The sequence below is a fragment of the Micromonospora sp. NPDC049559 genome, from assembly GCF_040676675.1.
In the GTDB taxonomy this organism is placed as follows: domain Bacteria; phylum Actinomycetota; class Actinomycetes; order Mycobacteriales; family Micromonosporaceae; genus JBFAPK01.
Map to the genome: position 1 here is coordinate 255,345 of NZ_JBFAPK010000001.1, position 57,201 is coordinate 312,545.

The following is a 57,201-nucleotide window of genomic DNA, read 5'->3' on the forward strand; positions in this document are numbered from 1 at the left end:
GCGGGGGGGGCGCGCGCGCGGCCCCCCCCCCGGGGGGCGGGGCGGGCCCCCCCCCCCCCCCGCGCCCCCGGGGCGCCCGGGGCGGCCCCCCCCCCCCCCCGCGGCCGGCGGTACCCGACGCCGTCAGTTACGGACGATCGTGAACGTGGTGGTGGTGTTCTTGATGTCCTGGAAGTTGTTGCTCAACCGCAGGTTGGTGAAGGTGGCCGAGCCGACCGCCGGACCCTGGCCCGGCTCCGGCATCTCGTTGACCCAGATCCCGAAGCCCGACTTCGCGTCGAACGCGTCGCCGCTCTTGCGGGCACCGCTGATCGACACGTTGGTGAAGACCGTGTCGGTGATCGGGTTCTGCGGTTGGCCGCCGACGTAGTTGGTCTGGAACATGATGCCCGAGTAGGTGGGATCGACGATGTCGACGTCACTCACCCGGATGCCCCGGAACTCCTTCGAGGCCGAGAACATCCAGATGCCGGGGAAGGTCTGTGCTCCCCAGAAGTGGCCACCCGACCGGACGATCGAGGCGTTCTCGACCCGGGTCAGCCCCGGACCGAACCCGACGAACGGGTACCCGAAGTCCAGCGAGCTGATGGTGATCCCGGAGTAGACGAGCTGGTCGGCGATGTAGAGGTTGCGGAAGATGTTGTTCTGTCCGCCGTACACGGCCAGGCCGGCCGCCCGCCACGTCAGCGTCGCGGTCAGGTTCTCGAAGGTGTTGCCCGTGTTCGCCCCGCCGCCGGCGTCGGTGGCGGAGAAGAGCGCGAACGCGTCGTCCCCGTTGCCGCGCGCCTCGACGTTGCTGACCAGGTTGTTCGTGCTGCCGTTGGTCATGTTCACGCCGTCGGCGAAGGTGTTGCGGATCCGCGAGTTCTTGATCGTGATGTTGCTGACGTGCACGCCCCAGAACATGCAGACGGTGTGTTCGACCCAGACGTTGTCGAAGGTCAGGTTCGAGACGTTCTGCAGCTCACCCCAGACCTTGCCGGGGCCGTCGATGCGGGAGGTGTAGTTGCCGAAGAAGGCGAGCTTCTCGAACGAGGTGCCGTTCGCCGTACCCTCGACCCGGAAGCCGGCGTCGGTGTTCTCCTGGCCCTGCGGGGTCTCGAAGCGGGTGTACCACATGCCCGCGCCGACGACCTTGACCGCCTTGCCGTAGACCTGGAACTTCTGCGCGGTGCTGTACGTGCCGGCCGGCAGGTAGACACCGATCAGGTTGCCGCTGGTGTCCATCCGCACCCGGTCCAGGGCGTTCTGCACGTCCTGGTGGGTGAAGCCGGCCGGTACGGCGTACCGGGCCGGGTCCGGGTTCGGCGCCGGCGCCACCTGCTCCAGGTTGACGAAGTCGATGGCGTACGTGGTGGTGTTCGCCGCGTCCTTCTGCAGGCGGATCTTGCTACCGGCCGGGACCGTGCTGTTCAGCATGACGTTGGCCTCGTCGTAGATGTGCCGCGCGGGACCCGAGCCGGGCGAGTTGTTCGGGCTGGCCTCGTTGCCGTAGAGCCACGCGTACCGCGACGTGAGGTTGATCGCCTTGTGGAAGGTCCCGTTGACGTAGACGTTCAGCGTCGAGTTGATCCCGCCGCCGCCCGCCGCGTCCGGCATGGAGAAGCGGGTCACCAGCGTGTTCGTGCTGGCCCGGGTGGTGAACTCGACGAACGACCCGGTCGAGTTGAGCGTCACCGCCCGGCGCCCGGAGGCCTCACCGGCCAGGTCGCCGATGTCCCGGTTCGGGCTGAGCACGTTCGCGCCGCCGCCGACCACGCCGTCCTCGGCCTCGTACATGTCGTACGGCATGTTCGCGCCGCGACCGACGAAGAGCGGCTGCTCGCTGGTGTTGTTCGCCTGCTTCACCGGCAGCTCGTTGGCGTCGTTGGCGAGGACCGTACGGATGGTGAAGCGTCCGTTCGCCGCCGTCCAGGTGCCGAGGCTGACCGGGGCGGTGGTGGCCCCGGCCGCGATGGCGCCGCTGTACGAGCCGGTCAGGGTGCGCACGGTGGCGCCCGTGGCGGCGTCGATGACGGTCAGCGTGATGCCGTGGGCGCCGCTCGCCGAGGCGACCGTGCCCTGGTTCTTGATCGCCACCGTGAAGGTGACCGTGTTGCCGCCCGCCGGGTTGCTCGGCGACCAGCCCACCGGCGAGACGACCAGGTCCGAGCTGGCGACCGGGGTCACCACCAGCGAGGACGGGTTGGTGAAGGAGTTGTTCGCGTCGTTCTGCTCGATCACGCTGTTCGACTCGTCGACCTTCGCGGTCAGCGAGTAGGTGCCGGCGTTACGGGTACCGGCGTTGGCCGAGACGGTGGTCGAGGCGCCGGCCGCGAGACCGCCGACCGAGGCGGTGCCGGCCAGCGTCGTACCGAGGTAGAAGTTGACGTTGGTCGCGCCCGACGCCGCGGTGCCGGCGTTGCGGACGGTGGCCGAGAGCGTGACGTTGTCGGTCTCGACCGGGGAGGCCGGGCTCCAGGTGGCGGCCGTGACGGTCAGGTCCGGGTTCGGCGCCGCCGTACCGATCACCTGGAACTCGGCGACCTGCCCGGAGGGGGCACCCGTGTTCGAGGTGATCTGGAGCCGGAAGTCGGCCGCGGTCGCGCTGACCGGGATCGACACCGTGTTGCCCGAGGACGGGTTGAAGTTGTACGCCGTGGCCGGCGAGACGCTGGTGAACGACGACGCGCTCTGCTCACGGGCGAGCACCTGGATGGTCTGGGTACGCGGTCCCCAGGCCGAGTCCGGGTTCAGCTTCACCACCACGGTGTTGACCACGGCGTTCGCGCCGAGCTGCACGGTCAGCACGCTCGGGTAGCCGCTGCCCTCCCAGTACGTCGCCACGTTGTTGTCGTTGGCGTTGGTCGGTACGAAGGTGAAGGTCGAGCCGGAGGCGGTGATCGGCTTGCCGACGGCCAGGTTGGTGCCGGTGCCGCCGCCGCTGCCGGTACGGGTGACCGTGTTGCTGTTGCCCGACTGGTTGCCGGCGGCGTCCCGGGCCCGCACGTAGTACGAGACGGTCGCGGTGTCCGGCTGGCTGTCGGTGTAGGTCAGCACGTTCCCGGCCACGCTGGTGCGCAGCGCGTTGTTCGCGTAGATGTCGTAGCCGGTGACGCCGACGTTGTCGGTCGAGGCGGTCCAGGTCAGCCGGATCTGCCCGCTGTTCGGCTGGGTGTACGCCAGGTTCGACGGCGCGCTCGGCGCCTGGGTGTCCCCGCCCGTCGGGCCGTACACCTCGAACTCCGAGAGCTGTCCGGCGGGCCAGCCCGTGTTGGCCGTGATGTTCAGCCGCACGTACCGGGTGGTGGTGGCGTCGAAGTTGATCGTCACGGTGTTGCCGCTGGCCGGGTTGAAGGTGTAGCCGGCCGAGGCGACGATGGTGGTGAAGCTCGACCCGTTGGTGCTGCCCTGCACGGTCAGCGTCTGGGTACGGGTCTGCCAGGCCGAGGCCGGCGGCAGCTTCAGCACCAGCCGGTTCACGCTGATCGACGAGCCGAGGTCGGCCTGGATCCACTGCGGGAAGGCGTTGTTGGCGCTCTCCCAGTAGGTGTCCGCGTTCCCGTCGCCGACGTTGCTCGCCCCGTACGCCTGGGTGAAGCTGCTCGCCGTGAAGGTGGCCGCCGCCGCGGCGGCGAGGTTGACCGCGGAGAGCGCGGCCGGGCGTACCTCCAGCTCGCCGAGCTGGGCGGCCCGCGCGCCGCTGTTCCCGGTCACCTTGACCCGGACGTACCGGGCGTTGCTGGCCGGAAACGTGACCGTCACCGCGTTCCTCGCGGCCGGGTCGAAGGTGTACGTCGCCTCGCGGGCGAGCGTCGAGTAGCTGCTCCCGTCGGCGCTGCCCTGCACCGCCAGCGTCTGGCTGCGCTTGGACCAGTCGGCCGGCAGCTTCAGCGTCACCCGGTCGATGGTGGCGCTGCGGCCCAGGTCCACGGCGGCGGACTGCGGGAACGCCCCGCTGCCCTGCCAGTAGCTGGCCTGGTCGCCGTCGGCGATGTTGGCCGCCGCGTGGGCGGGGTCGGCCCCGGTCGCGGCGGCGGGTGCCTTGGCGGCGAGGTTGGGTCCGGTCGCCGGCGCGGCCGGCGCGGCGAGCGCCGGTACGGCCGGCAGCGCGGCCACGACCAGGCCGGCTGCGATGGTGCCGGTGGCGAGTCGCCACGGCACGAGGGTGCGTTTCATTGCGTTCCGTCCTTTCCTGGCGGGAACGACAAGTGGTGGTGGGTGTGGTGGGACGTGGTGTGGTGCGGTGCGAGGAAGGGGCCCCTGGACAGGGCCCCTTCCTGACAGCTCAGGCGGCGTAGACCTCGAACTCGGAGAGCTGGCCGGCGGGCCAGCCGGTGTTGCCGGTGAAGGTCAACCGCAGGTACCGCTGCGACGTCGCCGGGAAGGTGACGGTCGCGGTGTTGCCCGAGGACGGGTCGAAGACGTACCCGGCCGAGGCGCGGACCGTCGCGTACGACGAGCCGTCGGTCGAGCCGAGCACCGACAGCGTCTGGGTACGGGTCTGCCACGCGGCGGCCGGGGGCAGCTTCAGCACGATCCGGCTCACCGAGCGGGCGGTACCGAGGTCGACGGTGATCGACTGCGGGAAGGCGTTGTTGGCGCTCTCCCAGTAGCTGCTGGCGTTGCCGTCGACCGCGTTGGCCGCCACGTAGTTCTGCGTGACGCTGGTCGCGCTGACCGGACGGCCGGCCGCCAGGTTGCCGCCGGTGGGCGGGGGCGTCGTGGGCGGGGGCGTGGTGGGCGGCGTCGTCGGGTTGCCGGTCGGCGGGGTGGTCGGCCCGCCACCCCAGCGCGGCTCGGGCCACGGGCCGCAGTACGGCGTCGACGTGTACCAGCCGGAGTTCCCGGCGCCCTGGGTGATCTGGAAGCCGCTGCCGACGCAGTTGTGGATCGGTACGGACTGGGCGATGTTGGTCGCCCGGACGTTCGTGAACGAGACCTGGCTCGGCGCCTGCACCTGGAGCGCGTACGTGCCGGCCCCGTCGATGCGTACGTTGGTGAGGTTGATCCCGCTGCTGGTCCCCTCGATCCAGTGCAGCGCCGCGTACGAGCTGTCCAGGATGTCGGTGTCGGTGATGTTGATGGTGGCGCCCTGGATCGGCCCGTTCAGCGCGTCGAACCAGATCGCCCCGACGCCGAAGCGCCAGTTGTAGTCGGAGTTGCCGTTGCGGATCAGGGTGTTGCGGGCCACCGTGATCGTGCCGGCGACGGCGGTCGGGCCGTTGACCCCCGGGTACCGGTTGGCGATGTGGATGCCACCGCCGTTGGTGACCGAGTCGGCGGTCACGTTGTCCGTGATCTTGATGTCCCGCCCGCCGTACGTGACCAGGTGGTTCGCCAGCACCGTCACGCCGATGGTGTTGAACGTGAACGAGTTGTTGACGTTCGGTACGTTCTGCGCCCACATGGCCAGCGCGTCGTCGCCGGTGTTGCGGACGAAGGTGTTGGTCACCGTGGAGTTGGTGACACCCCAGTGGAAGTTCACCCCGTCCGCGGTCTGGTCCAGGATCCGGCTGTTGCGGATGGTGAAGTTGTCCATCGGCCCGTCCATCCAGGCGCCGACCTTCGTGTGCTGCAACCACACGTTGTCGACCACCGAGTTGGACATGGCCCCGCCGATCGCGTTGACCTGGTCCTCGTCCACGCGCTCCCGGATGTCGCCGATGATGGCGAAGTCCCGCAGCGTGACGTTGCGGCTCGGGCCGTTCGCCTCGTGCGGGCGGATCTCCCCGCTGTAGCCGCCGCCCGGCACGTACTTGCCGTAGATGCCGGCCGCCCGCTTGCGGTTCACCGGGTCGCGACCGCCGAGCACGCTGTACCAGGGTCCGGCGCCGCGCAGCGTCACCCCGTCGACCACCACGTGGTCGTAGAGGGTGAAGGTGCCCTGCGGGATCCAGACCGCCCGCCCCTGGGCCCGGCCGGCGTCCACCGCCGCCTGGAACTTGGCAGTCGAGTCGGTGGCGCCGCTCGGGTCGGCGCCGAAGTCGGTCACCACGTCCAGCACCCCGGCCGGCTTGGTGATCGGCCCGCCGACCAGTTCGAAGTCGGCCAGGTCGATGGTGAAGCTGGGCGACTGCGCGGTCGAGTTGACCTGGAGGCGCACCTTCGTACCGGCGGCGAGCGTGGAGCCGAACATGGTCCGGGTCTCGTCGTAGAAGTGGTGCGGGTTGCTGTCGCCGGGGTTGTTGTTGAACGGGTAGCCGCCGTAGAACCAGCCGTACCGGGAGGTGACCGGGACGGTCTTGACCAGCGAGCCGTTCGCCCGCAGGTCGATGGTGGCGTCCCGCCCGGTCCCCGACGGGCTGTCCGGCAGGCTGTACCGGAAGGTGACCGCGTTGGCGGGCTTCGTGAGGGTGAACTCGACGTACTCGCCGACCGCGTCGAGCGTCACGGCCTCCCGGCCGGACGCCTCCGAGGGGAGCGTGCCGTAGTAGCGGTCCGGCCCGATCTTCGTGCCGGTGTACGCCGCCTCCTCCGCCTCGTGCTCGACGAACGGGACGGTGGCGCCCCGGCCGACGATGTCGAACGGGGAGAGCCCGGCGGCCTCGGCGGGCGTCGCCGAGCCGACGGTGAGGACGGTGATCGAGGCCGCCGCGAGGGCGGTGCCGGCCAGGGCCGCCAGCCCGGCGCGGGCGCGGCGGCGCGGGGTTCGGGCGGCGGTACGGATGTTGGGAGCGGTGCCGGACGTGGGCGCGCCGGCGCAGTGGTTGGCCATCGGCTGTGCTCTCGCTTTCGTCAGGTTGGCCAGTTCCCCCGTTGTTCTGCTGCGTGGAGCCGCTGTGTCGTGGTGCGTGGAGCCGCTGTCAGTCGGTCCTCCCGACCTCCGTTCCCCGCCGCCCTGCCGGCGGCGCGGCGTACGCCCCGGCGGTGGGGTCGGCGTACCCACCACCGGCGCGTACGGCCGCGCCGCCGGACGCGGTACGGACCGCCCGGCTGGCGGGGCCGGCGGTCCGCGCCCCGACGCGTACCCGTGCCAGGTGGCACGCGCCGGACGATATCGAGGACATTAGATCTGCTTCCCGGTGCGGAGCCAGGCGGCCGTGTCGACGGGGAGCAGGTCGCCGTCGAGCGGGCCGCTGGCGAGCAGGACCTCGCGGTGCGCCGGCAGCCGTACCGGCGCGGCGGAGAGGTTCACCACACAGGCGAAGTCGTCCCCTCGGGCGTACGCGAGGACCGCCTCCGGCGCGGGCAGCCAGCGCAGCTCGCCGTCGCCGAGGGCCGGCTCGGCGCGCCGCTGCCGGATCGCCTCCCGGTACAGCTCCAGCATCGAGCGCGGGTCGCCGGTCTGGACCTGTACGGTGCGGTCCTTCCACTCCGCCGGCTGCGGCAACCACGGCTTCCCCGTCGCCGCCTCGGGGCTGAAGCCGAACGGCGCCGCGTCCCCGGACCAGGGCAGCGGGACCCGACAGCCGTCCCGGCCGGGGTCGACGAAGCCCGAGCGCGGGAACATCGGGTCCTGGCGCAGCTCGTACGGGATGTCCTCGACCTCCCAGAGGCCCAGCTCCTCGCCCTGGTAGACGTACGCGGCGCCGGGCAGCGAGAGCAGCAGCAGCACGGCGGCGCGGGCGCGGACGGTACCCAGCTCCAGGTCGGTGGGGGTGCCCTCGCGCTTGGTGGCGAAGCTGAAGGTGGTGTCCTCCCGGCCGTAGCGAGTGACGTGCCGGGTGACGTCGTGGTTGGAGAGGACCCAGGTGGCCGGCGCGTCGATCGGTACGTGCGCGGCCAGCGTGCCGTCGATGCACTCGCGCAGCTTCGCGGCGTCCCAGGCGCAGCCGAGGAAGTCGAAGTTGAAGGCGGTGTGCAGCTCGTCGGGGCGCAGGTAGTTGGCGAAGCGCTGCCGGTTTGGCATCCAGACCTCGCCGATCAGCGCCCGGTCGGGGTACTCGTCGGCGATCCGCCGCCAGCTCCGGTAGATCTCGTGCACGCCGTCCTGGTCCCGGAACGGGTGCTGCTGGCCCGGTACCGTCTCCGGCAGCGCCGGGTCCTTGACCAGCAGCCCGGCCGAGTCGATCCGGATGCCGTCCACGCCCCGGTCGAACCAGAACCGCAGGATCTCCTCGAACTCGGCGCGCACTCGCGGGTGGTTCCAGTTGAAGTCGGGCTGCTCGGGGGTGAACAGGTGCAGGTACCAGTCGCCGGGGGTGCCGTCCGGGTTGGTGGTACGGGTCCACGTCTCGCCGCCGAACTCGCCGACCCAGTCGGTCGGGCGCTGGTCGCCGTTGGGGCCCCGGCCGGGACGGAACCAGAACAGCTCCCGCTCGGGCGCGCCGGGGCCGCCCGCCAGCGCGGCCTGGAACCAGGGGTGCGCGTCCGAGCAGTGGTTCGGCACGATGTCGACGATCGAGCGGATGCCGTACCCGTGCGCCTCCTCGATCAGCGCCTCCGCCTCGGCGAGGGTGCCGAAGACCGGGTCGATGTCGCGGAAGTCGGCGACGTCGTAGCCGGCGTCGGCCATCGGCGAGGGATACCACGGGCCGAACCAGATGGCGTCGACGCCGAGCTTGGCCAGGTAGTCCAGCCGGGCGCGGATACCGGCGAGGTCGCCGATGCCGTCCCCGTTGGCGTCCGCGAAGCTGCGCGGATAGACCTGGTAGATCACCGCGTCTCGCCACCATGGACGGTTGCCTGCTCTGGACACGGGTACCTGCTTTCTGCTGGTCGGTATCGGATCGGCCGGCCCCGCCGTCCGGGTCGCCGGGAACGCCGTCCGGCTCGCCGGGGGCGTCGTCCGGGTCGGCCGGACTGGCCGGGTCAGCCCTTCATGGCCCCGGAGGAGAGCCCGCTGATGATGCTGCGCTGGAAGATCAAAAATACGATGATCATCGGTACGCTCGCGATGACCAGGCCGGCCATCATCTCCGTCGGGGGCACCTGGCTGACGCTGGCGAGCCGGCTCAGCGCCACGCTCAGCGTCTGCGACTCGGGGTCCTGGAGGACCAGCAGCGGCCAGAGGAAGTCCTTCCAGATGCCGATGATCGCGAAGATCGAGACCACGCCGAGCACCGGCCGGGAGAGCGGGAGCACCACGTTCCAGAGAATCCGCAGCCGGCCCGCGCCGTCGATGCTGGCGGCGTCCAGCAGGTCGTCCGGGATCTGGTCGAAGAACCGCTTGAGCACGTAGATGTTGAAGGCGTTCGCCGCCGCCGGCAGCCAGAGCGCCCACGGGGTGTTGAGCAGGTTGACGTGGAAGATCGGCAGGTCGCTGACGGTCAGGTAGGCCGGCACCAGCAGCGCCGAGGCGGGCAGCATCAGGCTCGCCAGCATCAGCCCGAGCACCAGCCGGCCGAGGATCGGCCGCAGCTTGGAGAGGGCGTACGCCGCCGCGACGTCGACCACGAGCTGGATCAGCCAGCCGCCGAGCGCGTACAGCACCGTGTTGGTGAAGTAGTGGGCGATCTGCAACTGGTCCCACGCCTCGGCGTAGGTGCCCGGCTCGAACGACTGCGGCACGAACGTCGGCGGGGTCAGCGCGTACTCGGCCGGCGACTTCAGCGCGCTGGTCACCATCCAGTACAGCGGGAAGACGAAGACCGCCACGAAGAGGATGGTCACCACGGCCAGCGTGGCGAAGTAGACCACCCGGGAGCGGCCCCGCCGCAGCTCCGTGTCGGAGATGAGAGTTCGGTTGCTCATGGCGTGACCTCTCAGTCCGCGCGGCGGGTCAGCCGCAGGTAGATGGCGGAGAAGACGGCGAGCACCACGAAGAGCAGTACGCTCATCGCCGCCGCCATGCCGAAGTCGTGGTTCACCGTGAAGGCGTACCGGTAGATCAGCACCATCACCGTGATGGTGTCCGGGTTCGTGGTGCCGGTGAGCTGGTAGGGCTCGATGAAGACCTGCATCGTCGCGATGATCTGCAACAGCAGCAGGACCAGCATGATGAAGCGCAGCTGCGGGAAGGTGACGTGCCGCAGCCGGCCCCAGACCGACGCGCCGTCCAGCTCGGCGGCCTCGTACAGCTCCCCGGGGATGCTCTGCAACGCGGCCAGGTACATCAGCGTCGCGCCGCCGAGGTTGGCCCAGGTCGAGACCAGGACCAGCGAGATCATCGCGCTGCCCGACCCCTGGGTCCACTGCGACTGCGGCAGGTTCACCGCGCCGAGCAGCGAGTTGAACAGGCCCTTGCCCGGGTCGTAGAAGTACTGCCAGAGCAGCACCACCACGATCGGCGGCAGCATCACCGGCAGGTAGACGGCGATCCGGAAGAAGCCCTTGAAGTGGCGCAGCTCGTTGAGGAGCACCGCGATCGCCAGCGGGACCAGGTAGCCGAAGATCAGCGCCAGCCCGGTGAAGTAGATGGTGTTCTTCCAGGCGGTCCAGAAGAGCGGGTCGTCGAAGATCGCCTTGAAGTTGTCGAGCCCGACCCAGTACGGGTCGGTGACGAAGTTGACCTGCTGGAAGCTGAGCACGACGCCCCGGACCAGCGGGTACCAGGAGAAGAAGGCGAAGCAGGCCAGCCCCGCGGCCATGAAGGCGTACGCCAGGAGGTTGTCCTGGATCTTCCGGCGGAGCCGGGCCCCGCCCGCCGGGGGCGTCCGGTCCGGACGCCCCCGGCGGGTCGAGGGTCGGTGGACCGCCGGCGGTACGGCGGTGCCCGGCGAGGCGGCGGCCCGGTACGCCACCGCGTGCTGGGTTGCGACGGTGTTCTGCCGGCGGCCCATCGTCTGCCTACTTGACCGTGGCGAGGATCGAGTTGACCTGCTTCTCGGCGTCGGCCAGCAGGGCGTCGATGTTGGCGTTGCGGTCGGTCAGCACCTTCTGCATCGGCACGTCGAGCACCGCGTAGACCTGCTGGGCGTTCGGCGGCTCCAGCTTGATCGGGATGCTGCTGGCCGCCGCGGCGAACGGCGCGTAGTTCTCCTGCGGCACGTTGGCGTACTTCTTGTCGGCCGCGGCCTGCTTGGCGGCGGCCTCACCCGTGAAGATCTGCGGCTCGGGGAGACCCACCGGCTGCTTGGTCTCCGCCATCCACTTGTTCTCCGCCTCGAACCGGTCGGGGCTGGTGAACCAGAAGGTCAGCCACTTCAGCCCGGCCCGGATCTTCTCGGGCGAGGCCTTCGCGTTGAACATGTAGCCCTCGCCACCGGCGAGCGTGCCCTTGCCCTCGGGGATCGGGCCGAGGCCGTAGTCGGCGAAGTTGCCCTTGTACTGGTTGACGATGGTCTGGAGGTTGTCGGCCGTCGCCACGTACATGCCGAGCTTGCCGGAGCCCATCATCTGCAGCAGGTCGGCCCACTCCAGCAGCTGGCGGCTGCCCATGCTGTTGTCGGTCCAGCGCATGTCCTTCAGCTGCTGGAGGACCTGCTTGCCCTGGGCGTTGTTGAAGGCCGCCTTCCAGGTGTCGCCCTCCTTGACGGCGACGTCCCCGCCGAGCGAGTACAGCTCGGCCGTGAAGTGCCAGCCGCCCGTGTTGGACTTGCTGTAGTCGCCGTACCCGACCGTACCGTTGCCGAGCGCCGCGATCTTCTGCGCCGCGGTACGGACGTCGGCCCAGGTCTTCGGCGGGTTGTTCGGATCCAGCCCGGCCTTCGTGAACAGCGTCCGGTTGTAGAGCAGGCCCAGCGAGTAGTTCTTGTACGGCAGGCCGTAGACCTTGCCGTCCGGGCCGGAGAAGACCTTCATGATGTCCGGCCGGACCTGCTGGACCACCGGGAACTCGCTGACGTACTTCGAGATGTCCGCGACCTGGCGCTTGGCGATCAGGCTCTGCGGGTCGGTGAAGTACACGTAGAAGACGTCTTCGAGCTGGCCGCCGGCGAGCTTCGCGGAGAACGTCTTCGGGTCCATCTTGCCCTCGACGGGCTTGACCTTGATATCCGGGTTGAGCCGCTCGAACTCGGCCACGTTGTCGAGGAACCGCTGGTGGGTGGCCGCCTCGGTCGCCGGCGGGAGGCCGTTGATCGTGAGAGTGATCTTGCCGTCGCTCGGCTCGTCCGACCCACCGCCGCAGGCGGTGAGGGACAGGCCGACCCCGGCGACGAGCAGGAAGCCGACGGCTCTGCGCAGCCTGGATCTGGTCATGGGACGAACACCCTTCCTCGGGTGGTGCGCGCGGGAATGTGATGTGGCTCTCGTACGTGTCGTGTTTCGTGGCGATGACGATACAAACACGAACCGGTTGCCGCAAGAAGTCAACGAGAATTAGAAAGACTGCGACTACTCTCCGCCCGGGCCATCCGCCCGCAATCCACCCCATCCACCCGACTCGATCGACCCGCCGGGTTCCCGCGTCGACCGGGGAGCCGTGACACCGACAAGGTGGGCAGCACGGGACGAACCATCGGCCGGGGCGGCCCAGCGGCGGCCGGCTCAGCGGCCGGGGCGGCCCAGCGGCGGGTGGCTCAGCGGCGGGTGGCTCAGCCGCGGGCGTCGAGGAGCCGGTTGAGGCCCAGCGCGGCGCTGATCAGCGAGAGATGGCTGAACGCCTGGGGAAAGTTGCCAGTCTGCTCGCCGGTCGGGGCGACTTCCTCGGAGTAGAGGCCGAGCGGGCTGCTGTAGGTGAACATCTTCTCCAGCACCAGCGCGGCGTCGTCGAGACGTCCGGACTGCGCCAGCGCCTCGACGTACCAGAAGGTGCACATGGTGAAGGTGCTCTCCCGACCGGGAAGGCCGTCGGGCGAGGCGGCCGGGTCGTACCGGTAGACGAGGCTGTCGGAGACGAGTTCCGCGTCCATGGCCGTCAACGTCGACTGCCACAGCGGGTCGGTCGGTGCCACGAATCCGACCGATGGCATGGCGAGCAGCGCGGCGTCCAGGACATCGCTCGCATAGTGCTGCACGAAGGCACCGCGCCCGGGATGGAATCCGCGACTAATGATCTGTTCGTAGATCTGGTCCCGGGCGTTCACCCATCGACCGGTGTCACCCGGCCGGCCGCGCTGGTGCGCGAGGCGGACCGCGCGGTCGAGGGCCACCCAGGACATCAGGCGCCCGAAGGTGAAGTCCCGGCGGCCGCCGCGCGTCTCCCAGATCCCCTCCTCGGGTTGGTCCCAGTTCTCGCAGAGCCAGTCCACCATCCGCACCGTGCTCAGCCACTCCGCGTGCGAACCCATCAGGCCGTGGGTGTCGGCGAAATGGAGGGCGTCGAGGGCCTCGCCGTAGATGTCGAGTTGCAGTTGCCGAGCCGCACCGTTGCCCACGCGCACCGGTGCGGATCCCCGGTACCCCTCAAGGTGGTCCAGCACCTCCTCGGTGAGATCCGGCGAGCCGTCGACGCGGTACATGATTTGGAGCGGTACGCCGAACTCCTCGGCGTCCCGGATCCGGTCGTCCACCCATCGTCGGTACTGCCGCGCCTCGTCGGTGAAGCCCAGCCTGAGCAGGGCGTACACGGAGAACGACGCGTCGCGGATCCAGGTGTAGCGGTAGTCCCAGTTGCGTTCCCCGCCGATCTGCTCCGGCAGCCCGGCGGTGGGGGCGGCGATCACCGCGCCGGTCGGTGCGTACGTCATGAGCTTGAGCGTCATCGCGGACCGCTCGACCATTTCCCGCCAACGCCCGCTGTACCGGGACCGGGCGAGCCACTCCCGCCAGAATTCGCGCGTCCGCACCAGCATGTCGCTCACCTCGGCGGGGGTGAAAAGGCGCGGGGGGTCAGGCGACACTCCGGTTTCCACGACCACACCCGACTGCTCGCCCTCGCGCAGCGTGAAGGTCACGCTTACGCCGCTCTCCTCGCTCCGGTGGATTGTCCGTTCCCTGAGCCGGGTGTCCGGGTATCGCACCGCGCTAATGGTGAGGGAGTACGCGGAGGTGCGGAAAAGCTGTCCTTCGAGGTGCATCTCGAGTTCGTGCGGATCCCGACCGTAGTTGAAGCGGGGTTCGCACTCGAATCGGAACCGCATGGCGCCTCGGACCACCCGCAACATCCGCACCAAGCAGTGCCGGTCGGTGGGGCGATCCCCGGCGACGGGCATGAAGTCGACCAGTTCCCCGACGCCGTCCGTGCTGAGAAAGCGGGTGATCAGGATCGGCGTTCCGGGCAGGTAAAGCTGCTTGCACGTGTACTCGACACCCTCGGGCGACACCCGGAAGTGACCACCTCTGTGCCGGTCGAGCAGTGCGGCGAAGAGGCTGGGCGAGTCGAACCGGGGGGCGCAGAACCAGTCCAGCGTGCCGTCCGACGCCACCAGCGCCGCAGTCTGGAGGTCGCCGATCAGGCCGTGGGCCTCCACCGGAGGGTACGAATCCACTAGACCACCCCACCTCGTCCGGGCAGCCGGATACCCCGAGCCCGCCGCTACACACGGCGGTCCCGGTGATCGGGTGGGGGTGGGACGGTGCGGACTACCGCTTGCGGGCCGGCGCGGTGGACGCCCGCACCACCAGCTCCGGCTCGAACAGCAGTTCGTCGTGCAGCACCCCGACGCCCTCGATCTGGGTGACGAGCAGGTCCACCGCCGCCTGCCCCATCGTCTCGATGGGCTGCCGCACGGTGGTCAGCGGCGGGTCGATGCAGGTCATCAGCGCCGAGTCGTCGAACCCGACGACGGAGATGTCGGCCGGTACCGCGCAGCCGAGCCGGCGCGCCGCGCGGATGGTGCCGAGGGCGAGCACGTCGCTCGCGCAGATGATGCCCGTGACGCCGCGCTCGATCAGCCGGGGCGCCACCACGCGGGCCGCCTCCATGGAGAAATTGCAGCGCACCGCGTACTCCTCGCCGTCGGACCAGCCGGCGACCTGCGCCATCGCGGCGAGCTTGCGGCGGGACGGCACGTGGTCCTCGGGCCCGAGCACCATGCCGATCTTCTCGTGGCCGAGCGAGCGCAGGTGGCCGTACGCCTGCTCGACGGCGACCGCGTCGTCGGCGGAGACGCGCGGGAAGTCCAGCTCGTCGACGCCGGCGTTGACGAGCACGACCGGCAGTCCCCGGTCGGTGAGGCGGCGGTAGTGGTCGTGCTTGGCGTCGGCGAGCGCGTACGACCCGCCCGCGAAGATCACGCCGGAGACCTGGTGCTCCAGCAGCATCTCCACGTAGTCGGGTTCGGAGATGCCGCCGATGGTGCGGGCGCAGAGCGCCGGGGTGAAGCCGCGCTGCGCGAGCGAGCCGGTGACCACCTCGGCGAGCGCCGGGAAGATCGGGTTCTGCAGTTCGGGCAGGACGAGCCCGACCAGCCGGGCCCGCTCCCCGCGCAGCTTGGTCGGCCGCTCGTAGCCGAGCACGTCGAGCGCGGTCAGCACGGCGGTACGGGTGGCCTCGGAGACCCCGTCGCGACCGTTGAGCACCCGGCTCACCGTGGCTTCGCTGACGCCGGCCTTCTTCGCGACCTCGGTGAGCCTTCTCGTCACGCCCGCAATCGTACGGCAAGGGGCTGCAAGAACTTAACCGGATCCTGCCACCCTTGCCGTCCCGCTTGCAGCCCTCTTACCGCAGATCCTGCAAAGCCGCCTCTATCGCCCGGTGGAACGTCGGGTACGCGTAGATCATGTGCCGCAGCGACTCGACCGGCACCGACCCGTGCACGGCCACCGCCAGCGCGCTGAGCACCTCGCCACCGACCGGCCCGGCCGACGTCGCCCCGACCAGTACGCCCCGCTCGGCGTCGGCGACCAGCTTGATGAAGCCCTCGTTGCCGGCCTTGTGGATCCAGCCCCGGGACGAGCCCGGCAGCTCGGTCAGCCCCACCTGCACGGAGATGCCCCGTTCCCGGGCCTGCTGCTCGGTCAGGCCGACCGCGCCGACCTCCGGGTCGGTGAAGGTGACCCGGGGCAGCGCCCGGTAGTCGGCGCCCGGCCCGCCCTGGCCGAGGATGTCCCGGATCGCGATGCCGGCCTGGTACATCGCCACGTGCGTGAACGCGCCGTGGCCGGTGACGTCGCCGACCGCCCAGATGCCGTCCGCCACCCGCATCCGCTCGTCGACCGGGAGGCTCCGCTGCTCGGGGTCGACGCCGACCGACTCCAGCCCCAGCCCGGCCAGGCGGGCCCGCCGGCCGGTGGTGACCAGCAGCCGCTCGCCGGTGACCACGGCCTCGGTGGAGAGGTACACGGTGAAGCCGTCCGCGTCGTGGCGTACCCGCTCGGCGAGCGCGCCGGTGTGGATCTCCACGCCGTCCGCCCGCAGCGCCGCCGCGACCAGCACCGACGACTCGGGCTCCTCCATCGCGAGCAGCCGGCCGCTGTGCTCCACGATGGTCACCCGTACGCCGAACCGGGCGAAGACCTGGCCCAGCTCGACGCCGATCGCCCCGCCGCCGAGGATGACCAGCGACTCGGGCAGCTCCTCGACCTCGACCGCCTCGCGGTTGGTCCAGTACGGCGTGCCGGCCAGCCCGTCCACCGGCGGGACGACCGGGGCGCTGCCGGTACCGATCACGATCCCGCGGTTCGCCTGGTAGACGTCGTCGCCGACCCGGACCCGCCCCGGCCCCTCGATAGTGCCCGTGCCCCGGACGAAGTGCCCGCCCTTGCCCGTGAAGCGCTCGACCGCGACGGTGTCGTCCCAGGTATCCGTGGCCTCCTCGCGGATCCGCTTGGCCACCGGGGCCCAGTCCGGGACGACCTGGGCGCTGCCGGCCAGGCCGTCGACGCGGCGCGCCTCGGCGAGCGCGTTGCCCGCCCGGATCATCATCTTGGTCGGCACGCAGCCCCAGTACGGGCACTCGCCGCCGACCAGGCCGCGCTCGATCCCGACGACGGTGAGACCGGCGGCCGCGAGCTTGCCGGCCACCTCCTCGCCGCCGACCCCGAGCCCGACCACCACCACGTCGACCTGCCTGTCTTCCGTCACCCGGACAGCATGGCGCACCCGCCGCGGCGGCGACCATCCGCCCCGCCGTCAGCCGGTCGCCGCCGGCGGGCGCGGGGCCAGCGCAGGCGGGCGCGGCCCGGGTACGACGACCGGGGTGCCCGGCGCGGTCAGCAGCGCCCGGGCGGCCACGACCGCGCGGCGCCAGTTCGGTACGACCGCGCGCCGCGCGAAGACGTCGTAGTCCGCGGCGGCCACCTCGTCGAGGATCCCGCCGTAGAGCTGGTACGCGGTCCGGATGCAGGTCTGCGAGCCCGGGGTGAGCAGGACCACCCCGGGGGCGGCCGCCGCGTAGTGGAGCTGGGCGCGGCCGACCTCGTACTCGATCAGCTCCTGGATCCGTGGGCTCGCCGCGCGCCGCGCGGCGGCCGTGACCAGGTCGTCCCGGGTGACCCCGAACCTGTCGAGGTCCTCGCCGGGCAGGTAGACGCGGCCGCGCTCCAGGTCCTCGGCGACGTCGCGGATGAAGTTGGTGAGCTGGAAGGCGAGCCCGAGCTGGCGGGCCGGCTCGCGGGCGGCGGCCCGGTCGGAGCTGCCGAGGATGGGCAGCATCATGCTGCCGATCACCGCCGCCGAGCCGTCCATGTAGTCGAGCAGGTCGTTGTAGGTGTCGTACGAGGTGACCGTGAGGTCCATCGCCATGCTGCGCAGGAAGGTCGAGAAGTCGGCGGTGTCCAGGTCGAACGCGGCGATGGTGTGCAGTACGGCCGGCAGCAGCGGATCGTCGACGGCCGCGCCGTGCAGCCCGGCGACGAAGCGGTCGGACCACTCGGCGAGCCGGGCGGCGCGGGCCGCGGGTGGCAGTTGGTCGGTCCGGTCGACGATCTCGTCGGCGTACCGGGTGAAGCCGTAGAGGGCGTGCACGTGCCGCCGCTTCCAGGCGGGCAGGAGGCGGGTCGCCAGGTAGTAGGTGCGCCCGTGTCGCCGGTGCAGTTCGCGGCAGCGCTCGTAGGCAGCGGTGAGATCCGTCCGCACCGTCTCCCCTCCAAGCTGATCGATGCACTAATCGACGCAACTGACACTCTACGGTACGCTGCGCGGACATTCCGGCAGCGCGACCACGGGCCTTGCCGCCCGCGTACCGCCGATCCGACCCGGCAAACCGGTCGGTTCGTACGGTCACACTCGCCCGACTCCCTGTGACGGCGACGCATTGGCGGGCATGATGTGAGGATCCCAAGGGGGTGAGGGCATGCGCACCGTTACCGGACGCAGCGACCACGTGGTCGTGGTCGGCGCCGGACTCGGCGGCCTGGCCTGCGCGCTGCACCTGGCCGGCGCCGGGCGGCAGGTCACGGTGCTGGAGCGCGAACCGGTACCGGGCGGGCGCGCCGGGCGGCTCAGCCTGCCGGCGCCGGGCGGTGCCGAGCGGTACGAGTTCGACACCGGGCCGACCGTGCTGACCATGCCGGAGCTGCTCACGGACGCGCTGGCGGCGGTCGGCGAGGAGCTGGCCGACTGGGTGGAGCTGGAGCTACTCGACCCCGCCTACCGGGCGCACTACCCGGACGGCTCCACCCTCGACGTGATCACGGACACGGCCCGGATGGCGGCCGAGATCTCGCGCGTCTGCGGACCCCGCGAGGCGGACGGCTACCTGCGCTTCGTCGAGTACGCCCGGCGGCTGTGGCGGCTGGAGCGCGCGGACTTCATCGACCGCAACCTCGACTCGCCCCGCGACCTGCTCACCGCCAACCTGCTGCGGCTCTTCGCGGCCGGCGCGTTCCGGCGACTGCAAAGCAAGATCAATCAGTTCTTCGCCGACCCGCGGACCCGGCGGATCTTCTCGTTCCAGGCGATGTACGCCGGCCTCGCCCCGCACGACGCGCTCGCCATCTACACGGTCATCGCCTACCTCGACTCGGTCGCCGGGGTCTACTTCCCCCGGGGCGGGATCCACGCGGTGGCTCGGGCCATGGCCGGCGCGGCCGAGAAGCACGGCGTGCAGATCCGGTACGGCACCACGGTGAGCCGGGTGGAGACCAGCGGCGACCGCGCCACGGGCGTACTGACGGCCGACGGCGAGCGAATCGCCGCCGACGTGGTGGTGCTCAACCCCGACCTGCCGATCGCCTACCGCGACCTGCTGCCGCCCACCCGGGTACGCCGGCTGCGCTACTCGCCCTCCTGCGTCGTGCTGCACGTCGGCTCGCGACAGGCGTACCGGGGGGCGGCCCACCACAACATCCACTTCGGGCGGGCGTGGCGGCGCACCTTCGACGAGGTGATCAAGCAGGGCCGGCTGATGACCGACCCGTCCCTGCTGGTCACCAACCCGAGCCGGAGCGATCCCGGGCTGGCGCCCGCCGGCCGGCACACCTACTACGTGCTCGCGCCCGTACCGAACCTGGAGGCGGGGCCGCTGGACTGGCGCGGCGACCTGCCCCGGCGGTACGCGGACGAGCTCATGGCGACGCTGGAGCGGCGCGGCTACGTCGGCTTCGCCGAGGGCGTCGAGGTCTCCCGGATCGTCACGCCGGCCGACTGGGCCGACGCCGGAATGGCCGCCGGTACGCCGTTCGCCGCCGCGCACAGCTTCGGCCAGACCGGCCCCTTCCGCCCCGGCAACCTGCACCGCACCCTGTCCAACGTGGTCTTCGTCGGCTCCGGCACGCAGCCCGGCGTCGGCGTACCGATGGTGTTGATCTCCGGGAAGCTCGCCGCCGCCCGGGTGACCGGAGGTGTTCGATGACGTCTTCCCGCGAGGCACACCTGGTCGAACTGGTCGACGAGACCGGGCGGCCGACCGGCGCCACCACCGTCGACGAGGCGCATCAGGCACCGGGCCGGCTGCACCGCGCCTTCTCGGTGCTGCTGGTCGCGCCCGACGGGCGGATGCTGCTCCAGCAGCGCGCCGCCGGCAAGACCCGCTTCCCGCTGCGCTGGGGCAACTCCTGCTGCGGGCACCCGCCGCCGGGCGGGTCGCTCACCGACGCCGCGAACCTGCGGGTACGCGAGGAGTTGGGCGCCGGGCCGGTGCCGCTCACCGAGGTCGGCGTCTACGTGTACCGGGCCGAGGACCCGGTCACCGGGCGGGTGGAGCACGAGTACGACCACGTGCTGTTCGGGCGGTTCACCCCGGGCGACCCGTTACGGCCGGACCCGACCGAGATCGCGGACCTGCGCTGGGTCGACCCGGCCGGGCTGCTCGCCGAGATCGACGCCGAGCCGCAGCGGTACGCGCCGTGGCTCGGCGGGGTGACCGAACGGCTGCTCCGGCACCGGGCCGGCGACCCGGCGGGCCCGGCAGCCCGGCTCGACGCGGGCGAACCGGCGGGCCCGGCGACGCGGCTCGGCTCGCACGAACCGGCGGCCGCCGGGTCGGTCGGGACCGGCGCGTCGCTGGAGGAGGCACCGGAGCGGTCGGTTGGGCGATGACGCCCTCAGCGCGGGGGCGGTGGCCCGCCGGCTCGGCATCGCCGTCACCACCCTGCGCACCTGGCACCAGCGCTACGGGCTCGGCCCGAGCCAGCACACCCCGGGCCACCACCGTCGCTACACCCCGCAGGACCTCGACCGCCTGGAGGTCATGCGCCGGCTGACCGCCGAGGGGGTCACCCCGGCCGAGGCGGCCCGCTGGGCCCGCCGCCCGCCCGACCCGCCGGTACCGGAGCAGGCCACGGCGCACCGCCAGCAGCCCGGTACGCGCCGCGCCGGCGGCGGCTTCGCCATCCCGGTCGGCCGGGCCGGACCCGCCGCCCGGGGGCTGGCCCGGGCCGCCATGCGGCTGGACGCGGCCGCGATGCGCGACGCCCTCGACCGGGCGATCCTGGCCGACGGGGTGGTCGCCACCTGGAACGGGCTGGTCCGGCCCGTGCTCACCGGCATCGGCGAGCGGCACGCGGCCACCGGCGCCCTGGTCGAGGTCGAGCACCTCGTCTCGCGCTGCGTCTCGGAGGCGCTGGCCGGCGCGGCCCGGCGGGCGGTACTCGGGCCGGGGCCGGCCCGCATCCTGCTCGCCTGCGCCGACGAGGAGCAGCACAGCCTGCCGCTGGAGGCGCTGGCCGCCGCGCTGGCCGAGGTCGGCGTCGGCTGCCGGCTGCTCGGCGCCCGGGTACCGGCGGCGGCCCTGCTGGGGGCCGTACACCGGACCGGGCCGGCGGCCGTGGCGGTCTGGTCGCACGCGCCGGCCACCGCCGATCCGGGCCCGCTCGCGGCGCTGCTGGCGAGCCGGCGGCGACCGCTGCTGGTGCTCGCCGCCGGGCCCGGCTGGCATCCCCCGGCGCTGCCGCCGGGGGTGCTGCGGCCGGGCACCCTGGAGGAGGCGTTGGCGCTGGCCGTGGCGGTACGGAGATCGCTGGATCGGTGACGTCCCCGCCGTCCTGAAGGTCGCATACCCCCTCCGCGATGCGCATGGACGGCACGGCGTCCGGGAACACGATCGGTATTCGTTTCCGCTAGCGTGGGTTCGCCTTGTTCCCGAAGCCCCCTCGGGTGATATCCATGCCGCGACACGCCGCTATTGCGGCTCGCCTCACCGTGCCGGGACATGCCGCCTTCGCGGCCCGTCTGGCCGCGCTGGTGTTGCTTCTCGGTATCTGGCCGCTCGGCGACCTACCGGCCGAGGAGACCACCTCCTGGCGCAGCAGGACCATCGACGCCGCCGCGGGGTCGCCGAGCCCCGCGCCCGGGTCGCCGGACGGTCCTGGTGCCGGTCAGGAGGGCGCGCCGAAGGGCGGCGGCGCGAAGCCGGGCAAGCCGCCCGCGCCCCGGCCCAAGATCGGGCCGCACGGCACCCGGCGGCTGACCGGCGTGTCGGCGGTGGCGCTCACCTTCGACGACGGGCCGCACCCGACCTGGACCCCGAAGATCCTGGAACAGCTCCGCACCCAGCAGGTCAAGGCGACGTTCTGCCTGGTCGGTACCCGGGTCCGCAAGAACCCGGAGCTGGTGGCGCAGATCGTGCGCGAGGGGCACACCCTCTGCAACCACAGCTGGGCGCACGACCTGCGGCTGGGCAAGAAGCCCGAGGCGCAGATCCGGGCCGACCTGGACCAGACCAACCGCGAGATCCGGCGGGCCGTACCCGGGGTCAGGATCCCCTTCTACCGGCAACCCGGCGGCGAGTGGACCCCGTCCGTGGTGCACGTCGCCAAGGCGCTCGGGATGGTCCCGCTGCACTGGGACGTGGACCCCCGCGACTGGGACAAGCCCGGCGCGCCGTTGATCACGAAACGGATCAGCACGACCACCCGCTCGGGCTCGATCGTGCTGCTCCACGACGGGGGCGGCGACCGCAGCGCCACCCTCGCCGCCTGCCCCGCCGTGATCGGCGAGCTGAAGCGCCGGTACGGCGTAACCCTGCTCAAATGATCTCCCCGGCCGCCTGCTCATAAATCTTGGTACGGGGTGGCCCCCCGAGGGGCCCGCTCGTACCACGATTGCCCAACACCCGCCGGGAGCGGCCCAGCCGCAGCTCAGCGGCGGGTGGCGGGCCGGGGCGATACCGGTTTGGTTGGGCGGGTCGGCATCACGTATGCTTTCGAAGCCTCCGGCGGGGCCGGATGGGAGCACAGCCGCACAAGTTGCCAGTGTGCAATGATGGCGGGGCCGCCCTCATCGTCTAGCGGCCCAGGACGCCGCCCTTTCAAGGCGGTAGCACGGGTTCGAATCCCGTTGGGGGCACGGTGACACCCCCCGGCCCGGCCGGGGGTAGCAAGACTAGTAATATTCCGGCTCGGCCGGTTGCAAGGTCCTGTGGAGCAGTTGGAGTGCTCGCCGCCCTGTCAAGGCGGAGGTCGCGGGTTCAAGTCCCGTCAGGACCGCCAGCGCCGCTCGCCGCGCGTGCCATACGCGCGGCGTTCTGCGTTTCGGGACAGCTAACCCGGTCGGCGGCTCACCCACCGGACGGGTAAGATGACCCGAGCACCATCCCGGCCAGGTAGCTCAGTTGGTACGAGCGTCCGACTGAAAATCGGAAGGTCGGCGGTTCGACCCCGCCCCTGGCCACATAGCCTTTCGCCGGGCTTAGCACAGCGCCGACCAGCGGAAACGCCGGTCGGCGCTGTTGCTTTTGCAGCCGGAAAGAGCCAGCTGGTGATCTTGCGGTCTCAATCCACCGGATTCACGACGCCGTCCGGTTCCCCGCCCGCACGATGCACCTCGACGGCGTGCCGTGCCCGACCTGGTCGTCGTACCCGAGCTGTTGCAGATCATGACCGATGGTCCCCGTCCGGAGCGGCCACCACGCGGTCCACCGCGGCGAAACGGGGGACGGGCGAGGGTCTACCGCGGCGAAATGGGGAAGCGGTGATGATCCTTGCTGGCCATACTGGTCGGCGTGAAGCTCGCTGAGGCCCTTGCGCTGCGCGCGGAAGCATCGCGGCGCGTCGAACAACTCCGTACCCGCGTCGCCGCGAGCGCGCGTTACCAGGAAGGCGAGGCACCGGCCGAGGACCCGGCGGCGCTGCTCGCCGAGGCCGGCGAGGTGCTCGGTGAGCTGGAGGCGCTGATCCGGCGGATCAACCGCACCAACGCGGCCACCACGGTCGACGGTGGCACGCTCACCGACGCGCTCGCTCGGCGCGACGTCCTGCGCCTGCGGCACAGTCTGGTCACGTCCGCCGCTGACGCCGCGGCGGGAGACGGTCAGCGGGGCTTCCGGCAGCTGCGGTCCGAGCTGAAGATGATCCCCGCGCTGCCGGTGGCCGAGCTGCGCGGACAGGCCGACGACCTCGCGCGGCAGTTGCGCGAGGTCGACACCCTCATCCAGCGGACGAACTGGGAGGTCGACCTGCTGGACTGAGAACAGGATGCGGAGCAGGTAGCCGACGTGGAGGCGTGCGCGAACCCGAGGACCGGCGGGTGAAATCCGGTTCCTCCTGGTGCGCCGAGGGCAGGCGTGGGGGTTCGACTCCCCGGCAGACAGCGCACGCCCAGCACGGAGCACAAGTGAGGGTGTACAGGTCACGGCACACCACCAGGCGCAGATCCACGACGGTGAGGGCGGGACAGGGGACCTCCGCATCGAGGCTCGGTTCAAGGTCGGCGGTCCGCCCGGGCCCGGTCGACCGATCCACGAGGCCGGCGTTCGCCCGGTGCCGGGGCCGGCTTGAGGCACGAGGATGGGACCGTGCCCGCTGAGCCGACGATGCTGCTCGTCCACAGCCCGCTCCTCACCCCGTCCACGTGGGACGCGCTGCGGCCGTACCTCGAAGCGGCGGGGTGGCGGGTGGCGGTGCCGGACCTCCGCCCCTGCCTCGATGCGCCGTCCTTCCACGCGGCGGTGTGCGCGGCGGCGGTTGCCAGCGTCGACGGTGGTACGCCCAGCGTCGTCGCCGGTCACAGCCGCGCGGGGGCGTACCTGCCCGGCATCGCCGAGGCGGTCGGGGGTGATCGGCTCGACGTCGTCTTCGTGGACGCCCGCCTGCCGTACCCGGGCAGCAGCTGGGTCGGGTCGGTGCCGCCCGAGCGGGCCGCATGGCTGCGGAAGGTGGCGGCGTCGGGCCGGCTGCCGAGGTGGGGCGCGTGGTTCCCGACCGGATCCCTCGACGGTCTGCTGCCCGATCCCGAGCAGCGGCGCCGGGTGCTGCACGACGCGCCCGAACTGCCGTGGGAAGTCGTCTCCGAGGTGCTGCCCGAGTCCGGCGGGGCATGGGACTCCGCGCGGCGCGTCTATCTCCGGCTGAGCGCCGCGTACGAGCCCGCGGCAGAGCTGGCGGAGGAGTCCGGGTACCTGGTCCGGCGCCGGGACGCCGACCACCTGGCGATGGTCACGCGGCCCGCCATGGTCGCGGAGCTGCTCCTGTCGTCGGTACGGGCCCGGTCGACCGATCACGAGACCGGGTCGGAAGCCGCCCGTTGATCATCGGATATGGTCACCGCGTCCCATAAGGGCGCGATCTTCGCGCCGGAGTTCTGGAGGACGATGTGCGCGTACTGGCGCGACGAGTGACGGTCTCGATTCTCTCGGCGGTCACCGCCGTGGCGGCGTTCGGTACCCCGGCCCGCGCGGCGACGAACCCCTTCACGCCGGCCCAGGCCTGCAACAACGACTTCGGCGGGTCCTGGTACCAGGCCTCCGACGGCCACCGGACCATCTCCTCCGGGGGCAGCAGGGTGGGCGACGTCTACCTGATGTACAACGGCGCGAGCGGGTACAACTGCGTCGTCACGCTCAAGGCGGTGGCCGTCGGAACGGCGACCGGCGTCGACGCGCGGCTGCGGGTCGAGGGCAGCTCCTGGGCCGAGCAGTCCGGCAACTACAAGTACTACGCCGCGGTCCAGCGCTCCGCGGTGGACACCTGCGTCATGTACGAGGGCGACATCCTCAACGGCACGATGTGGGTGGGCGCCGGCCGGACCACCTGGGGCAACTGCGGCTGACGAGCCAGAACGGCGGGTACGTGCGCCCGTGCCCGTGGTCTCCGGGCCGAGCCGGAGACCACGGGCACGTCGAAGGGTTGCCGGTCGCGGGTCAGCCCCGCAGCAGGTACGCCCGGAGGATCGTCTGCTCCACCTTGCCGCCGAGCGAGTCGGTGGCGGTGGCCCGCAGCGAGACGTGGCCCGCGCCGGCCGGGTGGGTGACCGTGGCGGCCCGGTTGTCACCGGTGCCCGTGACCGTGGCCGGCTGCCAGGTCTTGCCGTCGTCGTACGAGACGTCGACCGTCAGCCTCGTGACGGTGGCGCCGTCGGCGGGGTTGTGGTGCTCGACCCGGACCGGGATGCGGTACGGCTGCCCGGCCGGCGCGCGGTAGGCCTCGTCCAGCGCCGGCGCGAAGTGCACCGCCATGACGGAGACCGGCAGCGGGGCGGCGACGTGCGCCGAGCGGAAGGTCCACGCGACCGAGACCCGCTGCGTGACCGGCGAGTAGCTGTGCCGGTCGACCTCCTGCTCAAGCCGGTAGGTGGCCGCGGCCCTGGGCAGGTCGTTCGTCAGGGAACCGGGGGTGGCGGGGTTCTCGGCCACGAGCTGACCGTCGCGGTACAGCCGCAGCCGGCCGCTGTCGGTGCGGTACTTCGGCAGCCCCGACCGCCCGGGTACCGGGTCGACCACGGCGCTGAGGTTCACCTGGAGTTCGTCGTTCGGGCTCCGGACCACGCCCTGGGGTGAGCGTGGGTTCTGGTGGCCGAAGCCGGGCCCGAAGACCGCCCCGTTCCACTCCTCCTGGTACATCTGACCGGCGCGGTAGCCGTGGTCCTTGCTGGACACCGCGTTGAGGCTCGGTCCCGAGGGGTACGTGGCGGTCTCCGTGAACACCTGGAACCAGGGGATCTCCGCCGGGGCGTAGTAGTAGTCGGTCCGTTTCGCCGGCAGCGTCGTCTGGCCGGTGACGTAGACGAACGACGCGCTGCTCCCGGTCGACTGGGCGCCGTCGTTGCCGTAGTGCCCCTGCGGACCGTTGAAGCGGGTGCGTACCGTGGCGAAATCCTCCGCCCGCAGCCGCGCCGCGAAGCCGTTCGGGACGCCGCCCATGCGCGGCCAGATGGCGTTGTAGCTGTACGGACTGTTCAGGAACCGACCGTCCGAACTGCGCCGCAGCCAGCGCGCCGAGACGTCGGACCGGAACCGCTCACCCGGGGCGACCGCGCCGAGCTGGGCGATGTAGATGTTGTCCGGGCCCCGGTTGAGGTTGCTGACCGAGAGTGTGGTGTCGAGCCCGGAGCCCACGGCCGCGAGCCGGTACCCGGTGGAGGCCTGGGCGAACTCGGCCGTCGGCTCGGGCACGCCGACCGTTATCGGTTTGCCGGCACGGGCGTCGAGCACGACCTCGGTGTCCCCGGTCAGGCGCAGCTTCGGCAGCGCGAGCAGGGTCCAGGTCTCCGCGTCGGTTCCCTCGGCCGTAACGATCTGGGCGCCGATCGTGTAGTCGTCCACGGGCAGCCGCAGCACCTGCCCGCCCGGTTCCCAGGCCGGCGTGCTCACGTCGGTCGACCAGGAGGTGGCCAGTCCGAGGTACGCCTGGGCGGCGGCCCCGTCCCGGTCCAGCACCCGCAGCTTCAGGTCGTGGTGCTCGGCCTCGCGCATCACCGACAGCAGGGTACGAGCGCTGGCTCCACCGCCGCTGGTTCCGCCGCTGTTCGCGACGAGTTGTCCGGCGTACCGGCCGTCCGGCGTCTTCACCCGGGTGTCGACGGTGACCGTCACGGCGGCGGTACCGCCGGCGGGCACGGTGATGCGGCTCGGGCTGACGGCGAGCATCGACGTCGGCGGGACGACGCCGCCCGGCCCGGTGAGCGTGGCCCTCAGGTCGAGCGTGACCGGCGCCGTCCCGTCGTTGTGGTAGGTGACCTGCCGGCTGACGGGCTGGTCGTCGCCGTGTGGCCAGGACTGCAGCCCCAGGTCCAGGCTGCCCGTGTCGGGCAGCACGGACCGGCCGAGCAGCGCGGCGAGGTCGAGCTGGCCGGCGCCCTGTGCGTCGCGGTCGACGTCGGTGAAGGACGTCGCGGTGCTCACCATCGCCGCCTTCAGGCGCGCTCCGGACCAGTCGGGGCGGCGCTGGGCCAGCAGCGCGGCGGCCCCGGCGACGTGCGGCGTCGCCATCGAGGTACCGCTCATCGCGGTGTACGCCGGGGTCTGCTCGTCGACCGGCGGCACCGGCGCGGTCGACGAGCGGGCCGCGACGATGTCGACCCCCGGCGCCACGATCTCCGGTTTGCTGGCGCCGTCGTCGACGCGGGGGCCCCGGCTGGAGAAGGCGGCGACGTTCTCGTACCGGGTGCTGGCACCGACCGCGAGCGCCGCGTCGGCGGTCGCGGGCGACGAGACGCTGCCCGGACCGGCGGCACCGTCGTTGCCGGCCGCGACCACGAAGAGGGTGCCGTATCGGGTGCTGAGCTGGTTGACGGCCTCTTCGATCAGGTCGGTGCCGGGGGTGTCGGGCGCGCCGAGGCTCATGTTGACGACGTCGGCGCCCTGTTCGGCGGCCCACTGCATGCCGGCGAGGATCGCCGAGTCGCTGCAGCCGCGGTCCTCGCAGACCTTGCCGACGAGCAGCGAGGCGTCCGGCGCGACCCCCTGGTACCGGCCGCCCGAGGCGGCGCCGCTGCCCGCGATCGTGGACGCCACGTGGGTACCGTGGCCGATCACGTCGCCCGCCTCGGGTACCTCGGTGAAGTTGTGGTTCGCGACGATCCGCCCGGCGAAGTCGGGGTGGCCGGCGTCGATGCCCGTGTCGAGCACCGCCACCTTCACCCCCTTGCCGGTGAAGCCGGCCCGCCACATCGCGGGGGCGCCGATCTGGGCGGTACTGCGGTCGAGGCTGACCTGTCGCTTCCCGTCCAGCCACACCGAGCGGATTCCCCCGGCGAAGGTCGGCGAGGTACGTCCCTTGGTCAGCGCCGACCACCAGCGGCCGGCGTCCTTCTTGGTCGCCTGTACGGCGACGGCGCCGACCGCGGGCACCTCGCCGGTGACGTCGACCCGCTGGGCGGCCGCCCAGGCCCGGGTCCGGGCGGTACCGGACGACGGCTCGGCGCGGACGATCAGCGGAAGGCGCTGGCTCCGCGCGTCGTCGTAGCCGAGTGCCGTCAGGGTGGTGAGGTCGAACAGCCGCCGGTCCAGCCGGCCGGCCGCGATCAGGCCGGCCGCGTCGCTCGGGATCACGTACCGGTGGCCGTCGTGTTCCTGAGTCAGGAACGTGACGCGCTCCCGGCCGGCGCCCGGCCGCACGTTCATCTTCTCGGCGGAGAGCAGCTCCACCACGTCGCCGGTCAGCAGGGTCACGGTGGCGCCGGCACCGGCATCGGGACCGGTGCGGCCGGCCGGGGACGGGCCCGCCGCCGTGCCCGGTTTGCCGGCCGGGGACGGGTCCGCCGCCCCGGCCGCTCCGGCGGCCGGGGAAAGACCGGCCAGCATGGTGAGGCCGACGGTGGCCGCCAGCCATCGGGTGTAACGCATCAGGCTTCCTCGGGTACTCGGAGTGGATCGGTCGGTCAGGGCAGGGTCGGGATCTGCGGCGTCGCGTCCGACCACTCGGCGACGAGCACCACCGTGTTGTCCCACTTGATCGGCTTGCCGTCGGCGCGCTTGCCCGAACTCCGTTCGCGGGCCAGCATCGTGTGCGCGTCCGGGTCGATGATCATCTGAGTCTTCGGGCTGTGCACCCCCGCGTCGAGTCCGACGCAGCGTCCCGGCCGCCCGTTGGCGTCCTTCACCTCACCGCAGTCGCGCAGGCCCTCGATTCCGGCCAGCGCGCGGTATGCCGCCGCCCGTACCGCCGCCGGGGCCGGTACGTCGACCAGCAGTTGGGTGAGGACGTCGAAGGCGACGGGGGCGTTGTCCGGGCTGTCCGGCGCGATCCCCATCCCGCGCTGCAACCGCTCGTCGACCCAGCGCCGCAGTCCGGCCGGGTCGGTCGGCAGAGCCCGTACGCCGGCCACGTCCAGTCCGCCGAGGTCACCGAGGTACGTGGCTCCCGTGGCCTGCGCGCGGGTGAGCGTGCCCGCGTCGGGAGCCGTCGTCAGGATCACGTCCTTCCGGTCCGGGCTGTCGGCCGGTCCGACATTCCACCGCGTCGGCGACCCCGCCGCCCGCCAGGCCCGCTCGTCCGCCTCGGTGGCGGGACGCACGCCCAGGCTCCGGTAACCGAACCAGCCCCGCTCGCCGGGGTTGCGCGGTTCCCACTTCTCCAGGAGCTGCCGTTCGGCCAGGTCGTAGCCGTTGGCGCCGGTACCGATCCGGACGGTGCGGACCGTCACGAGCTGCTTGACCCGCCAGTACCGGCCGGTGTCCGGCGTCCGCTCCGCCTGGGTCGCCGCCGCCAGGAGCAGCTGCGGCGCGGACGGCGACGCGCCGGGTCCGGCCGCCGCCGGCGGGGGCGTCCGGGGTGCCGGTGCCGGGGTGGTTCCCGGCAGCGCCACGGCCACCGCGGCGGCCGCCGCGAGCACCGCCGTTCCGGCGATCGACCAGCCCAGCAGCGGCCGGCGGGCGGGTGACACCACCGACGCCGACACCGGAAGCTCCCGGGTCAGCGACTCCAGTGTCTGCCGGCCCGCGGGACTCGCCGCCCAACCGGGAAGCTGTGGCCGGGAGCGGCGCAGCATGTCGTCAGTGTTCATCAGGGTTCCTTCCTGGGATGTCCAATGTGGGTGGGGGCCGACGTGGCGCTTCACAGCGCGGCGGGCGTCGGCCGTGGCGCGTGCCGGGGCGAGGGGGACCGCTCGAACGCCTGCCGGAAACGCGCCCGGGCGCGGTGCAGCCGTACGGCGTAGGTGGCCCTGGAGATGGCGAGCGCGCGGGCCGCGTCGCCCGGCGGCAGGTCGAACCAGAAGGCCATGACCAGCACCTCCCGGTCGCTCTCCCGGAGCGACTCCAGCGTGCGGCGTACCTCGTCCCGCCGCGCGACCTCCTCGGCCATCCGGTCCTCCGGCAGCTCCGGGTCGCCGTACGCGGCGAGGCGCTCGCCCAGCAGCGCCGTGGCGACGCCCTTCCGCAGGCGGGCGAGGACGACCGTGCGGGCCACCCCGAAGAGCCAGCCGCGTTCCTGACCCACGCGTACGCGGTCGAGCGACCGCCAGGCCGTCAGGAAGACCTCGCCCACAATGTCGGCGGCGTCGTGGCGACCGACTCGCCAGGCCGCGTACGCGTGAATGTCGTCGGCATGCCGACGGAAGAGTTCGCTCAAGCGTTCTTTCCGTTCCTGCATCGCACCTCCGTAGTCCGGGCCGTCACACGTACTTGTCGGCTCGGACCCGATCGATTACCAGGAACGAGAAAAGAGCTGAGCGGCCGGTGTCAGCGCTGGTTGCCGCCGGCACGGTGCCGCGCCGGTGACCCGTGATTCGTACGCGAGGGCTGGCGCGGTGTCGACGGTCGCGGCCGGACCCGGCGCAGCCCGGCGTACCGCACCCAGATGGTCCGCCTGCCGGGCGGCCGTTGATCGTTAGTTCCGTTCCGGTGCCATCGGAGCCCGAAGGCACCGGTTCACAGCTAACAATCATGGGGCGCACTCGGCTGGCGGGCGGCGGAGCCCGAGCTTGGAGAGTGGCCGCACCGGCTGGCTCTGTAGCAGAGGCGCCGCTACGGCGGCGTTAACGGTTGCGTTCACGCCCCCGCAACGGCACGACCGCGATCGTGGGCGGCATGAAGAACAAGCTACGGATCGCGGCCGGCACGGCGACGGCGGCCGCGCTCGTTGGCTACGCCGCGACGCTCGTGGTCTCCCCGTCCAGTACCGCTGAAGCGTCCAGCCGCCCACCGGTCTGCGCCGCCCCCACCGGACCGATCGGGCAGCCGGCCACCTCGCAGCCGACCCTGTCGAAGCCGACCACGATCACCACCATCGAGCAGGCGTACTACTGCATCTTCGACCATTACTACAGCGGTTCGGTACTGGACGACCGCACCCTGCTGGTGCCGGCCTTCGCCGCGCTCACCCAGGAGTTGCAACGCCGCAGACTGGATCAGTCGCAGGCTACGGTGCCAGCTTTGACCGGTAGAAGGGACGCCGACTGGGCCGAGTTCAGTCGTGCTTACCAGAAGATCGGCGCGAAGCTGCCGGAGGACTCCGCACTGCGGCAGGCTGTCGCGGAAGCGACGTTGCGAGGCATGGTGGCCGCTCTCGGCGACAACCACGCCAACTGGAACCGCCTGCCCCAGCAGCGAAGCCTGCTCGGCCTGAAGTTCTCCGGTCTGCGTCCCGATGGCATCGACCCGGCCATCACCGCGCCGATCTTCGTCACCGCGGTCGCCCCGGGCAGCGGCGCGGAGAGCGCCGGGATCAAGCCGGGCGACGAGGTGGCCACGGTCAACGGGGTACCGCTGATCCTCAACGGGATGGTGACCGGCGGTGTCGTTGATTGGCTCACGACGCCGACACCGGGGCGCCCGCTGCAGTTCACATTGCGACGCCCAGTCACCGGTGAGACCTTCACCATGACGGTGACACCGGCCGCGTTTTCGCAACAACAACCGAAGGCCGAGGCGGAGCTGCTGCCCGGCGACATCGCCTACGTCACGATTCCCGGCTTCTTTCCCGGGGTTGCCGACCAGGCGCTCAATGCGATCGCGGACCTGCGCAGGAACACGACCCTGCGCGGGATCATCCTCGATCTGCGGGGCAACGGCGGCGGTTCCGGGTCGGAGCTCGGAAGGCTACTGGGCGCCTTCGTCCACGGCAAGACCACGAGTTACTGGTGCGACGTGCGCGATCGTTGCACCGCCAACCACCCCGACGACACGGTACCGCTGCTGAACCTCCCCCTGGTCGCGCTGACCGATCGCAACTGCGCCTCGGCCTGCGACTCGTTCGCCAGCACGGTCAAAGATCTCCACCTCGGCACCCTGGTCGGTACCCGCACCGCGGGCCTGGTTTCCGGCCCGACCCTGCCGTACCGGTTGGACGACAACAGCGAGCTGACCCTGCCCAGTCTCCGCGAGATCGGCGCGAACCGAGAAATCATCAACACCATCGGCGTCGCCCCTGACCATCTGGCGCCGATGACCGCCGCGGATCTGTCCGCCGGGCGGGATCCGGGTGTGGCGAAGGCCCTGACCCTGCTGGGATAGGCGTCGGCAGGCCCGACTACATCCGGAGGCAGGTTCAGCGGCTGCGGTTGGCACGACCGGACCTCTACTTCTACCCACCTCGGACGACGCCGTTCTCCCAGGCCCAGGCGGCGATCTCGACGCGGTTGCGGAGGCCGAGCTTGGTCTGGATGCCGGAGACGTGACTCTTCACGGTGCTGAGCGAGATGAACAGCTCGGCGCCGATCTCCTGGTTCGTACGCCCCGTGGCGATCGCCCGCACCACCTCCAACTCCCGTTCGGAGAGTGGCCGCACCGGCTGGCGCCGCGATCCTCGGGTGGGCGCCCCGCCGGCCGTCACGTGGCGCAGCAGTCGCAGCGTGACGGCCGGCGAGATCAGCGCGTCGCCGACGCTGGCGGCCCGTACCGCCTCGACGAGCAGCGCGGGGCCGGCGTCCTTGAGGACGAAGCCGACGGCCCCGCCGCGCAGCGCGCCGTAGACGTACTCGTCGAGGTCGAAGGTGGTGACCACGACGACCCGGAGCGGGTGGACGACGCCGGGGCCGGCCAGCGCGCGGGTGACCTCGATGCCGTCGAGGCGGGGCATGCGGATGTCGACGAGGCAGACGTCGGGGCGGAGCCGCCGGGCCAGCTCGACCGCCTCGACGCCGTCGGTGGCCTCGGCGACCACGCCGATGTCGGGCTGGTTTTCGAGGATGAGCCGCAGGCCGCTCCGTACCATCGCCTGGTCGTCGGCGAGCAGCACGTTGATCGTCATCGGGCCTCCCGGGCGGGTACGGGCAGCGTGGCCCGTACGCACCAGCCGGCGCCGGCCCTCGGTCCGGCGCGGAGCGTACCGCCGAGGGCCTCGACGCGTTCCCGCATCCCGACGAGGCCGTACCCGCCGAGGTGGTCGGCCCGGGCCCGGACCGGCGGGCCGTCGTCGGCCACCTCGACCGTGAGGGCCGAGCCTTCCCGCGTGACGTCGACCGTGACCGCGCGGGCCTGCGGGGCGTGGCGGGCGACGTTGGTCAGCGATTCCTGGACGACCCGGTACACGGTGTTGGTCACCTCGGGGGGCCACTCCGGTTCGTCGTCAGGCATGCGGAGCCGCACGCTGGGCCCGCCGTGCGGCCCGCCGCGCAGCCTGCCGTGGGGTCTGTCGTGGGGGTCGTCGTGGGGTCTGCCGTGATGGGCGGCGAAGCGTTCGACCAGCTCGCCGATCCGCTCCGGGGCGGCGGTGGCCGGCGGCGCGTCGTCGGCGTCGCGCAGCAGGCTGACGACGCGCCGCATCGCGGCCAGCGCGTCGGAGCCGGCCCGCTCGATGCCGACGAGCACGTCGATCCCGGACGGCACGTCGGGCGCGCTGTTCCCGGGCGGCACGTCGGGAACGCCGCTGCCGGGCGGCACGTCGGGCGCGCTGTTCCCGGGCGGCACGTCGGGCGCGCCGTTCTCGGGCGGCACGTCGCCGCCGGCAGGCACGTCGTCCCAGGAACGCCCGCCGGCGGCGAGCTGCGCGGCCTGGGCCTGGAGCACGATGCCGGTGATGTGGTGGGCGACCACGTCGTGCAGCTCGCGGGCGAGGTTGAGGCGCTCGTCCCGGCGTACCCGTTCGGCGACGGCCCGCCGCCGGGCGTCGAGCAGCCGCAGCCCCAGCCCGGCCGCGAGCGCCGCGAGCCACGCGGCCGCGTTCCAGGACGTCACGGCCCGGCTGCCGCCGTCGACGGGAAAGGCGAGCCAGGTACCGGCGACCACCGCGAGCCCGCCGCCCGCGATGCCGCTCGCCCACGGTACGGGGAGCGCCCGGACCGCCGAGCCGACGAGGACCGAGAGGTTGAGGGCCATGGCGGGGCTCGGCTCGGCGGGGAGCGCGGCGGTGCCGGCGACCAGGACGGCGACCGCCGCGAGGGCGAGGCCGGCGAGCGCCGCGCCGGACCGGTGGCGGCGACGCAGCAGCGCCGCCGCGCACGTCGCCGCTCCGGCGGCGCAGTCGAACGGCCAGTAGCCGGCGCCCCAGCTCTGCGCGATCGCGACCGCCTGAAGCGCGAGCGCCGCGCCGGTGAGCCCGGCGAGCCCGAGGTCGCCCAAGCGGCGGCCCAGCCAATCCCGAGGATCCATCCCGCCGAGGCTACGAAATCCGCGTCCGCGCCGAACCGGCCGAAAGTACGGTCGACGGCCGCGCGTACCGTGCTTCGGCCCGATGCCGGCGGCGTCCCGGCTCCACAGGATGGGCCGCATGTCACCTCACGACTCCCGCCGGATCGCCGCGCTCGACGTGATCCGCGGCTTCGCGCTCTGCGGCATCCTGCTGGCCAACGCGCAGCCGATCGCCAATCGCGGTCGGGCGGTCATCGCCCCGGGTCCCGCGCTCGGCCTGGACAGCGGGCACGCCTGGCTGGGGCTGCTGGTCGAGCAGCGCTTCTTTCCGATCTTCGCCTTTCTCTTCGGCGTCGGGTTCTCGCTGCTACTGGCCTCGGCCCAGGAACGCGCCGCGCGGGAAGGCGCCGTCGGGGAGCGGGCCGCCGGGCGGCGCGGCGCCATCCGTCCCCGGCTGATCCTGGTACGCCGACTGCTGGTGCTGCTCGCGGTCGGCCTGGCGCACCTGCTCCTGCTCTGGCAGGGCGACATCCTCTCCACGTACGCCGTCATGGGCCTGCTGGTCCTGCTCCCCGCCAGCTGGCTGCCCCGGTGGGCGGTGGCGGCGCTGGGCCCGCTCCTGCTGGCGACCGCGCTGCTGCTCGGCGACGGCCGCTTCACCCTGGTGGCCGGGCTGTTCCTGCTCGGCTCGGCGCTGACCCGGTACGGCGTGATCGCCCGGATGGGACGGTCGACCCGGGTACCCGCCGTGCTGGGCCTGGTCCTCACGGTCGTGGCGGCGCCGGTGCTGTGGTGGCAGGCCCGGTCGACCGGTACGGCCGGAATCCGCCCGATGGCCCTGGGCGGGCTGCTGCTCGCCGGGGTCTACGTCTGTGGGCTGCTGGTCCTGCTCCGGACCCCGCTGCGGGCCGCCCTGCGGGTCGTCTTCGCGCCGCTGGGCCGGATGGCGCTGACCAACTACCTGACCGCGACGGTGCTGGTGTTGGCGGTGAGCCGGTTCGTCGGCGGCCGGCCGGAGCAGTGGTCGGTGGCGACGGTGTTCCTGATCGCCGGTCCGATTCTCGCGGTCCAGTGGCTCTGGTCCACCCTCTGGCTGGCGCGGTACCGCAACGGCCCGCTGGAGTGGCTGTGGCGGTGGGCGACGTGGGCCCGCCGCCCGCCCCTACGACTCCCCGCCGATCATGGAGTTGTGGCGGGGACGAAGCAGCACATCCCGGGCAAAACGTCGACCACAACTCCATGATCGGCGGGGCAGCGGAGAGTGTTGATCATCTTGCGCCGTACGCCGCCCGGGCGTCGAGCAGTTCGGGGAGGTGTTCCCGGGTCCAGGCGCAGCAGGCGGCCATGGGTCCGAGCAGGGTACGGCCGAGCGCGGTCAGCTCGTACTCGACCCGGGGCGGGATCTCGTCGTACACGGTACGGGTGACCAGCCCGTCGCGTTCCATCGCCCGCAGCGACTCGGTCAGCACCTTCGGGGTGATCCCGCGCAGCGGCACCTGGAGTTCGGTGAAGCGGCGCGGGCCGTCCAGCAGGCAGGTGATGATCTTCGAGGTCCACTTGTCGCCGATCTGTATCGGCGTACGGACGGTCGCGCATCGGGCGAAGAGGTCGGGGTCGAGTGGCTGCCGCACCCGCCCCAAGGTACGTAACCTCCGGCGGCTCGGCCACGCCCGCTGCTCCCGGCCGGTACCGCCGCTGGTCCGGCCGGGAACCGCCGCTGGTCCGGGCCACTACCGTTGCGGAAACCCGGGTCCCTGCCGCTAGCGTCCCGCCCAACTGGCCGGCGATCAGGTGCGCCGGCCCGGTCGGATCGGAGCGGGGCAGTGAGCGCGATCGTGGTTTTCGGGGCCGGCGGGCGGGCCGGACGGCGGGCGGTGGCCGAGGCGGTCGAGCGGGGACACCGGGTGACCGCGGTGCTCCGCGACCCGGGTCGGCACGCCGACCTTGCCGGCCCGGCGGTGACCCTGGTCTCCGGCGACGTCACCGACGCGGGCAGCGTCGCGGCCGTCGCCGCCGGGCACGACGCGGCGGTCAACGCGGCCACCCGGCTCGACGTACCGGCCGAGGAGTTCTACGCCGCCGCCGCGCGGGCGCTGCTGGCGGGGCTGCCCCGCGCCGGGGTCGGGCGGCTGGTGGCGATCGGCATCGGCACCGTGCTGGAGACCGCGCCGGGGGTGCTCGTCCACGACGCGCCCGACTTTCCCACGCCGCACCGGGTGTTCTCCCTCGGGCACCTGGCCGGGCTGGAGGTGCTGCGGACCGCCCCGGTCGGCCTCGACTGGGTGGTGCTGGCGCCGCCGCCGGTGTTCCTGGACACGGAGGCGCCCCGCACCGGCCGGTACCGCACCGGCGACGGGCGACTGCTCCCGACCGCCGAGGGGATGCCCGCGTTCTCGTACGCCGACCTCGCGGTCGCGCTGCTCGACGAGATCGAGACCCCGAGGCACCACCGGGAACTGGTCGCCGTGGCCTCCTGAGCTGCAATCTTGGTACGGGGTGGCCCCTGGCGGGGCCGCGTCGTATCAAGATTTTCGGAGCCGCCGGTAGATCTCGGGCTACGCCGTTCGTCGTACCGACGAACCGCCCGACGGAGGCGGGACGACAGCACCGAGGAGAACCCGATGAGGTACCTGTTCTTGATCGCCACCGACGGACCGATCGACGCCGACCCGGCGGAACTCGACCCGGAGCCCTGGGTGCGGGAGATGGACGCCCGGGGTGCCCATCTCATGGGTGACCGGCTCCGGCCCGCCAGCGACGCGACCACGGTACGGGTCCGCGACGGCGAGCTGCTCGTCACCGACGGCCCGTACGCCGAGACGAAGGAGCAGATGGGCGGCTTCGACGTGATCGAGGCGGCCGATCTGGACGAGGCGATCGAGATCGCGGCGAAGCACCCGATGGCGCGGGTCGCGCAGATCGAGGTGCGGCCGTTCTGGACGGAGTGACCGGGCCGACGGCCGCCGCCGGGGGAACCTCTCCGGCGGCGGCCCCACCGCCGGGCACGGGCACCGACCCGGCCGAAATCGCCGAGGCGGTGGCGGGCGTGTACGCCTCGGAGTGGAGCCGGATCGTGGCGACGCTGATCCGCTACACCGGCGACTGGGACCTGGCCGAGGAGTGCGCCCAGGACGCGTTCGCGCAGGCGCTGGAGCGCTGGCCCCGGGACGGGGTGCCGGAGCGTCCCGGGGCCTGGTTGACCACGACCGCCCGCAACCGGGCGCTGGACCGGCTGCGGCGTACCGCCGTGGAGGCGACCAAGCTGCGAGAGATGGCGCGGATGACCAACCCCGACGAGGTTCCGCCGTTCGATCTACCCGACGGCGGCGTGCCGGACGACCGACTGGAGCTGATCTTCACCTGCTGCCACCCGGCGCTGCCGATCGAGGCCCGGGTGGCGTTGACGCTGCGCAGCCTGGCCGGGCTGAGCACGGGCGAGATCGCCCGCGCCTTCCTGGTGCCGGAGAAGACGATGGCGCAGCGGCTGGTCCGCGCCAAGAACAAGATCCGTAACGCCGCGATCCCGTTCCGCGTACCGCCGGACCACCTGCTCCCCGAGCGCACCTCGGCGGTGCTGGCCGTGCTGTACCTGCTCTTCAACGAGGGGTACTCGGCCAGCGCCGGCGCGGAGCTGGTGCGGCGGAACCTCACGGCGGAGGCGATCCGGTTGGCCCGGGTGCTGGCCGCGCTGATGCCGGACGAGCCGGAGGCGCAGGCGCTGCTGGCCCTGATGCTGCTGCACGACGCCCGGCGGGCGGGCCGGCTGGACGCCTCCGGCGAGGTGGTACCGCTGGACGAGCAGGACCGCACCCGCTGGGACCGGGCGCAGATCGACGAGGCCACCGGCATCCTCGACCGGGCCCTGCGCCGGCGCCGGACCGGCCCGTACCAGCTCCAGGCCGCCATCGCCGCCTGCCACGCCACGGCGGCCGACGCCGCCGAGACCGACTGGACCGAGATCGCGCTGCTCTACCGGGAGCTGGCCAACCTCACGCCCGGGCCGGTGGTGGAGCTGAACCGGGCGGTCGCGGTCGCGATGGCGGACGGGCCGGCGGCGGCCCTGCCCCTGCTCGACGCGCTCGCCGCGAGCGGCGCGCTGGCCGGGTACCACCTGCTGCCGGCGACCCGGGCGGACCTGTTGCGCCGCCTGGACCGGCGGGCGGAGGCGGCCGGCGCGTACCGCGAGGCCCTGGCTCTCACCCGCACCGACGCGGAGCGGCGTTACCTGGAGCGCCGGCTGGCGGAGGTCACTCCGGACGAGCCGTGACAACGAGCCGTGACCCGGGGAGCGCGAGGGTTACGCCGACCCAGCCGTTGACCCGGGGGCGCGAGGGTCCGGGCGCGCCCGGAACCGGGAAAGCCGTTACCTGGGCCGATCCTCAGCCGTCACCTCGAATGATCCCCAAGAGTGATCGTAAAGCTGCGCAGCGAGACGGCAGCCGGTAGGGTCCGCCCATGGGGCAGGGGATCACGAGTCCGGGCCGCATCCAACAGACCGTAGGCAGGTACTCGGTACGAAGCAGGCTCCTGGTCTCCGCGCCGGTCGAACGGGCCTTCGCCGTCTTCACCAACCGGCTCGACCGCTGGTGGGTGAAGGAGTACACCTGGTCGGGTCCGCAGGCACTGGCCGACATCGGCATCGAACCGCGCGAGGGTGGCATGGCCTACGAGATCGGGCCGCACGGCTTCCGGACCGACTGGGGACGCGTGCTCGCCTGGCAGCCGCCGCGCCGGCTGGTCTTCGTCTGGCAGATCGGCCCGGACCGGGCGCCCGTCCCCGACCCGGCGCAGGCCAGCGAGGTCGAGGTCTGGTTCACCCCGGCCGGCGGCGAGCGCACCCTGGTCGAGCTGGAACACCGCAACTTCGACCGGCACGGCGCGGCGGCCGAGGGCTACCGCGAGGCGCTCACCGCCGGCTGGCAGGAGCTGCTGTCGCGGTACGCCGACGCGGTCGAGACGGACGCGGTCGAGACCGCGGAGCACGGCTGAACGAACCCGCAGCCGCACCCGCCGAAACCCACCCGTGGGCGGAGCGGCGGCTGACGCGCCCCGTGCCGGAGCACGGCCGAACGCGGCCATGGCGGGACGGCTGAACGAACCCGTGGCGGCGCGGCCGGGGCGGACCGCCGTCACGCGCCGAGCGGCGTGCTCCGCCCGGACCGCAGCCTGGTACCGCCGAGATCCGCCCGGCGTCCGGCCGCCGCGCCCAGGTCGAGCCCGCCGCCGACGAGGCGGCGCGCGCTGGCGGTACGCAGCCGCGGGTAGACCTCGGCGAGCCGGCGCTCGACCCGATCGGACCGGTCGGCGAGGACCAGCGCCACCGAGGGCGCGCCCGACTCGGCCGCGGCGGCCGTCTCGGCCTCCCGCAGCCGGGTGCCGACCGCCGCCGCGAACCCGGCGAGCCAGGAGCGCCGGAACGCGGCCGGGTGGTCGCCCGCCGGCACCGGCGTACCGGCCAGCCCGTGCGCGGCCTGCACCAGCAGCGAGGTGAAAAGGATCTCCACCCGTTCGAGGTCGCTGGCGAAGCCGAAGAGGTGCATGGCGAACCCGGTGCCGGCGCGGCGGCGGACGGTACGGCAGCGCAGCGGGGCGGCCACGGCGGCGAGCAACCCCGCCTTGTCCAGCGCGTACGGCGCCACCACCTCCACCACCCGGTCGCCGACCGGGTCGACGGCGGGGTCTCGGGCGGCGAGCAGCGCCTGGTCGACCCCGTACCGGGCGATCAGCTCGGTCGCCTTGGCGGTGAAGGCCGCGGCCTCGGCGGCGGTACAGGCCGGGTCCTCCGCCTTCGCCAGCAGCTTCCGGATCTTGCTGAGCATCGCGTCGGGCATACGACCAGAGCTACCACAGGTCGCGCCGACCGATCCCGGTCCCGGTGGTCAGCGGCGGTCGCGGTGGCGCAGGGTCGCCACGGCCGAGCCGGCGAGCGTCAACAGGCAGTCGGAGAGCTGCCCGTCGGCCAGCGCCGCGCCGAAGAGCGCCTCGCCGGTGTCGACGTCGCGGTTGGCGTACGCGCTGACGAACCGGGCCACCCAGCGGGCGTCGTACGCCGCCTCTTCGATGCCCGGGAAGTCCAGCGTCCACATTCCGTCCGGTACGCCGTCGCCGACCATCGTCGCCGCGAGGTACCAGGCCACCTCGTACGCCCCCACCACGCCGGCGCGGTCGACGACCGCGTCGAACGTGCCGACCACAGCGTCGGTGTCGCCGGCCAGCGCCGAGTGCAGCACGGCGGCGGCGTCGTCGAGGGCCTCCTGGGGTACGTCCGTCACGTGCGGAAGGGTATGCGGCCACGTCAAGCAACCCTGGTCACCACGCGGTGCGACAGTCGTTCCGCCAAATATCAGCTACCGGTACGCGATTGACATGCGGGCGCTCTGACATTAGAACGCCCCGGCGCGCTAGTGTGCGCAGCGGACCTCGGGGAGGGGAAGGACCACCATGCTCGTGTCACGCGGCTCGCGCAGCGCCGCTCTGGTCGCCGGTGCGGCTCTGTTGTTCACCGTGAGCGCCTGCGGGCCGGATCAGGGCGCGGAGACGACGACCAGCGCGGTTCGCCTCTACGGCACCGACGGCAACATGCAGAACACGTTCGCCGCGGAGTTCAAGGAGAAGACCGGGCTGCTGGACGGCATGAAGGGCACCACGCCGCTGACGCCGCTCTCCGAGGACTTCAAGCGCCGCCTGCTCGGCGTGGACTCGAAGCTCACCGGCTTCCTCTACGCCGGGGAGACCTACGACGCCGTGGTGATCAGCGCGCTCGCCGCGCAGCTCGCCGGCAGCAACAAGCCGGCGGAGATCGCCAAGCAGATCAACGGCGTCACCAACGGTGGCGAGCGCTGCGACTCCCCGGCGACCTGCCTCCCGCTCGCCCGCAACGGCGTCGACATCGAGTACCGCGGCGTCTCGATCACCCGCGGCGGCTTCACCGACGCCGGCGAGCCCTCGACCGCGAGCTACGCCACCCTGCACTTCGACAAGAACGACCAGATCAACGACGGCAAGACGGAGTTCGTCGGCGCCGGCGACGAGGCGACCGCGAGCACGGGCTCGCCGCCGTCGGGCAAGAAGGAGGGCGAGGGCAAGAGCCACTCCGGCGACCCGCTGAAGATCGGCGGTCTGCTGCCGCGCACCGGTGACCTGGCGCTCGCGTACCCGCCGCTGGCCGCCGCCTCGGCCCTGGCGATCAAGGAGATCAACGCGGCCGGCGGGGTCTTCGGCAAGCCGGTGGTCTGGCTCGACGGCGACGACGGCACGAACCCCGACGTGGCCAAGGCGACCGTACGCAAGCACGCGCAGGACGGCGTGAACGTCGTCATCGGCGCCGGTGCCTCCGGCATCTCCCGCGCGGTACTGCCCGACGTGGTGGCCGCGGGTCTGATCCTTTTCTCCCCCTGCAACACCGACGCCGGGCTGAGCACCGTCGACGACAAGGGCCTCTACTTCCGTACCGCCCCGTCGGACATCCTGCAGGGTCGGGCGCTCGCCGACGTGATCCTCCGGGACGGGCCGCACAAGATCGCCCTGGTGGCCCGGAAGGACTCGTACGGCGAGGGCCTGCAGGGCAACGTCCGCGCCGAGCTGGAACGGGCCGGGTTCGGCGGCGACAAGGTGAAGCTCTACACCTACACCCCGCCGCCGGACCCGAAGACCGACCGGGTCGACTTCACCGCGAGCGCGAACGACATCAAGAGCTCCGGCGCGGACGCGGTACTGGTCATCGGGTACGGCGAGTCGGCCCAGGTGATCGAGGCGCTGGCCGCCGCCGGCGTCGAGATCGCGCACTAGCGCACCGCAACGCGGCAACCGGTCGTCCACCAGCCGGCCCGTCCCCTCGGGGGCGGGCCGGCTGGCATCTTCTGGGGATAATCGCGCCGCCGTCCGGCGCGTAGGTTCCTACCCGAGTCCGCACCCCGCTGACCGGAAGGGACCGATGATGAGCGAGAACCTTGACCCGACCTTGGTCGGCCACGTCCACCTCGACGCCGGAGACCAGGGCTTCGGGCCCGACGACGACCCGGGCGCGGAGCCGGAGCCGTACGAGCCGGAGCCGTACGGCGGGCTCTCGATCGCGCTGCACCACGAGGACGGCTCGATCGACGTGTTGACCGACCACGACGGCGACGGCACGATCGACCTGGTGCAGCGGGACGGGGACGGCGACGGCATCGCCGACACCAGCTACGTCGACAGCGACCACGACGGCCGGCTGGACTCCACGCTGTCGGACTTCGACGACGACGGCACCGTCGACCGGGTGACCGGAGACAGCAACGCCGACGGCCGGATCGACTCGGTCGGCTGGGACCTCGACCACGACGGCGTCATCGACTCCGTCTCCACCGACAGCGACCACGACGGCCGGATGGACAACTGGGTGCGCGACCTCGACCACGACGGCCGGGCCGACTACATCCGCACCGATCTGGACGGCGACGGGCTGGCCGACCAGATCACGCTGGACACCGACCACGACGGTACGGCCGACCGGGTCCTCTTCCCCGACCCGGTGGTCTCCCCCGACGTGAACCCGTACGCCGACCGCTGAGCGGCGGCCCCGGAACACGCCCGGGGCCGCCCGCCCGGGGAGGTCGTCCGTCAGCGGCGCCGGCGGTCGAGGAACTCCGTCATCCGGCGCCGCTTCTCCTCGTCCTCGAAGAGCACCGCCTGGCTCGCCAGGTCGAGCGCCGGGTGCGCCGCCGCCGGCGCGTCGACCGCCAGCTTGGTCAGGCGCAGCGCCAGCGGCGAGCCCTTGGCGATCTCGTCGAGCAGCTCGTGCCCGGCGTCGAGCAGCTCCGACGGTTCGTCCACCACCCGGTTGACCAGCCCGATCCGCAGCGCCTCGGCGGCGTCGACCCGCCGGCCGGTGAAGAGCAGTTCCTTGGCGCGCGCCTCGCCGACCAGCGCGGGCAGGCGGTGGGTGGCACCGGCGCCGGCGAGGATGCCCAGCCGGACCTCGGGCTGGCCGAAGAACGCGCGCGCCGTGCAGACGCGCAGGTCGCAGGCGTACGACAGCTCGGCGCCGCCGCCCAGCGCCGGCCCGTCGACAGCCGCGACGGTGGGCAGCGGCAGCGCCCGGATCCGGGCGAAGAGGGCGGAGTTGATGGCGGCCAGCGCGTCGAGGCGCCCCCGCTCCCGCAGTTGGGCGATGTCCGCGCCGGCCGCGAAGATCCCGTCCGCGCCGCCGGTGAGCAGCAGCAACCGGGGCTCGGCTTCCAGCCGCCCGCAGACCTCGTGCAGCGCCGCGACCAGCTCCGCGTCGATCGCGTTGCGCTTCTCGGGCCGGTCCAGCGTCACCACCAGCCGGTCGGGCCGCTCCTCGACGCGCAGGCTCATCGGAGCCCTCCGGCGCTCGGTCGACTCACTGCCGTACCCCGCCTTCCCACCGGTAGAACCCCTGTCCCGTCTTCTTGCCCAGCAGGCCCCGCGCCACCATCGACTCCAGCAACGGCGGCGGCGCGAACCGGTCCCCGTACGCGGCCTGGAGCGTACGGGCGATGTCGAGCCGTACGTCGAGTCCGACCAGGTCGGTCAGCTCCAGCGGACCGACCGGGTGCCGGTAGCCGAGCACCATCGCCTTGTCGATGTCGGCGGGGCTGGCCACCTCGTCGGCGACCATCCGGATCGCCTCCAGCCCCAGCGCCACGCCGAGCCGGGAGGTGGCGAAGCCGGGCAGGTCCCGTACGACGACGGGGTCCTTGCCCAGCCGGCCGGCCAGCGCGACGGCGGCGTCGGTGGTGGACGCGGCGGTGGCCGGCCCGACCACGACCTCGAGCAGCGCCATCGCCCAGACCGGGTTGAAGAAGTGCAGCCCGAGGAAGCGCTCCGGGGCGGCCAGCGCGCCCGCCAGCTCGCCGATCGCGATGCTCGACGTGTTGCTGCCCAGCAGCGCGGGCCGGCGTTCCTCGGCGGCGGCGAGCACCCGCCGCTTCAGGTCGGCGCGCTCCGGCACCGCCTCCACGAGCACGTCCGGCCGGTCGGCGACCTCCGCCAGCTCCCGCCGTACGCTCACCCGGGCGCGCGCCTGCCCGGCCGCCGCCTCGGTGATCCGGCCCCGGGCGACCGCCCGGTCCCAGAGCCCGCCCAGCGTCTCCCGCGCCGCACCGGCCCGACCGGCGTCAACCTCGACCAGCTCGACCTCGTACCCGGCGCCGGCCGCCACGTACGCGATGCCCAGCCCCATCGTGCCGGCCCCGACGACCACGAACCTGTCGGTCATGCCGGGGCCTCGCTCCGCTCGGCGCCGCCACGGGGTTCGCCCGCACCGCGCCCACCGATTCGCTCGCTGCGCTCGCTCATGGTGGCGACCCTATGCAGCGTCCCCGGCCGGCGGCATGCCCGGGTACCCGCCGCGGGGTATTGCCGTGGTCCAATCCCGGGTAATCGCAACTCCAGCAAGGCTTCGACCGACGACAGAAGGGCTTCACCTCATGAGCGAGGTTCAGGACACCGTGGAGTCGCAGGAGACCGTCGACACCCGGGGCGACGAGCGGATCGAGCTGCTGCGGGCGGACGCCAACAACGACGGCAAGACCGACGTGTGGGTGGTCGACACCGACGGTGACGGCAAGGCCGATCTGTTCCAGTTCGACACGACCGGCGACGGCACCGTGGACGTCACGATGGTCGACCGCGACGAGGACGGCAAGCCGGAGGAGGTCGTCGACGGGGACGGCGGCCACCCGCCGGTCGCCTGAGGCCGGCCACCGCCGAGGGGTTCCGCGCCGGGTACGGCCCGGGGCCCCTCGCCGGTGCGGGCGAGGGGCCCCGGGGCCGGACCGGCATCGCTCAGACGGCGGTGCGCTCCAGTTCGGCGGGGACGGGCTCGCCGGCGCGGGCGCGGGTGCCCGGCCACCAGGCGGCCCGGCCGGCGAGCGCGGTCACCGCCGGTACGAGCAGGATCGACACCACGAACGCGACCAGCGCGATGCCGAGCGTGACCGCGAACCCGATCTCCACGAAGAACGGCACGCCGGAGACGAGCAGCGCGCCGAAGGTACCGGCCAGGATCAGCGCGGCCGCCGCCACCGACGGGCCGGCGTGCTCGACCGCCAGCGCCGCCGCGTCCCGGGCCGACCGGCCCTCCCGGATCTCCTCCCGCAGCCGCGCGGTGACCAGGATGTTGTAGTCCGTGCCGATGGCGGTGACGAAGAGGTACAGGATGATCGGGATGATGAACGAGAGTCCGTTGCGGCCGAGCCCGCCCTGGAAGAGCAGCGCGGTGGCGCCGAGCGTGGCGACGAAGCCGAGGACCACCATCGCCACCAGGTAGACCGGGGCGAGCGCCGCGCGGAGCAGGCCGACGAGGATGAGTACGAAGAGGATGCCGGCGACCGGGAAGATGACCCGCAGGTCGCGTTCGGTGGTGTCCCGCACGTCGGCATAGGCCATGCTCTGCCCGCCGACCAGTACCGTCGTCCCGGCGGGGGCCGCGGCCCGGGCGGCGTCGCGCAGCGGTCCGGAGACCAGGTCGAGCGCCTTCGGCTCGAACGGCGGCTCGGCGAGGACCAGCGGCACGTTGACGGTACGGCCGTCGGCGGAGGTCCGCACCGGCAGCGGCGAGGCCACCCCCGGCACCCCGCGCAGGGTCTGCACGTACCCGCCGATCTCGGCCTCGCTCAGCGGCCGGTCGCCGCTCAGGTAGACGTTGGTGGGTTGCAGCGCCCCGGGCGGGAAGCCCTGCTGCAGGTCGTCGAAGGCCCGGGTGGCCTCGGTGTCCGGCGGGAGCTGCCCGATCGGGTCGTAGTCGGCCTTGACCGTGAGCGCGCCGGCGCCCAACGCGCCGAGCAGCACCAGCGCGCCCGCGATGACCGCCACCGGGCGGCGCGCCACCAGGGCGCCGACGGCGGCGAACCGGGTACGCGCGGGAGCCTGGTCGGCCTTGCGGGAGGGCCAGAAGACCCGGCGGCCGAGCAGCGCCACGATCGCCGGTACGAGGGTGAGGGCGGCGAGCAGCATCACCGCGACGCCGATGGCGAGCCCCGGGCCGAGGGTGGTGAAGAAGCCGAGGGTGGCCAGGACCAGCGCGCCGAAGGCGGCGATCACCGCGAACGCGGCCGAGAAGATCGCCTCACCGACCCGGTCGACCGCCGCCACGATCGCCTCGGCCGGGGTGTCGCCGGTACGCAGCCGCTCCCGGTAGCGGAAGAGCAGGAAGAGGATGTAGTCGGTGCCGATGCCGAAGAGCACGACGGTGAGCAGGATCGGCATTTCCTGGCCGATCTCGAAGTCGAAGACGGTGGCCGCGGCGGCGACCAGGGCGGTGGAGACGCCGAAAACGAGCCCGACGGCGAGGAGCGGGAGCAGCGCCGCGATCGGGCTACGAAAGATCAGCAACAGCAGGACGACGATCAGGCCGACCGTGGCGATGGTGACGATCTTCTCGGCGTCGGCGAACGACTGCTTGTTGTCCAGCACGATCGCGGCCTCGCCGGTCACCCCGGCCCGCAGCCCCGTCCCGTCGAGCGCGCCGGTGACCTGGGTGCGCAGCCCGCGTACGGCGTCCTGCACCCGCTGCTCCTCGGGCGCGCCGGTGAACTGGGCGGCGAGCAGCGCGACCCGGCGGTTCGGGGCGGCCTGCTGCTGGGGGTCGAAGAGGACCCCGGCGGTGGCCGGCGCCTTCTCGGCGTTGAGCCGTTGGGTGATCCCGCCGAGCCGGGCCACGTCGGCGTCGCCGAGGGCGGCGCCGTCGGCGCGTTCGACCACGATCACCGCGCTGGCGCCGTTCGCCTCGGGGAACGCCCGCTCGGCGAGCGCGGCGGCGCGGGCGGACTCCTTGTCGGACGGCAGGAACGCGGACTGGTCGGAGTTGGTCACCGAGCCGAGGCTCGGCGCGGTCAGGATGATCGCCGCGGCGGCCACCAGCCAGCCGAGGATCACCAACCACGGTCTGCGGACGACGACGCGCCCGATGGCTGCGAACATCTGCCCCTCCCCAAGGCGATGCGGCATGGCATCAAGCGCCAACTGGCATTCCATGCCACATGACAGATGATGCCAGTTCTAGGTTCGTGCCACGATGTGGGGGTGACGACGTCGGACCTCGGGATTCTCGGCGAGCCGCCAGCGGGCCGCCGGGAGCGCAAGAAGCAGGAGACCCGGGCGGCGCTGGAGCAGGCCGCGCTGCGGCTCTTCGCGGAGAAGGGCTACGAGCAGACCACGGTCGACGAGATCGCCGCCGAGGCGGACGTGGCGGTACGCACCTTCTTCCGGTACTTCTCGTCGAAGCAGCACGTGCTCTTCGGCGACGTCGGCCACCAGCGGATCAACCATCTCTGCACCGCGCTGGCCGCCGCGCCGACCGGTACGCCTCCGCTGGAGGCGGTGCGGGCCGTGCTCGACGCGCTCGACCTCGACCGGGACGAGCAGGAGCAGCTCAACCAGCGGCTGCGGCTACTCAAGGAGCAGCCGGCGCTGGTCGGCATGTACCTGATGCTCAACCACCAACTCCGCCAGACGCTGGTGGACTTCGTGGCGCACCGTACCGGGCTGCCGAGCACGGACCCGTACCCGCTGCTGGTCGCCGGTGCGGCGGTGACCTCGTGGGACGTGGCGCTGCACGTCTGGCTGGCCGGGGAGAACTCCCGCTCGATGGCGGAGCTGCGGCGCGCGGCCTTCGCGGCGCTCACGGCCGGCATACCGGCCGAGCCGCCGTTCCCGCCGGCCGGAGAAGAACCGGCCTGAACGACGGCCCGCGGCCGGAGAACCGGCCTGAACGACGGCCGCCGGCCGTTTCCTCAGCGGGCCGGGAGCCGCGGGGCGACGCCGGGAACGAAATCGGGGCGGAACCCGTACGGATGGTCCGTACGACTTCCGCCCCCGACTCGGAGCTTGTTCGCCGCTGACTGTCGATCAGTCGCCCTGGCGCTGCTGGGGAATCTGCCCCTGCAGCAGAGCGCGAACTTCCGATTCCCGGTATCGGCGGTGGCCACCCAGCGTCCGGATTGCGCTGAGCTTGCCCGCCTTCGCCCACCGGGTCACGGTCTTCGGGTCGACACGGAACATCGACGCGACCTCGGCCGGTGTGAGTAGCGGCTCGGGTTCGTGCGTACGCGATGCCATCGGTCACTCCTCCACAGGTACCTATAGACATCGGCCGGGGTCCCGCCGGCCGACGCGTCTCCCATCGTCCGGCTAGTCCCCGATGTCCGACATGGGCCGAACGGCCTAACGTCCCTGGATGGACGGATGAACCAAGACCGATTTATACGGCTTTTCTATGCCAGAAAGTGGCTTATTCGGACTCATACTCACGCTTCGTGACGCAATAGCTACGAATAGCCTTCATGTTGGTAGCGCTCCCAACCAGGACATACGTAGCCGATCCGGTGTCCGGATCAGTTGCAGCGTTCGAGCAACTGCACTGCTCGCCAGCGCGCGACCAGCTTCTCGTACGCCTCGGTCGCCCCCTCGGCGTCGCCGCGCGCGAGCGCCGCGAGGCCGCCGGCGACCAACGCGGGCGAGTCGTCCTCGGCGAGCGTCTCGTCGGGCAGCAGATCGACCAGTCCGCCGTAGTCCAGCTCGACCACCGAGCGCGGATGGAACTCCTCCAGCCACCGGGCGCCCTCCTCGACCGCCTCGGTGATCGGCGCGTCCCCGACCGACTTGCGCAGCACCGACAGCCCACGGGAGGCGCGCCGCCGCGCCTTGGAGATCTCGGTGCGGTATCGCAGCACGCGACGACCCGGCCGGGTGGTGAACTCGCGCTCCTGGGCGTCGATGAAGACGAACCAGCGCAGCGGTACGCCCCAGGTGGCGATCTGCTCGTGCACCCGCGGCACCCCGTGCTCCAGCACCCGGGCCCCGCTGCGCCAGTCCTCCACCACCGCCTTGGCCTGGCCGGCGAGGACCGGCGGCACGAAGGCGTCCGCGAGGACCGACGGCACCCCGTCCCGGGCGCTCAGCGCCGCCTCGGCCACCCGGATCCGCAGGTTCCACGGGCAGACCAGCAGCGTGTCGTCGGCCTCCAGGACGTACGCCTCGTCCGGCAGGTCGGGCAGGCGCGTCCAGCCCGCCCCGAGCGCCTCGATCACGGCCGTACGCTGGCGGCCCGGACCCTCCAGCGGCGCGACGGCCCGGCCCTCCCGGACGTACCGGCGCCAGAAGAGCTGACGATCCCGGTCGAAGGCGGTCAACGGCTCGTACACCCGCAGGTATGAAGCGAAGAGCGACGGCACGGCGCGATCCTCCCACGAAACGGAACCTCGCTTTCGTCAGCATCTCCGATCGGCGCCGATGTCGGTGGTCGGGAGTCCGAGGTACGACGTCACGGCGCCGGGCTTGCGGGGGTTTCTCCCGGCTCGCCCGCCGGAAGTTCCAGCTTCTGGTCCACCGTCGGCCGGCCTCGGCATCCCGACCGGTGCGCTACTAGGCTCGGCTGCACACCGGCGTCACCCCGCCGGCCACCGCAGGGCCGCGTCCCACAAGGACGCACACCGACCTCAGGAGCAGTGATGGGCGTATTCGCCAGCACCGACGACCAGGAGACGAGCGGACACGAGCAGGTCGTCTTCTGCCAGGACAAGCAGACCGGCCTCAAGGCGATCATCGCGATCTACTCGACCGCGCTCGGCCCCGCCCTCGGCGGTACCCGCTTCTACCCGTACGCGAGCGAGGACGACGCCCTGCGCGACGTGCTCGACCTCTCCCGCGGGATGGCGTACAAGAACGCGCTCGCCGGGCTCGACCTCGGCGGCGGCAAGGCAGTCATCTGGGGCGACCCGGAGCAGATCAAGTCCGAGGCGCTGCTGCGGGCGTACGGCCGCTTCGTCGAGTCGCTGGGCGGCCGCTACTACACCGCCTGCGACGTCGGCACCTACGTGCCGGACATGGACGTGATCGCCCGGGAGACGCGCTACGTCACGGGCCGCAGCGTGGAGCACGGCGGCGCCGGCGACTCGTCGATCCTGACCGCCTGGGGCGTCTTCCAGGGCATGCGGGCCGCGGCCGAGCACCTCTGGGGCTCGCCGACGCTGGCCGGACGCCGGGTCGGCGTGGCCGGCCTCGGCAAGGTCGGCAAGTACCTCACCGGCCACCTGCTGGACGACGGCGCGTCGGTGGTCGCCACCGACGTGAACCCGGCGGCGCTGGAGTGGGCGCGCGCCACGTACCCGCAGGTCGACCTGGTCGAGGACGCGGACGCGCTGGTCGCCTCCGACATCGACGTGTACGCGCCGTGCGCGCTGGGCGGGGCCCTGAACGACGACACCGTGCCGGCGCTGCGCGCCAAGATCGTCGCGGGCGCGGCGAACAACCAGCTCGCCCACCCCGGCATCGAGAAGGTGCTGGCCGACCGGGGCATCCTCTACGCGCCGGACTACCTGGTCAACTCGGGCGGCGTGATCCAGGTCGCGGACGAGATCGAGGGCTTCAACTTCGACCGGGCGAAGCTGCGCGCCACCCGCATCTACGACGTCACGCGGCAGATCCTCCAGCTCGCCGACGACGAGGGCGTACCGCCGGCGGTCGCCGCCGACCGGCTCGCCGAGCGCCGGATGGCCGAGATCGGTCGGCTCCGCGGTATCCACCTACGCTGAGTTACCGCGCTCGCGCGCTTCGCGGCGCCCGAGGGCGATCGTCCTTCGCCTGCGGGGCGCGACCGCTTCGCGGCGCGTTCCTCGGCTCCAGGACGACGCCGGCGCCGCTACGCGCGCTCGCTGGTGACGTTTCGATCCGACTGGGGCGGGTAGGGTCCGATCGACCCACCCGCCGCGGTTCGCGACGAACCGCCCGTCACGACCGATCTGCCTATACGGTCCTTACCCGCTACAATTCGTAGTGGCCGGATCACTTGCGACGCGCGGGTACGGCCAGCGGTAACCCGAGGTGCCGAACCTGGGCATCCCCATGTACCGTAAGAGCCACGAGAGATGCCTGACGTCATCGGGGCCCGCCTTCGGGCTGCCCCGAATTCTGTGCGAGGGGGTCGAGCCATGGGGCGCGGCCGTGCTAAGGCCAAGCAGACAAAGGTGGCCCGGGAGTTGAAGTATCACTCCCCGAACACCGACCTCGCCGCCTTGCAGCGAGAACTCGGCGGCAGCGGCAAGTCGGACCACGACTTCGACGACGACTACAAGGACTACGTCGACGACGATGACGAGGACCACGACGTGGACGACGACCCAGACAGCTGGGGACGCCGAGCCCGCTGACCTCCGGTCACATCTGAGCACGCGGTACCGTCCGCGTGCTCAGGTGTGTGCGCACGGGTGTTGATCCCACCGCCCCCGACCCGGGGCGCGCGCCGGTAACCCCGCGCGACGGGACGACAGCCCGGCCGGGTGGCGCAGCACACGTCGACCACGCGACACAACGTCGACCGTGCCGTCGCGGCGATGCCGCGACGGCCGTCCCGGGCCGTTGCCCCCATCGCGATGCGGGCTACCCCGACACCCGGACGGCGCCCACGGCCACCGTCGGATCGACGTCACCGCCCCGCGCTCAGCGGGGCCGGTTGTTCCAGTTGTAGAACGTCGGGATGTTCTCGAAGTGGTTCCAGGCGCAGACCGCGCCCGCCCCTTCCCCCGCCGCGCCGACCTCGGCCCGCCGCCGCCGTGCGTCCTCCGCCTCGCGCAGCAGCTCGGTCAGCCCGCGCCGGGCGTGCCGTACCCGCTCGGCGACCGCGTCCCGGGACGGCACCCCGTCGCTCTCGGATCGGTCAACTCGCCGCGCACTCGTAGCCTCGGGCATGGTCCAGCACTCCCTCCAGTAGGCGGATCTTGCTGTTACGGCAGTGGTTGGTCTCCGTACCATCAAAACGCCCATGCTCGAAGTAACGGTTGGCCGCGTGACCGCCGCCGCAGAACCCGAAGTACGGGCAGCGGCTCCGGCAGGCCTCCACCCCGGCGAGGAACTCGCTCACCCAGGGCGTCTCGGCGGCCGTGGCCAGCACCTCCGGCAGCGGTGTCGTCAGCACGTTACCGCTGCTGAAGTCGCCGTACCGCCGATCGGAGAAGCCGGCCAGCTCGGGCGAGAGCAAGATCACCGAGCCGTCGTGACCGACCGTCGGGATCGGGTCGAGCCGGCGGGGCAGCAGCTGGTCGGCGGTGTCGTCGAGGACCGCCGCGGCGTACCGCAGCGACCACTCGACCTCGCGCAGGTGGATCCGGGGGTCGCGGCGCCAGGCCGCCACCAGCTCGGCCCAGAAGCCCGTCACCGCCCCGACCGGATGGGCGTTCACCCGCGTGTTGACGCCCTCCATCTCCTCGATGTTGATGCCGAGCACGTCGCAGCCGAGGCCCAGGAAGTAGTCGTAGAGCTCGCTGGCGAGTCCCGGCTCCGGCCGGGTCACCACGCAGAGCGCGGAGAACGGGATGCCGTTGCGGCGCAGCGCCTCGACGCCACGCATGATCCGCTCATACGCCGGGCGGTCGCCGCGGGTCCGCCGCTCGGCGTTGCGGCTCGCCGGCCCGTCGACGCTGACGCTGACCCGCATCCGGTGCGCGAGGAAGAACTCGCACCAGGCGTCGTCGATCAGTGTCGCGTTGGTCTGCACGTGGTGCTCGACCGTGGCGTCGAAGGGGGCCAGCAGGGCGGCCAGGTGCTCGCGCCCGGCCGCCAAGGGCTCACCGCCGTGCCAGACCACCGAGAAGCGCCCGGCCCGCGCCCACCCGTTCACGGCCTCGGCCACCGCCGCCGCGACCGGAACGGACATGCGCCGGTCCGTCGACCGCAGCGGCAGGTAGCAGTAGACGCAGTCGAGGTTGCAGAGCGTGGTCGGCTGCATGACCACGTAGCCGGGGACGGTGGCGATACCCCGCATTCCGGATATCGGTCGTTCTGGGGCAGCCATCCTGGCCCTCCTCCCCGTACCTGAGGGTGTCCCTCAGGCTAGGTCGCGACGGCCACTCGGGTAAGCCCTGATCAGGTGAGCGGTCGATCACCGCATCGTGATCAACCCCGGGTGTACTGGCCGATCATCTGCACCTCTCCGGTGCCCTCGATAACCTCTCCGACCTGCCACGCGTCGACCCCGCGCCCGGCCAGGCAGGCCAGCGCGCGGTCCGCGTCCTCGGCCGAGACGATGGCGAACATGCCCACCCCCATGTTGAAGGTGGACTCCATCTCCGAGTCGTCGATCCGACCCTTCGCCTGCACCAGATCGAAGATCGGCTGCGGCTTCCAGGTCGAACGGTTCACCACGGCGTCCACGTGGTCAGGCAGGATCCGGACCAGGTTGCCCGGGATCCCGCCGCCGGTGACGTGCGCCAGCGCGCGCACCTCGGCCTCGGCGATCAGCTTCAGGCAGTCCTGCGCGTAGATCTTGGTGGGGGTGAGCAGCTCCTCGCCGAGGGTGCGCTGCCGGCCGAAGTCCTCGATCACGGTGTCCAGCCGCATCCGGCCGGCGCCCAGCAACACGTGCCGGACCAGGGAGTAGCCGTTCGAGTGCAGCCCGGACGAGCGCATCGCGATCACCACGTCGCCGACCTCGACCCGCTCCGGGGTGAGGATCTCGCTCTCCTCCACCACGCCGACGCCGGTGGCCGAGACGTCGTACTCGTCCGGCTTCAGCACCCCCGGGTGCTCGGCCGTCTCGCCGCCGAGCAGCGCGCAGCCGGCGTACCGGCAGCCGTCGGCGATGCCCGCGCCGATCTCGGCCACCCGGTCCGGTACCACCTCGCCGCAGGCGATGTAGTCGAGCAGGAAGAGCGGCTCGGCGCCGCAGGCGACCAGGTCGTCCACGACCATCGCGACCAGGTCGATGCCGACCGTGTCGTGGATGTCGAGCTGCTGGGCGATGACCAGCTTGGTGCCGACCCCGTCGGTGGAGGAGGCGAGGATCGGCTTGCGGTACTTGGTGGTGTCGAGCCGGAACAGGCCGGCGAAGCCGCCCAGATCGCCCATCACCTCGGGCCGCCGGGTCCCCTTGACCTTCGACTTGAGCAGCTCGACCGCCCGCTCACCCGCGTGGATCGAGACGCCCGCGTCCGCGTACGAGACGCTGCGTTTGCGGCCGGAGCGGCCAGCGCGGCCCGACCCGGCCGTCCACGGCTGGCGTTCGCCGCCGGACGACCCGCTGCCTCCGCTGCTGCGCTCAGTCACGTGCGTCACGGTTCTCCCCTTAGTGTTTCCCGCGGTTGGCCGCGTCGGGTAGCGGTCGAGGGTCGCTCGACTGTCTGTGGCGATCCCCGCCCGGTCGTGGAACCGGGCCGGGCTCGTGGCCCACGGCATGGGCCGCACCGGTCGGTGCTATTGGCGATGGCTCGGGTGCGCGCCGCCCGGGCTGGCGGCGACCGGATGGTTGTCTGGTCCGGGAAGCTCCGTCCCGGTGCCTTGCGGGCGCTCCGCGTCCGGCGACTGGCCGGCGACGCGGCGACCCACACCTTCGAGTACGTGCTTACCGATCAGGTTCCCGGCTGGCAACCCGATCGGGTATTCCCCATCGAAGCACGCCCGGCAGAGCCGCGTCTTCGGCTGCTCGGTCGCCGCGATCAAGCCGGAAAGCGAGACGTAACCCAGCGTGTCGGCGCCGATGGACCGGCGGATCCCCTCGTTGTCCAGCCCGTTGGCGAGCAGCTCGGCCCGGGTGGCGAAGTCGATGCCGTAGAAGCACGGCCAGCTGACCGGCGGGGAGGAGATGCGTACGTGCACCTCCAGCGCGCCTGCCTCGCGCAGCATCCGGACGATGGCGCGCTGCGTGTTGCCCCGCACGATCGAGTCGTCGACCACCACGAGCCGCTTGCCACGTACGTTCTCGCGCAGCGGGTTCAGCTTGAGCCGGATGCCGAGCTGGCGCAGCGTCTGCGAGGGCTGGATGAAGGTGCGGCCGACGTAGGCGTTCTTCATCAGCCCGGCGCCATAGGTGATCCCCGACTCCTCGGCGTAGCCGATCGCGGCCGGCGTGCCGGACTCCGGCACCGGGATCACGAGATCCGCCTCGACCGGGTGCTCCTTGGCCAGCTGGCGGCCGATCTGCACCCGGGCGGCGTGCACGTTGCGCCCGGCGATGGTGGCGTCCGGGCGGGCGATGTAGACGTACTCGAAGAGGCAGCCCTTCGGGTCCGGTACCGCGAACCGGGCCGAGCGGAGGCCGTCCTCGTCGATCGCGAGCAGCTCGCCGGGCTCGATCTCGCGCACCACGCTGGCGCCGACGATGTCCAGGGCGGCGGTCTCGCTCGCCACCACCCAGCCGCGCTCCAGCCGGCCGAGCACCAGCGGCCGTACGCCGTACGGGTCGCGGGCCGCGTAGAGGGTGGTCTCGTCCATGAAGACGAAGCTGAATGCGCCGCGCAGCGTCGGCAGCACCTCCAGCGCGGCCGCCTCGACCGAGAGATCCGGCCGGCTGGCCAGCAGCGCCGTCACGAGGGCCGTGTCGGAGGTCGAGCCGTCCGGGTCCATGCCGCGCGCGGCGGCCTCCCGCCCGAGTTCGGCGCTGTTGACCAGGTTGCCGTTGTGGGCCAGCGCGATCGTGGTGCCGGCGGTGGTGGCGCGGATGGTCGGCTGGGCGTTCTCCCAGGTCGAACCGCCGGTCGTGGAGTAGCGGGTGTGCCCGATCGCGAGGTGGCCGCGCAGGCTGGCCAGCGTGGGCTCGTCGAAGACCTGGGCGACCAGACCGAGATCCTTGTAGACCACGACGCTGGAACCGTCGCTGACCGCGATCCCGGCCGCCTCCTGCCCCCGGTGCTGGAGGGCATAAAGACCGAAATACGTGAGCTTCGCCACTTCCTCGCCCGGAGCCCAGACGCCGAACACGCCGCACTCGTCCTGCGGGCCGGGCTGTTGCGGGTCCAGGTCGTGGCTCAACCGCCCGTCACCTCGGGGCACCTGCCGCTCCCTCATGCTGTTCGGCTCAGATTCAACTGACTACTGGGGGTTCATCTGGGCTACTGGGGTTCTAGCTGCTGGTGAACGCACACGTCCGTCGCGCAACAGTGTACGCGAGCCGCAGACTTACACCGAGAGCCACCTTTACGTAGCGCACCGTCACTCGGAGTCGCGGGTCGGACCGGCGCGACCGGTTCCGTCGGTCGAGTGGCCGGTCCCGTCGGTCAGCGGGAGGTACGCGGCGAGGTCGGCGCGGATGCCGCTGACCCGTACCCGACCCGAGGCGACCGCGTCCGCCCAGGCCAGCCGCGCGGTGGCCAGCCGGACCCAGGTGACGGGGTCTGTTTCGACGACGTTCGGTGGCGTACCGCGGGTGTGTCGTGGCCCGGCGACGCACTGAACCGCACCGTAAGGTGGAACCCGCACCTCCACCGATCGGCCCGGCGCGCGCCGGGTCAGCTCCGTAAGCAGGGCACGGACCGCGTCCCGCAGCAGCTTGACCTCGGGGGCACCCCCCGAGTCGAGCACCGCCAGCACGGCGTCGAGAGCTGAGGACTTATTGTGCGGAGAGGACACATCCGGACGATACGACTCGCAGGTGTGGCAATTGGCGCTGCCCCTGGGTCGCGCGGATCCGTCCGGACAAGGCATAGTTGCCGACGGTGTACTCGTACGGTAGTGATTTCCGGCCACAGAAGCGTAGCCGGAAATCCAGCCCGGAAGGCGGTGGACGTGGCAACACACCGAAAAGCCTGGCGGCAGCGGGCCGGTGTGGTCGTAGCGCTGGCTGCTAGCGCCCTACTCGCCGTACCGGCCACACCAGCGATGGCCGCGCCCAGCATCACTGATGTCTCGGCCTCACCGAGCCAGGTGGAGTTCGGCGGGACGGTCGAGGTGAGCTACACCGTCGACGCCGACGGCGGATCGCCCGACATCTCGGTCAGCTCCAGCAACTCGAAGCTGGCTTGCACCGCCAGATGTCAGGTCCAGTCGGCTGGCTCGGGCACGAAGACCGCGACCTTCAAATACAGCACGGCGGCCAGCTCCAACGAGACCGCCACCATCACCGTCAAGGCAGAGGGCCTCCTCGGCGGCCCTCCGAAAACCGCGACGGTGACGCTAATCGCCAAGCAGCAGGCGCCGCAGACGGTGGCCGAGGTGTCGGGCAAGGTGGTCGACTCGTCCGGTGCGGCGGTCTCCGGCGCCA

The 57,201-nt window shown here is 72.1% G+C and carries 49 protein-coding genes and 3 tRNA genes (1 of these 52 cut by a window edge); 23 read left to right on the top strand and 29 right to left on the bottom strand.

From position 1 onward, the window contains the following. Positions 1–123 precede the first annotated feature (123 nt). The 11 genes from AB0J86_RS01125 to AB0J86_RS01175 form a co-directional block, all read right to left on the bottom strand. Entirely contained in the window at positions 124–4,158 is a 4,035-nt protein-coding gene (locus AB0J86_RS01125) for a discoidin domain-containing protein (protein WP_363850546.1), read from the bottom strand. Between the two features lie 109 nt (positions 4,159–4,267). Next, positions 4,268–6,697: a discoidin domain-containing protein gene (locus tag AB0J86_RS01130; protein ID WP_363850549.1), complete on the bottom strand. Its 2,430-nt coding sequence runs from the start codon at positions 6,695–6,697 to the stop codon at positions 4,268–4,270. A gap of 88 nt (positions 6,698–6,785) precedes the next feature. Further along, positions 6,786–6,989, bottom strand: coding sequence for a hypothetical protein (locus AB0J86_RS01135; protein ID WP_363850552.1), 204 nt, complete (start codon positions 6,987–6,989; stop codon positions 6,786–6,788). Next, positions 6,989–8,620: a glycoside hydrolase family 13 protein gene (locus AB0J86_RS01140; protein ID WP_363850555.1), complete on the bottom strand. Its 1,632-nt coding sequence runs from the start codon at positions 8,618–8,620 to the stop codon at positions 6,989–6,991. The genes AB0J86_RS01135 and AB0J86_RS01140 overlap by 1 nt, the downstream gene beginning before the upstream one ends. Positions 8,621–8,733: 113 nt before the next feature. After that, a complete protein-coding gene (locus AB0J86_RS01145) occupies positions 8,734–9,615 on the bottom strand; it encodes a carbohydrate ABC transporter permease (protein ID WP_363850558.1) in 882 nt (293 codons plus the stop codon). Positions 9,616–9,626: 11 nt separating this feature from the next. Next, positions 9,627–10,643 carry a sugar ABC transporter permease gene (locus tag AB0J86_RS01150; protein WP_363850561.1) on the bottom strand — a complete coding sequence of 339 codons (1,017 nt, stop codon included), beginning with the start codon at positions 10,641–10,643 and terminating at the stop codon, positions 9,627–9,629. 7 nt (positions 10,644–10,650) lie between these two features. Continuing rightward, on the bottom strand, positions 10,651–12,003 hold the full coding sequence (locus tag AB0J86_RS01155; RefSeq protein ID WP_363850564.1) for an extracellular solute-binding protein: 1,353 nt from the start codon (positions 12,001–12,003) through the stop codon (positions 10,651–10,653). Between the two features lie 335 nt (positions 12,004–12,338). Next, entirely contained in the window at positions 12,339–14,174 is a 1,836-nt protein-coding gene (locus AB0J86_RS01160) for a glycoside hydrolase family 15 protein (protein WP_363850567.1), read from the bottom strand. A gap of 94 nt (positions 14,175–14,268) precedes the next feature. After that, positions 14,269–15,270 (bottom strand): LacI family DNA-binding transcriptional regulator, encoded by a 1,002-nt coding sequence (locus tag AB0J86_RS01165; protein WP_363850570.1) that lies wholly within the window; start codon positions 15,268–15,270, stop codon positions 14,269–14,271. A 76-nt stretch (positions 15,271–15,346) separates the two neighbouring features. Further along, a complete protein-coding gene (locus AB0J86_RS01170) occupies positions 15,347–16,711 on the bottom strand; it encodes an NAD(P)/FAD-dependent oxidoreductase (RefSeq protein WP_363850573.1) in 1,365 nt (454 codons plus the stop codon). A 48-nt stretch (positions 16,712–16,759) separates the two neighbouring features. Further along, positions 16,760–17,704 (bottom strand): phytoene/squalene synthase family protein, encoded by a 945-nt coding sequence (locus AB0J86_RS01175; protein WP_363850576.1) that lies wholly within the window; start codon positions 17,702–17,704, stop codon positions 16,760–16,762. A 217-nt stretch (positions 17,705–17,921) separates the two neighbouring features. Here AB0J86_RS01175 and crtI point away from each other — a divergent pair, with 217 nt between their 5' ends. The 10 genes from crtI (at position 17,922) to AB0J86_RS01225 (ending at position 25,054) form a co-directional block, all read left to right on the top strand. Then, positions 17,922–19,421, top strand: coding sequence for a phytoene desaturase family protein (gene crtI / locus AB0J86_RS01180; protein WP_363850579.1), 1,500 nt, complete (start codon positions 17,922–17,924; stop codon positions 19,419–19,421). Further along, a complete protein-coding gene (gene idi / locus AB0J86_RS01185; RefSeq protein WP_363850582.1) occupies positions 19,418–20,107 on the top strand; it encodes an isopentenyl-diphosphate Delta-isomerase in 690 nt (229 codons plus the stop codon). The genes crtI and idi overlap by 4 nt, the downstream gene beginning before the upstream one ends. Continuing rightward, positions 20,097–21,038 (top strand): MerR family transcriptional regulator, encoded by a 942-nt coding sequence (locus AB0J86_RS01190; RefSeq protein ID WP_363850585.1) that lies wholly within the window; start codon positions 20,097–20,099, stop codon positions 21,036–21,038. The genes idi and AB0J86_RS01190 overlap by 11 nt, the downstream gene beginning before the upstream one ends. A gap of 134 nt (positions 21,039–21,172) precedes the next feature. Beyond that, entirely contained in the window at positions 21,173–22,042 is an 870-nt protein-coding gene (locus tag AB0J86_RS01195; RefSeq protein ID WP_363850588.1) for a polysaccharide deacetylase family protein, read from the top strand. A gap of 239 nt (positions 22,043–22,281) precedes the next feature. Further along, positions 22,282–22,354 (top strand) — tRNA-Glu (locus tag AB0J86_RS01200). Positions 22,355–22,420: 66 nt separating this feature from the next. Next, positions 22,421–22,497: transfer RNA gene (locus tag AB0J86_RS01205), tRNA-Asp, on the top strand. Positions 22,498–22,604: 107 nt separating this feature from the next. Further along, positions 22,605–22,678, top strand: a tRNA-Phe gene (locus tag AB0J86_RS01210). A 331-nt stretch (positions 22,679–23,009) separates the two neighbouring features. Beyond that, a complete protein-coding gene (locus AB0J86_RS01215) occupies positions 23,010–23,474 on the top strand; it encodes a DIP1984 family protein (RefSeq protein ID WP_363850591.1) in 465 nt (154 codons plus the stop codon). A 327-nt stretch (positions 23,475–23,801) separates the two neighbouring features. After that, a complete protein-coding gene (locus AB0J86_RS01220; RefSeq protein WP_363850593.1) occupies positions 23,802–24,533 on the top strand; it encodes a hypothetical protein in 732 nt (243 codons plus the stop codon). 86 nt (positions 24,534–24,619) lie between these two features. Continuing rightward, entirely contained in the window at positions 24,620–25,054 is a 435-nt protein-coding gene (locus AB0J86_RS01225) for a hypothetical protein (RefSeq protein WP_363850595.1), read from the top strand. 91 nt (positions 25,055–25,145) lie between these two features. Here the strand turns inward: AB0J86_RS01225 and AB0J86_RS01230 are convergent, their stop codons facing one another. From AB0J86_RS01230 to AB0J86_RS01240, 3 genes are read right to left on the bottom strand one after another with little or no spacing between them, the layout of a single operon-like run. Then, complete coding sequence (locus AB0J86_RS01230; protein WP_363850598.1) at positions 25,146–28,568, bottom strand: S8 family serine peptidase; 3,423 nt, start codon at positions 28,566–28,568, stop codon at positions 25,146–25,148. Between the two features lie 35 nt (positions 28,569–28,603). Then, complete coding sequence (locus AB0J86_RS01235) at positions 28,604–29,728, bottom strand: CU044_5270 family protein (RefSeq protein WP_363850601.1); 1,125 nt, start codon at positions 29,726–29,728, stop codon at positions 28,604–28,606. Between the two features lie 50 nt (positions 29,729–29,778). Next, positions 29,779–30,315 (bottom strand): sigma-70 family RNA polymerase sigma factor, encoded by a 537-nt coding sequence (locus tag AB0J86_RS01240; protein ID WP_363850603.1) that lies wholly within the window; start codon positions 30,313–30,315, stop codon positions 29,779–29,781. A gap of 437 nt (positions 30,316–30,752) precedes the next feature. Here AB0J86_RS01240 and AB0J86_RS01245 point away from each other — a divergent pair, with 437 nt between their 5' ends. Continuing rightward, positions 30,753–32,177, top strand: coding sequence for a S41 family peptidase (locus AB0J86_RS01245; RefSeq protein ID WP_363850605.1), 1,425 nt, complete (start codon positions 30,753–30,755; stop codon positions 32,175–32,177). Between the two features lie 70 nt (positions 32,178–32,247). Here AB0J86_RS01245 and AB0J86_RS01250 read toward each other — a convergent pair whose 3' ends face one another. Continuing rightward, on the bottom strand, positions 32,248–32,913 hold the full coding sequence (locus AB0J86_RS01250; protein ID WP_363850608.1) for a response regulator transcription factor: 666 nt from the start codon (positions 32,911–32,913) through the stop codon (positions 32,248–32,250). Next, positions 32,910–34,253, bottom strand: a complete 1,344-nt coding sequence (locus AB0J86_RS01255; protein ID WP_363850611.1) for a histidine kinase — start codon at positions 34,251–34,253, stop codon at positions 32,910–32,912. Before AB0J86_RS01255 ends, AB0J86_RS01250 begins: the two co-directional genes overlap by 4 nt. A gap of 118 nt (positions 34,254–34,371) precedes the next feature. Between AB0J86_RS01255 and AB0J86_RS01260 the strand changes: the two genes are divergently transcribed. Further along, positions 34,372–35,475, top strand: a complete 1,104-nt coding sequence (locus AB0J86_RS01260) for a DUF418 domain-containing protein (protein WP_363850614.1) — start codon at positions 34,372–34,374, stop codon at positions 35,473–35,475. Positions 35,476–35,500: 25 nt separating this feature from the next. On the opposite strand, the gene AB0J86_RS01265 is transcribed toward AB0J86_RS01260, so the two are convergent. After that, positions 35,501–35,863 (bottom strand): helix-turn-helix domain-containing protein, encoded by a 363-nt coding sequence (locus tag AB0J86_RS01265; RefSeq protein WP_363850617.1) that lies wholly within the window; start codon positions 35,861–35,863, stop codon positions 35,501–35,503. Positions 35,864–36,055: 192 nt separating this feature from the next. On the opposite strand from AB0J86_RS01265, the gene AB0J86_RS01270 reads away from it, so the two are divergent. From AB0J86_RS01270 to AB0J86_RS01285, 4 genes are all read left to right on the top strand, one after another. Then, positions 36,056–36,709 (top strand): NAD(P)H-binding protein, encoded by a 654-nt coding sequence (locus AB0J86_RS01270; RefSeq protein ID WP_363850620.1) that lies wholly within the window; start codon positions 36,056–36,058, stop codon positions 36,707–36,709. A 144-nt stretch (positions 36,710–36,853) separates the two neighbouring features. Beyond that, positions 36,854–37,180: a YciI family protein gene (locus AB0J86_RS01275; RefSeq protein ID WP_363850623.1), complete on the top strand. Its 327-nt coding sequence runs from the start codon at positions 36,854–36,856 to the stop codon at positions 37,178–37,180. 77 nt (positions 37,181–37,257) lie between these two features. Then, complete coding sequence (locus AB0J86_RS01280) at positions 37,258–38,499, top strand: sigma-70 family RNA polymerase sigma factor (protein ID WP_363851585.1); 1,242 nt, start codon at positions 37,258–37,260, stop codon at positions 38,497–38,499. A 188-nt stretch (positions 38,500–38,687) separates the two neighbouring features. Beyond that, positions 38,688–39,221, top strand: a complete 534-nt coding sequence (locus AB0J86_RS01285; RefSeq protein WP_363850626.1) for an SRPBCC family protein — start codon at positions 38,688–38,690, stop codon at positions 39,219–39,221. 140 nt (positions 39,222–39,361) lie between these two features. On the opposite strand, the gene AB0J86_RS01290 is transcribed toward AB0J86_RS01285, so the two are convergent. Further along, on the bottom strand, positions 39,362–40,063 hold the full coding sequence (locus tag AB0J86_RS01290; protein WP_363850629.1) for a DUF2786 domain-containing protein: 702 nt from the start codon (positions 40,061–40,063) through the stop codon (positions 39,362–39,364). A gap of 48 nt (positions 40,064–40,111) precedes the next feature. Then, positions 40,112–40,504, bottom strand: coding sequence for a hypothetical protein (locus AB0J86_RS01295; RefSeq protein ID WP_363850632.1), 393 nt, complete (start codon positions 40,502–40,504; stop codon positions 40,112–40,114). Between the two features lie 169 nt (positions 40,505–40,673). On the opposite strand from AB0J86_RS01295, the gene AB0J86_RS01300 reads away from it, so the two are divergent. Both AB0J86_RS01300 and AB0J86_RS01305 read left to right on the top strand, forming a co-directional pair. Next, a complete protein-coding gene (locus tag AB0J86_RS01300; RefSeq protein ID WP_363850634.1) occupies positions 40,674–42,020 on the top strand; it encodes an ABC transporter substrate-binding protein in 1,347 nt (448 codons plus the stop codon). Between the two features lie 148 nt (positions 42,021–42,168). Beyond that, positions 42,169–42,780 carry a hypothetical protein gene (locus AB0J86_RS01305; protein WP_363850636.1) on the top strand — a complete coding sequence of 204 codons (612 nt, stop codon included), beginning with the start codon at positions 42,169–42,171 and terminating at the stop codon, positions 42,778–42,780. 50 nt (positions 42,781–42,830) lie between these two features. On the opposite strand, the gene AB0J86_RS01310 is transcribed toward AB0J86_RS01305, so the two are convergent. Both AB0J86_RS01310 and AB0J86_RS01315 read right to left on the bottom strand, forming a co-directional pair. Continuing rightward, entirely contained in the window at positions 42,831–43,568 is a 738-nt protein-coding gene (locus AB0J86_RS01310) for an enoyl-CoA hydratase/isomerase family protein (RefSeq protein ID WP_363850639.1), read from the bottom strand. 25 nt (positions 43,569–43,593) lie between these two features. Next, on the bottom strand, positions 43,594–44,451 hold the full coding sequence (locus tag AB0J86_RS01315; protein ID WP_363850641.1) for a 3-hydroxyacyl-CoA dehydrogenase family protein: 858 nt from the start codon (positions 44,449–44,451) through the stop codon (positions 43,594–43,596). A gap of 211 nt (positions 44,452–44,662) precedes the next feature. On the opposite strand from AB0J86_RS01315, the gene AB0J86_RS01320 reads away from it, so the two are divergent. Continuing rightward, the gene (locus tag AB0J86_RS01320) at positions 44,663–44,929 is read left to right on the top strand and encodes a hypothetical protein (RefSeq protein ID WP_363850644.1); all 267 of its coding nucleotides are present in this window, start codon (positions 44,663–44,665) and stop codon (positions 44,927–44,929) included. Between the two features lie 91 nt (positions 44,930–45,020). Here AB0J86_RS01320 and AB0J86_RS01325 read toward each other — a convergent pair whose 3' ends face one another. Then, a complete protein-coding gene (locus AB0J86_RS01325) occupies positions 45,021–47,156 on the bottom strand; it encodes an MMPL family transporter (protein WP_363850647.1) in 2,136 nt (711 codons plus the stop codon). 102 nt (positions 47,157–47,258) lie between these two features. Between AB0J86_RS01325 and AB0J86_RS01330 the strand changes: the two genes are divergently transcribed. Further along, positions 47,259–47,915 (top strand): TetR family transcriptional regulator, encoded by a 657-nt coding sequence (locus tag AB0J86_RS01330; RefSeq protein ID WP_363850650.1) that lies wholly within the window; start codon positions 47,259–47,261, stop codon positions 47,913–47,915. A gap of 168 nt (positions 47,916–48,083) precedes the next feature. On the opposite strand, the gene AB0J86_RS01335 is transcribed toward AB0J86_RS01330, so the two are convergent. Together AB0J86_RS01335 and AB0J86_RS01340 are read right to left on the bottom strand one after the other, a co-directional pair. After that, a complete protein-coding gene (locus tag AB0J86_RS01335) occupies positions 48,084–48,293 on the bottom strand; it encodes a BldC family transcriptional regulator (protein WP_007073996.1) in 210 nt (69 codons plus the stop codon). 275 nt (positions 48,294–48,568) lie between these two features. Then, positions 48,569–49,408, bottom strand: coding sequence for a hypothetical protein (locus AB0J86_RS01340; protein ID WP_363850653.1), 840 nt, complete (start codon positions 49,406–49,408; stop codon positions 48,569–48,571). Positions 49,409–49,684: 276 nt separating this feature from the next. On the opposite strand from AB0J86_RS01340, the gene AB0J86_RS01345 reads away from it, so the two are divergent. Then, entirely contained in the window at positions 49,685–50,767 is a 1,083-nt protein-coding gene (locus AB0J86_RS01345) for a Glu/Leu/Phe/Val dehydrogenase (RefSeq protein ID WP_363850656.1), read from the top strand. A 396-nt stretch (positions 50,768–51,163) separates the two neighbouring features. Continuing rightward, the gene (locus AB0J86_RS01350) at positions 51,164–51,382 is read left to right on the top strand and encodes a DUF3073 domain-containing protein (RefSeq protein WP_363850658.1); all 219 of its coding nucleotides are present in this window, start codon (positions 51,164–51,166) and stop codon (positions 51,380–51,382) included. Between the two features lie 289 nt (positions 51,383–51,671). Here AB0J86_RS01350 and amcA read toward each other — a convergent pair whose 3' ends face one another. From amcA to AB0J86_RS01375, 5 genes are all read right to left on the bottom strand, one after another. Continuing rightward, the gene (amcA, locus tag AB0J86_RS01355) at positions 51,672–51,920 is read right to left on the bottom strand and encodes a multiple cyclophane-containing RiPP AmcA (protein WP_363850661.1); all 249 of its coding nucleotides are present in this window, start codon (positions 51,918–51,920) and stop codon (positions 51,672–51,674) included. Further along, a complete protein-coding gene (amcB, locus tag AB0J86_RS01360; RefSeq protein ID WP_363850664.1) occupies positions 51,889–52,992 on the bottom strand; it encodes a cyclophane-forming radical SAM peptide maturase AmcB in 1,104 nt (367 codons plus the stop codon). Before amcB ends, amcA begins: the two co-directional genes overlap by 32 nt. Before the next feature lie 131 nt (positions 52,993–53,123). After that, positions 53,124–54,281 (bottom strand): phosphoribosylformylglycinamidine cyclo-ligase, encoded by a 1,158-nt coding sequence (gene purM / locus AB0J86_RS01365; RefSeq protein WP_363850667.1) that lies wholly within the window; start codon positions 54,279–54,281, stop codon positions 53,124–53,126. A gap of 138 nt (positions 54,282–54,419) precedes the next feature. Beyond that, positions 54,420–55,994 carry an amidophosphoribosyltransferase gene (gene purF, locus AB0J86_RS01370; RefSeq protein ID WP_363850670.1) on the bottom strand — a complete coding sequence of 525 codons (1,575 nt, stop codon included), beginning with the start codon at positions 55,992–55,994 and terminating at the stop codon, positions 54,420–54,422. Positions 55,995–56,153: 159 nt separating this feature from the next. Beyond that, complete coding sequence (locus AB0J86_RS01375) at positions 56,154–56,570, bottom strand: sterol carrier family protein (protein ID WP_363850672.1); 417 nt, start codon at positions 56,568–56,570, stop codon at positions 56,154–56,156. 156 nt (positions 56,571–56,726) lie between these two features. Between AB0J86_RS01375 and AB0J86_RS01380 the strand changes: the two genes are divergently transcribed. Then, positions 56,727–57,201, top strand: the 5' end (the start) of a protein-coding gene (locus tag AB0J86_RS01380; protein WP_363850675.1) for a hypothetical protein. The gene runs 1,526 nt beyond the window's last position; the window shows 475 of its 2,001 coding nt (coding positions 1–475); it begins with the start codon at positions 56,727–56,729; the stop codon falls past the right edge of the window.

What these genes read in the sequence shown, in the direction of transcription:
- AB0J86_RS01255 (WP_363850611.1), bottom strand. Translation starts at nt 34,253, where the DNA reads ATGGATCCTCGGGATTGGCTGGGCCGCCGCTTGGGCGACCTCGGGCTC.
- AB0J86_RS01320 (WP_363850644.1), top strand. Translation starts at nt 44,663, where the DNA reads ATGAGCGAGGTTCAGGACACCGTGGAGTCGCAGGAGACCGTCGACACC.
- AB0J86_RS01155 (WP_363850564.1), bottom strand. Translation starts at nt 12,003, where the DNA reads ATGACCAGATCCAGGCTGCGCAGAGCCGTCGGCTTCCTGCTCGTCGCC.
- AB0J86_RS01135 (WP_363850552.1), bottom strand. Translation starts at nt 6,989, where the DNA reads ATGTCCTCGATATCGTCCGGCGCGTGCCACCTGGCACGGGTACGCGTC.
- AB0J86_RS01235 (WP_363850601.1), bottom strand. Translation starts at nt 29,728, where the DNA reads ATGAACACTGACGACATGCTGCGCCGCTCCCGGCCACAGCTTCCCGGT.
- AB0J86_RS01325 (WP_363850647.1), bottom strand. Translation starts at nt 47,156, where the DNA reads ATGTTCGCAGCCATCGGGCGCGTCGTCGTCCGCAGACCGTGGTTGGTG.
- AB0J86_RS01310 (WP_363850639.1), bottom strand. Translation starts at nt 43,568, where the DNA reads ATGAGCCTGCGCGTCGAGGAGCGGCCCGACCGGCTGGTGGTGACGCTG.
- AB0J86_RS01275 (WP_363850623.1), top strand. Translation starts at nt 36,854, where the DNA reads ATGAGGTACCTGTTCTTGATCGCCACCGACGGACCGATCGACGCCGAC.
- AB0J86_RS01345 (WP_363850656.1), top strand. Translation starts at nt 49,685, where the DNA reads ATGGGCGTATTCGCCAGCACCGACGACCAGGAGACGAGCGGACACGAG.
- crtI (WP_363850579.1), top strand. Translation starts at nt 17,922, where the DNA reads ATGCGCACCGTTACCGGACGCAGCGACCACGTGGTCGTGGTCGGCGCC.
- AB0J86_RS01145 (WP_363850558.1), bottom strand. Translation starts at nt 9,615, where the DNA reads ATGAGCAACCGAACTCTCATCTCCGACACGGAGCTGCGGCGGGGCCGC.
- AB0J86_RS01130 (WP_363850549.1), bottom strand. Translation starts at nt 6,697, where the DNA reads ATGGCCAACCACTGCGCCGGCGCGCCCACGTCCGGCACCGCTCCCAAC.
- AB0J86_RS01305 (WP_363850636.1), top strand. Translation starts at nt 42,169, where the DNA reads ATGAGCGAGAACCTTGACCCGACCTTGGTCGGCCACGTCCACCTCGAC.
- amcA (WP_363850661.1), bottom strand. Translation starts at nt 51,920, where the DNA reads ATGCCCGAGGCTACGAGTGCGCGGCGAGTTGACCGATCCGAGAGCGAC.
- AB0J86_RS01125 (WP_363850546.1), bottom strand. Translation starts at nt 4,158, where the DNA reads ATGAAACGCACCCTCGTGCCGTGGCGACTCGCCACCGGCACCATCGCA.
- AB0J86_RS01350 (WP_363850658.1), top strand. Translation starts at nt 51,164, where the DNA reads ATGGGGCGCGGCCGTGCTAAGGCCAAGCAGACAAAGGTGGCCCGGGAG.
- AB0J86_RS01300 (WP_363850634.1), top strand. Translation starts at nt 40,674, where the DNA reads ATGCTCGTGTCACGCGGCTCGCGCAGCGCCGCTCTGGTCGCCGGTGCG.
- amcB (WP_363850664.1), bottom strand. Translation starts at nt 52,992, where the DNA reads ATGCGGGGTATCGCCACCGTCCCCGGCTACGTGGTCATGCAGCCGACC.
- AB0J86_RS01290 (WP_363850629.1), bottom strand. Translation starts at nt 40,063, where the DNA reads ATGCCCGACGCGATGCTCAGCAAGATCCGGAAGCTGCTGGCGAAGGCG.
- AB0J86_RS01230 (WP_363850598.1), bottom strand. Translation starts at nt 28,568, where the DNA reads ATGCGTTACACCCGATGGCTGGCGGCCACCGTCGGCCTCACCATGCTG.
- idi (WP_363850582.1), top strand. Translation starts at nt 19,418, where the DNA reads ATGACGTCTTCCCGCGAGGCACACCTGGTCGAACTGGTCGACGAGACC.
- AB0J86_RS01260 (WP_363850614.1), top strand. Translation starts at nt 34,372, where the DNA reads ATGTCACCTCACGACTCCCGCCGGATCGCCGCGCTCGACGTGATCCGC.
- AB0J86_RS01150 (WP_363850561.1), bottom strand. Translation starts at nt 10,643, where the DNA reads ATGGGCCGCCGGCAGAACACCGTCGCAACCCAGCACGCGGTGGCGTAC.
- AB0J86_RS01315 (WP_363850641.1), bottom strand. Translation starts at nt 44,451, where the DNA reads ATGACCGACAGGTTCGTGGTCGTCGGGGCCGGCACGATGGGGCTGGGC.
- AB0J86_RS01335 (WP_007073996.1), bottom strand. Translation starts at nt 48,293, where the DNA reads ATGGCATCGCGTACGCACGAACCCGAGCCGCTACTCACACCGGCCGAG.
- AB0J86_RS01245 (WP_363850605.1), top strand. Translation starts at nt 30,753, where the DNA reads ATGAAGAACAAGCTACGGATCGCGGCCGGCACGGCGACGGCGGCCGCG.
- AB0J86_RS01240 (WP_363850603.1), bottom strand. Translation starts at nt 30,315, where the DNA reads ATGCAGGAACGGAAAGAACGCTTGAGCGAACTCTTCCGTCGGCATGCC.
- AB0J86_RS01195 (WP_363850588.1), top strand. Translation starts at nt 21,173, where the DNA reads ATGCCGCGACACGCCGCTATTGCGGCTCGCCTCACCGTGCCGGGACAT.
- AB0J86_RS01285 (WP_363850626.1), top strand. Translation starts at nt 38,688, where the DNA reads ATGGGGCAGGGGATCACGAGTCCGGGCCGCATCCAACAGACCGTAGGC.
- AB0J86_RS01250 (WP_363850608.1), bottom strand. Translation starts at nt 32,913, where the DNA reads ATGACGATCAACGTGCTGCTCGCCGACGACCAGGCGATGGTACGGAGC.